General features: G+C 49.9%; 57 protein-coding genes and 2 tRNA genes. 8 read left to right on the forward strand and 51 right to left on the reverse strand.

What is annotated here, in order from left to right:
* The 14 genes from ACFVSO_RS28300 to ACFVSO_RS28365 all read right to left on the reverse strand — a co-directional run.
* Positions 1–2,723 (reverse strand): phage tail tape measure protein (locus ACFVSO_RS28300; protein WP_387480058.1); only part of this gene is annotated, 2,723 nt, incomplete at its 3' end.
* A 20-nt stretch (positions 2,724–2,743) separates the two neighbouring features.
* Positions 2,744–3,034: a hypothetical protein gene (locus ACFVSO_RS28305; RefSeq protein ID WP_387471697.1), complete on the reverse strand. Its 291-nt coding sequence runs from the start codon at positions 3,032–3,034 to the stop codon at positions 2,744–2,746.
* 14 nt (positions 3,035–3,048) lie between these two features.
* Positions 3,049–3,459, reverse strand: coding sequence for a hypothetical protein (locus tag ACFVSO_RS28310; protein WP_387480059.1), 411 nt, complete (start codon positions 3,457–3,459; stop codon positions 3,049–3,051).
* Positions 3,460–3,532: 73 nt separating this feature from the next.
* A complete protein-coding gene (locus tag ACFVSO_RS28315) occupies positions 3,533–4,069 on the reverse strand; it encodes a hypothetical protein (RefSeq protein ID WP_387471702.1) in 537 nt (178 codons plus the stop codon).
* Positions 4,070–4,141: 72 nt separating this feature from the next.
* Entirely contained in the window at positions 4,142–4,516 is a 375-nt protein-coding gene (locus ACFVSO_RS28320) for a minor capsid protein (protein ID WP_387480060.1), read from the reverse strand.
* A 3-nt stretch (positions 4,517–4,519) separates the two neighbouring features.
* Entirely contained in the window at positions 4,520–4,933 is a 414-nt protein-coding gene (locus ACFVSO_RS28325) for an HK97 gp10 family phage protein (protein ID WP_387480061.1), read from the reverse strand.
* Entirely contained in the window at positions 4,930–5,250 is a 321-nt protein-coding gene (locus ACFVSO_RS28330) for a hypothetical protein (RefSeq protein WP_387480062.1), read from the reverse strand. Before ACFVSO_RS28330 ends, ACFVSO_RS28325 begins: the two co-directional genes overlap by 4 nt.
* Before the next feature lie 27 nt (positions 5,251–5,277).
* Positions 5,278–5,667, reverse strand: a complete 390-nt coding sequence (locus ACFVSO_RS28335) for a hypothetical protein (protein WP_387480063.1) — start codon at positions 5,665–5,667, stop codon at positions 5,278–5,280.
* A 12-nt stretch (positions 5,668–5,679) separates the two neighbouring features.
* Positions 5,680–5,943 (reverse strand): hypothetical protein, encoded by a 264-nt coding sequence (locus ACFVSO_RS28340; RefSeq protein ID WP_387471714.1) that lies wholly within the window; start codon positions 5,941–5,943, stop codon positions 5,680–5,682.
* A gap of 2 nt (positions 5,944–5,945) precedes the next feature.
* A complete protein-coding gene (locus ACFVSO_RS28345; protein WP_483875075.1) occupies positions 5,946–7,034 on the reverse strand; it encodes an SU10 major capsid protein in 1,089 nt (362 codons plus the stop codon).
* A gap of 68 nt (positions 7,035–7,102) precedes the next feature.
* Positions 7,103–7,810 (reverse strand): phage scaffolding protein, encoded by a 708-nt coding sequence (locus ACFVSO_RS28350; protein WP_387480065.1) that lies wholly within the window; start codon positions 7,808–7,810, stop codon positions 7,103–7,105.
* Between the two features lie 80 nt (positions 7,811–7,890).
* Positions 7,891–8,706, reverse strand: coding sequence for a phage minor capsid protein (locus ACFVSO_RS28355; RefSeq protein WP_387480066.1), 816 nt, complete (start codon positions 8,704–8,706; stop codon positions 7,891–7,893).
* Positions 8,706–10,289, reverse strand: coding sequence for a phage portal protein (locus ACFVSO_RS28360; RefSeq protein WP_387480067.1), 1,584 nt, complete (start codon positions 10,287–10,289; stop codon positions 8,706–8,708). The genes ACFVSO_RS28355 and ACFVSO_RS28360 overlap by 1 nt, the downstream gene beginning before the upstream one ends.
* Positions 10,286–10,594 (reverse strand): hypothetical protein, encoded by a 309-nt coding sequence (locus ACFVSO_RS28365; protein WP_387480068.1) that lies wholly within the window; start codon positions 10,592–10,594, stop codon positions 10,286–10,288. Before ACFVSO_RS28365 ends, ACFVSO_RS28360 begins: the two co-directional genes overlap by 4 nt.
* A gap of 98 nt (positions 10,595–10,692) precedes the next feature.
* Here ACFVSO_RS28365 and ACFVSO_RS28370 point away from each other — a divergent pair, with 98 nt between their 5' ends.
* Entirely contained in the window at positions 10,693–10,977 is a 285-nt protein-coding gene (locus tag ACFVSO_RS28370; RefSeq protein ID WP_387480069.1) for a DUF7736 domain-containing protein, read from the forward strand.
* Here the strand turns inward: ACFVSO_RS28370 and terL are convergent.
* From terL to ACFVSO_RS28465, 19 genes are all read right to left on the reverse strand, one after another.
* Positions 10,974–12,683, reverse strand: coding sequence for a phage terminase large subunit (terL, locus tag ACFVSO_RS28375; protein ID WP_387480070.1), 1,710 nt, complete (start codon positions 12,681–12,683; stop codon positions 10,974–10,976). The genes ACFVSO_RS28370 and terL overlap by 4 nt on opposite strands.
* 650 nt (positions 12,684–13,333) lie before the next feature.
* Positions 13,334–13,735 (reverse strand): phBC6A51 family helix-turn-helix protein, encoded by a 402-nt coding sequence (locus ACFVSO_RS28380; protein ID WP_387480071.1) that lies wholly within the window; start codon positions 13,733–13,735, stop codon positions 13,334–13,336.
* A 588-nt stretch (positions 13,736–14,323) separates the two neighbouring features.
* The gene (locus ACFVSO_RS28385) at positions 14,324–14,815 is read right to left on the reverse strand and encodes a hypothetical protein (protein WP_387480072.1); all 492 of its coding nucleotides are present in this window, start codon (positions 14,813–14,815) and stop codon (positions 14,324–14,326) included.
* A 170-nt stretch (positions 14,816–14,985) separates the two neighbouring features.
* The gene (locus ACFVSO_RS28390) at positions 14,986–15,483 is read right to left on the reverse strand and encodes a hypothetical protein (RefSeq protein WP_387480073.1); all 498 of its coding nucleotides are present in this window, start codon (positions 15,481–15,483) and stop codon (positions 14,986–14,988) included.
* A 334-nt stretch (positions 15,484–15,817) separates the two neighbouring features.
* On the reverse strand, positions 15,818–18,355 hold the full coding sequence (locus tag ACFVSO_RS28395; RefSeq protein ID WP_387480074.1) for a hypothetical protein: 2,538 nt from the start codon (positions 18,353–18,355) through the stop codon (positions 15,818–15,820).
* Between the two features lie 17 nt (positions 18,356–18,372).
* Positions 18,373–18,705 (reverse strand): hypothetical protein, encoded by a 333-nt coding sequence (locus ACFVSO_RS28400; protein WP_387480075.1) that lies wholly within the window; start codon positions 18,703–18,705, stop codon positions 18,373–18,375.
* 71 nt (positions 18,706–18,776) lie between these two features.
* Entirely contained in the window at positions 18,777–19,625 is an 849-nt protein-coding gene (locus tag ACFVSO_RS28405; RefSeq protein ID WP_387480076.1) for a phage antirepressor, read from the reverse strand.
* 2 nt (positions 19,626–19,627) lie between these two features.
* Positions 19,628–19,978: a BRO-N domain-containing protein gene (locus ACFVSO_RS28410; RefSeq protein WP_387480077.1), complete on the reverse strand. Its 351-nt coding sequence runs from the start codon at positions 19,976–19,978 to the stop codon at positions 19,628–19,630.
* A 197-nt stretch (positions 19,979–20,175) separates the two neighbouring features.
* Positions 20,176–20,838 (reverse strand): ParB/RepB/Spo0J family partition protein, encoded by a 663-nt coding sequence (locus ACFVSO_RS28415; RefSeq protein ID WP_387480078.1) that lies wholly within the window; start codon positions 20,836–20,838, stop codon positions 20,176–20,178.
* On the reverse strand, positions 20,835–21,257 hold the full coding sequence (locus ACFVSO_RS28420) for a helix-turn-helix domain-containing protein (RefSeq protein ID WP_387480079.1): 423 nt from the start codon (positions 21,255–21,257) through the stop codon (positions 20,835–20,837). The genes ACFVSO_RS28415 and ACFVSO_RS28420 overlap by 4 nt, the downstream gene beginning before the upstream one ends.
* A 1,358-nt stretch (positions 21,258–22,615) precedes the next feature.
* Positions 22,616–22,855, reverse strand: coding sequence for a cold-shock protein (locus tag ACFVSO_RS28425; protein ID WP_387480080.1), 240 nt, complete (start codon positions 22,853–22,855; stop codon positions 22,616–22,618).
* 13 nt (positions 22,856–22,868) lie between these two features.
* Positions 22,869–23,408, reverse strand: a complete 540-nt coding sequence (locus tag ACFVSO_RS28430) for a DUF4241 domain-containing protein (protein WP_387480081.1) — start codon at positions 23,406–23,408, stop codon at positions 22,869–22,871.
* 309 nt (positions 23,409–23,717) lie between these two features.
* Positions 23,718–24,044: a hypothetical protein gene (locus ACFVSO_RS28435; RefSeq protein WP_387480082.1), complete on the reverse strand. Its 327-nt coding sequence runs from the start codon at positions 24,042–24,044 to the stop codon at positions 23,718–23,720.
* Positions 24,045–24,066: 22 nt separating this feature from the next.
* Positions 24,067–24,369, reverse strand: a complete 303-nt coding sequence (locus ACFVSO_RS28440) for a hypothetical protein (protein ID WP_387480083.1) — start codon at positions 24,367–24,369, stop codon at positions 24,067–24,069.
* A gap of 27 nt (positions 24,370–24,396) precedes the next feature.
* Positions 24,397–24,705, reverse strand: coding sequence for a hypothetical protein (locus ACFVSO_RS28445; protein WP_387480084.1), 309 nt, complete (start codon positions 24,703–24,705; stop codon positions 24,397–24,399).
* Positions 24,706–24,963: 258 nt separating this feature from the next.
* The gene (locus ACFVSO_RS28450) at positions 24,964–25,314 is read right to left on the reverse strand and encodes a hypothetical protein (protein ID WP_387480085.1); all 351 of its coding nucleotides are present in this window, start codon (positions 25,312–25,314) and stop codon (positions 24,964–24,966) included.
* A 172-nt stretch (positions 25,315–25,486) separates the two neighbouring features.
* Complete coding sequence (locus tag ACFVSO_RS28455; RefSeq protein WP_387480086.1) at positions 25,487–25,615, reverse strand: hypothetical protein; 129 nt, start codon at positions 25,613–25,615, stop codon at positions 25,487–25,489.
* Positions 25,612–25,860, reverse strand: a complete 249-nt coding sequence (locus tag ACFVSO_RS28460; RefSeq protein WP_387480087.1) for a hypothetical protein — start codon at positions 25,858–25,860, stop codon at positions 25,612–25,614. Before ACFVSO_RS28460 ends, ACFVSO_RS28455 begins: the two co-directional genes overlap by 4 nt.
* 115 nt (positions 25,861–25,975) lie before the next feature.
* Positions 25,976–26,182, reverse strand: a complete 207-nt coding sequence (locus ACFVSO_RS28465; RefSeq protein WP_387480088.1) for a hypothetical protein — start codon at positions 26,180–26,182, stop codon at positions 25,976–25,978.
* Positions 26,183–26,352: 170 nt separating this feature from the next.
* Here ACFVSO_RS28465 and ACFVSO_RS28470 point away from each other — a divergent pair, with 170 nt between their 5' ends.
* Positions 26,353–26,676, forward strand: coding sequence for a helix-turn-helix domain-containing protein (locus tag ACFVSO_RS28470; protein WP_387480089.1), 324 nt, complete (start codon positions 26,353–26,355; stop codon positions 26,674–26,676).
* A 669-nt stretch (positions 26,677–27,345) separates the two neighbouring features.
* Here the strand turns inward: ACFVSO_RS28470 and ACFVSO_RS28475 are convergent.
* Positions 27,346–27,453, reverse strand: coding sequence for a putative holin-like toxin (locus ACFVSO_RS28475; RefSeq protein ID WP_387480090.1), 108 nt, complete (start codon positions 27,451–27,453; stop codon positions 27,346–27,348).
* Positions 27,454–27,797: 344 nt separating this feature from the next.
* Here ACFVSO_RS28475 and ACFVSO_RS28480 point away from each other — a divergent pair, with 344 nt between their 5' ends.
* The 3 genes from ACFVSO_RS28480 (at position 27,798) to ACFVSO_RS28490 (ending at position 29,245) form a co-directional block, all read left to right on the forward strand.
* Positions 27,798–28,454 (forward strand): sigma-70 RNA polymerase sigma factor region 4 domain-containing protein, encoded by a 657-nt coding sequence (locus tag ACFVSO_RS28480; RefSeq protein WP_387480091.1) that lies wholly within the window; start codon positions 27,798–27,800, stop codon positions 28,452–28,454.
* Positions 28,455–28,548: 94 nt separating this feature from the next.
* Complete coding sequence (locus ACFVSO_RS28485) at positions 28,549–28,743, forward strand: type II toxin-antitoxin system HicA family toxin (protein WP_387480092.1); 195 nt, start codon at positions 28,549–28,551, stop codon at positions 28,741–28,743.
* A 67-nt stretch (positions 28,744–28,810) separates the two neighbouring features.
* A complete protein-coding gene (locus ACFVSO_RS28490; RefSeq protein ID WP_387480093.1) occupies positions 28,811–29,245 on the forward strand; it encodes a type II toxin-antitoxin system HicB family antitoxin in 435 nt (144 codons plus the stop codon).
* A 60-nt stretch (positions 29,246–29,305) separates the two neighbouring features.
* Here ACFVSO_RS28490 and ACFVSO_RS28495 read toward each other — a convergent pair whose 3' ends face one another.
* Together ACFVSO_RS28495 and ACFVSO_RS28500 are read right to left on the reverse strand one after the other, a co-directional pair.
* Positions 29,306–30,361, reverse strand: a complete 1,056-nt coding sequence (locus tag ACFVSO_RS28495) for a tyrosine-type recombinase/integrase (RefSeq protein ID WP_387480094.1) — start codon at positions 30,359–30,361, stop codon at positions 29,306–29,308.
* A 155-nt stretch (positions 30,362–30,516) separates the two neighbouring features.
* Positions 30,517–30,592, reverse strand: a tRNA-Arg gene (locus tag ACFVSO_RS28500).
* Positions 30,593–30,784: 192 nt separating this feature from the next.
* On the opposite strand from ACFVSO_RS28500, the gene ACFVSO_RS28505 reads away from it, so the two are divergent.
* Complete coding sequence (locus tag ACFVSO_RS28505; protein ID WP_387480095.1) at positions 30,785–31,675, forward strand: alpha/beta fold hydrolase; 891 nt, start codon at positions 30,785–30,787, stop codon at positions 31,673–31,675.
* Positions 31,676–31,800: 125 nt separating this feature from the next.
* Here the strand turns inward: ACFVSO_RS28505 and ACFVSO_RS28510 are convergent, their stop codons facing one another.
* From ACFVSO_RS28510 to ACFVSO_RS28520, 3 genes are all read right to left on the reverse strand, one after another.
* Positions 31,801–32,130 carry an HIT family protein gene (locus ACFVSO_RS28510; protein ID WP_387480096.1) on the reverse strand — a complete coding sequence of 110 codons (330 nt, stop codon included), beginning with the start codon at positions 32,128–32,130 and terminating at the stop codon, positions 31,801–31,803.
* Between the two features lie 114 nt (positions 32,131–32,244).
* Complete coding sequence (locus tag ACFVSO_RS28515) at positions 32,245–33,543, reverse strand: polysaccharide deacetylase family protein (protein ID WP_387480097.1); 1,299 nt, start codon at positions 33,541–33,543, stop codon at positions 32,245–32,247.
* Positions 33,543–34,229, reverse strand: a complete 687-nt coding sequence (locus ACFVSO_RS28520; protein WP_387480098.1) for a hypothetical protein — start codon at positions 34,227–34,229, stop codon at positions 33,543–33,545. Before ACFVSO_RS28520 ends, ACFVSO_RS28515 begins: the two co-directional genes overlap by 1 nt.
* A gap of 224 nt (positions 34,230–34,453) precedes the next feature.
* Between ACFVSO_RS28520 and ACFVSO_RS28525 the strand changes: the two genes are divergently transcribed.
* Positions 34,454–34,810, forward strand: a complete 357-nt coding sequence (locus tag ACFVSO_RS28525; protein WP_387480099.1) for a DUF4870 domain-containing protein — start codon at positions 34,454–34,456, stop codon at positions 34,808–34,810.
* A gap of 60 nt (positions 34,811–34,870) precedes the next feature.
* Here the strand turns inward: ACFVSO_RS28525 and ACFVSO_RS28530 are convergent, their stop codons facing one another.
* The 12 genes from ACFVSO_RS28530 to ACFVSO_RS28585 form a co-directional block, all read right to left on the reverse strand.
* Complete coding sequence (locus ACFVSO_RS28530; RefSeq protein WP_387480100.1) at positions 34,871–35,935, reverse strand: hypothetical protein; 1,065 nt, start codon at positions 35,933–35,935, stop codon at positions 34,871–34,873.
* A gap of 114 nt (positions 35,936–36,049) precedes the next feature.
* Positions 36,050–36,202, reverse strand: a complete 153-nt coding sequence (locus ACFVSO_RS28535) for a small acid-soluble spore protein P (protein WP_387480101.1) — start codon at positions 36,200–36,202, stop codon at positions 36,050–36,052.
* A 49-nt stretch (positions 36,203–36,251) separates the two neighbouring features.
* Positions 36,252–36,425 (reverse strand): hypothetical protein, encoded by a 174-nt coding sequence (locus ACFVSO_RS28540; RefSeq protein WP_387480102.1) that lies wholly within the window; start codon positions 36,423–36,425, stop codon positions 36,252–36,254.
* Positions 36,426–36,437: 12 nt separating this feature from the next.
* Positions 36,438–36,785: a hypothetical protein gene (locus ACFVSO_RS28545; protein WP_387480103.1), complete on the reverse strand. Its 348-nt coding sequence runs from the start codon at positions 36,783–36,785 to the stop codon at positions 36,438–36,440.
* 73 nt (positions 36,786–36,858) lie between these two features.
* Positions 36,859–38,676 carry a glycoside hydrolase family 30 beta sandwich domain-containing protein gene (locus ACFVSO_RS28550; RefSeq protein ID WP_387480104.1) on the reverse strand — a complete coding sequence of 606 codons (1,818 nt, stop codon included), beginning with the start codon at positions 38,674–38,676 and terminating at the stop codon, positions 36,859–36,861.
* 191 nt (positions 38,677–38,867) lie between these two features.
* Positions 38,868–38,956 (reverse strand) — tRNA-Ser (locus ACFVSO_RS28555).
* A 126-nt stretch (positions 38,957–39,082) separates the two neighbouring features.
* The gene (gene serS, locus ACFVSO_RS28560; RefSeq protein WP_387480105.1) at positions 39,083–40,363 is read right to left on the reverse strand and encodes a serine--tRNA ligase; all 1,281 of its coding nucleotides are present in this window, start codon (positions 40,361–40,363) and stop codon (positions 39,083–39,085) included.
* Between the two features lie 66 nt (positions 40,364–40,429).
* Positions 40,430–41,014, reverse strand: a complete 585-nt coding sequence (gene pdxT / locus ACFVSO_RS28565; RefSeq protein WP_387480106.1) for a pyridoxal 5'-phosphate synthase glutaminase subunit PdxT — start codon at positions 41,012–41,014, stop codon at positions 40,430–40,432.
* A 66-nt stretch (positions 41,015–41,080) separates the two neighbouring features.
* A complete protein-coding gene (pdxS, locus tag ACFVSO_RS28570) occupies positions 41,081–41,962 on the reverse strand; it encodes a pyridoxal 5'-phosphate synthase lyase subunit PdxS (RefSeq protein ID WP_387480107.1) in 882 nt (293 codons plus the stop codon).
* Between the two features lie 121 nt (positions 41,963–42,083).
* On the reverse strand, positions 42,084–43,373 hold the full coding sequence (locus ACFVSO_RS28575) for a D-alanyl-D-alanine carboxypeptidase family protein (protein WP_387480111.1): 1,290 nt from the start codon (positions 43,371–43,373) through the stop codon (positions 42,084–42,086).
* 427 nt (positions 43,374–43,800) lie between these two features.
* Positions 43,801–45,258 carry an IMP dehydrogenase gene (gene guaB / locus ACFVSO_RS28580; protein WP_387480108.1) on the reverse strand — a complete coding sequence of 486 codons (1,458 nt, stop codon included), beginning with the start codon at positions 45,256–45,258 and terminating at the stop codon, positions 43,801–43,803.
* Between the two features lie 143 nt (positions 45,259–45,401).
* On the reverse strand, positions 45,402–46,589 hold the full coding sequence (locus ACFVSO_RS28585) for a GNAT family N-acetyltransferase (RefSeq protein ID WP_387480109.1): 1,188 nt from the start codon (positions 46,587–46,589) through the stop codon (positions 45,402–45,404).
* A gap of 368 nt (positions 46,590–46,957) precedes the next feature.
* Between ACFVSO_RS28585 and ACFVSO_RS28590 the strand changes: the two genes are divergently transcribed.
* A complete protein-coding gene (locus tag ACFVSO_RS28590; RefSeq protein ID WP_387480110.1) occupies positions 46,958–47,113 on the forward strand; it encodes a hypothetical protein in 156 nt (51 codons plus the stop codon).
* The last annotated feature ends 83 nt before the right edge of the window (positions 47,114–47,196 follow it).

A 47,196-nucleotide genomic window follows, 5' to 3' on the forward strand; every position in this document is an offset into this window, starting at 1 on the left:
AGCTGTTCGGCGGTTTTCTCCGCTTTCTTCTTTTTATCCTTATCGGTATCAATCGTACCGGTACCGGATTTCGGGCTACTTTCGCCTGTGCCGAGTAAGCCGCGCCAAGTGCCGTTTCCAATGGCGTTAATCTCGGTATCTATATCGTTTAGAATCTGATTCAACGAGCCTTCCGTATCTTCCCAATGCTTCAGCGCTTTCTTGGCGGCGTCTTCAGAAACCTTTCCGAGTATATCGGCAGAATCTCCGGAAAACCAACTCGGAGTTTTCTTTTCAGCAGATATAACGGATTGGATAGCTTTAACTTGTTTTTTCGCAGCATCTAGCGCCTCTGCTGTCTCTCTACGTTTCGATTCCGTCTTATCGCGTTCCGCCTGTAGTTGCACCGCGACTGACTCTTTCTCGGCGTCGATAAGTTTGCGTACCAAATCTTCGTTCGTGATCAAAAGTCCGCCTTGCGCGTCAAGTTCCGTAGCCAAGTCCGGGTACTTTTCGGACAACTGACGTACGGTACGAGTCAGTTCTTCGTTTTCGTCTGCTGTACGTTTGGTTTGCGCCTTAAGCTCGCGGTAACGTTCGAGTAACCGGTCAGATTCCGCAATTTGATCTTGCTTAGCTGCGATATTACGAAGCTCTTCCATGCGTAGTTCGCGGAGCGCTGGCACTGACTTATTGATCTCCTCATTAAGATTCGCTATAACTCGCCACGCTTCGTCTGGCGTGTTAATTCCGAAAGTCTGTAGGCTCTCTTTGACTTCTTTTAACTGCCGGTTCATTCCGGCCAACTCTTCCGTAAGCGCATGCGCCTCGACCGAGTATTCCGGAAGCCCTTCTTTGAGTCCGTTTACGCGGTCGATTTCGGCGTTAATGTCGCGGTATTGCTCCATAAGCCCGTTAATTTCCGCCAGCTTCTCCGAAAGGCTTTTAACGTCCTCAGCCGTCCGTTCCATCGGATTCTTCGAAAGTTCTTCGTTAAAAGCTCGCTGCGCTTCCGCTGCCGCCTCCGCTTCAACTTTGTACGAAACGAACGCACCCGCTACAAGTCCGACTACGGCCGCAATAGCTCCGACCCAACCGAGTGCTGCGTATGAAGCTATGCCAGCAGCCGTTAGCGCTTTTAAGGCTACGATTACCCCGTAAATGCCTAACGCTAGTCCGAATGCACCACCCGTAGCCAACGTCGTTGTAACGACAAATGCACGCGCGCTATCGTCCGCCTCGTTAAACCCAAGCAGCATTTTCGTTACTTCCTCGACAACCGCCCGCATAGCTGGTTTAAAATCGTTACCTACCGTAATCCCTACGGCTTCCAGCGCTGACTTCATCTCTTCCAGCGCGCCGTTGTACGTGTTCATCTGCGTTTCGGCGACTTGTTGCGCTGTTCCGCCCGAATCACGTAACTCGTTCGCGAATGCATCGAGATCGTCCGCTCCCGTAGATACCAGCGTCAGAAATCCGGCAGCCGCTTCTGTCCCTGCGATCATAGCCGCCGCTTCAGTCTGCGCCGATTGCGTAAGCCCGCCGAATGCTGCTTCAACTTGGCGTAGGATATTCGTAAACGGAAGAATATTGCCTACCGCGTCCTGCGTCTTAATATTGAGCTGTTCCATAACGTCTTTCGCTTCGCCAACCGGCTTAACCAAACGTAGTAACATCGCCCGGAGCTGCGTACCGGCCATCTCGCCCTGAATACCGGCGTCCGATAGCTTACCGATGGCTGCCGCCGTATCCTCGATACTGATCCCGGTTGCCGCTGCAATTGGTGCCGCGTACTTCATCGCATAGCCAAGTTGCTCCATCGACGTGTTCGATGACGTAAATGCTTTCGCCAATACGTCCGACACGCGGCTTGTCTCCGATGCTTCGAGACGGAATCCCGTTAGAATATTCGATGTAATGTCCGCCGCTTTGCCGAGATCCATTTGCGCAGCCGCCGCGAGGTCGAGTAGTCCGGGCATTGCCGCGATAATCTCGTTGGCGTCGAAACCGGCAATCGCGAGGTACGATTGTCCGTCAGCAACTTGCGCCGTAGTAAATACCGTTGTCGCACCGAGACTTAGCGCTTGATCCTCCAACGCTTTAAACTCCGCAGCCGTCGCGCCAGATACCGCCTGCACGCGAGCCATGGACGATTCGAACGTTGCTGCCGCGTTAACGGATTTCGCGATAATGGCCGTAGTTGCTGCCGTAAGTGCCGCGAATGCTATGCTCAGTTTACCGACGGCCGACTTCGTTTGATCGCCGAATAAGCCGACTTTACCGCTGGCCGCGTCCGCTTCCGATGCAAATTCGGCCATTTGCTTTTTGGCGTCCTTCAAACTATCTTCGAGTTCCCATATCTTCGCCGACGTATCGTCCGATGTTTTCGTAAGCCGCAGAAGTGTCGCTTCCGTGTTAACGATTTGCTCTTGCAATTTTGACTTTTTGCTATCGTTGAACGTCGTATCGTACGACTGCTTCAGCTCGGACAGCTTCTTGCGCTGAATGTCGATCCGAGCGTTAACGTTATCGAGGACTCCCGTCAGCCGTCCGATTTGCTCCTGCGTTTCGCCGACCTTTTTTACGGTTGCCGCAAGCTCCGTCATATTACCGGATGCTTTCTTGGCGTTATCCGCCATCGCGGTCATATCGCGTTTTGACTGGTCTATTTGCGTCTTAAATCCGGCAGTATCCAGCTCTAAACGTGCCTTTATCGCGCCAATTTCCGTTGCTCCCGTTGTCATTCGTTACCTCCTTCCCACGTTCATTTCCGGCCGACTCGACCCCGCAGCCGTTCGAAAGCTGTTCGGTCAAATTCGTCATCATTCGTTTGTTTTTCGTTGGAATCCGCAAAGTCAGACCGTAGCCCGGCCGCGAATCGTTCGTACGTCTCTTTGTCCGTCGTCTGACTCACCGTCGCGATACTAAGCGCCATCAATCGGTCTTCCGCGATGGACTGCGATTTATAGCGCAGAATGAGCGGTAAGTCGACGAGATAATATTCCGTTTCCAGCACGCGTTGACTTACGCCGAGCTTTACGGCTGCTTGCGCCATAAACTCGTCAAACGTTAAGCTTCGGTCTTGCCGTCGCCCGGACTCGCCGGCTTCGTTACGAATTGACCGAGGACGGCCCGGAAGTTTTTTAACGCACGTTGTAGGTCGTTCTTTTCGAGCGTCAGCCGGATGAACTCGGATATCTCGGCCAAGTCGGCGTTTTTCGCAATGTAGTCCGCGTCAATATCCGCCAGTACGGCGACAATACCGACCGCTTCGTCCAGCGCCAGGTTAGCGCCCACTAGCAACGTCGCAACGAAATCGCCGGAATGACGTGCCGCGAGGACGTTTACGATAATGGCCGGTAGCGTCTCGATACGTTCAAATAGCAGTTTGTATTTTTCCGGCGTGAGCTTCGGAACCTTGACGGATTTATCGCCGAGCGTTACCGAGTCAGCCGATTTATTAAAAAACCGTGAAATCACGTTTATATTCGCCTCCAATTCGTTGTAAAAACGAAGACGGCCCCGTTAGGAGCCGCCGTTGAGTCTGCCGTTATTAAGCTTCTGCGTCCGGATCGCCGATGCCGATAAGTAGACCGTTAGCGTCCGGATAACCTTTAAATGTCACGTTAGTAATGAGTTCGTTATCGTACGAGTACGTGTAATTGAGGTTCGTTGTCGGTGCGGCTTTATACAGCGTAACTGTATCGTTTGCCGTAGCCGCCGAGGATAGCGGTTCGATGCGGACTTCTTTCGCAAAATCGATTAGGTCGATGATTTGCGATGCGTCAACGTCTACGCGCTGTTTGGTCGGATCGGTCGCGTCAGTTACGAGCGTAGAGCCCGGAATAACCTTCGCAATTTTGGCGACGTCATACTCGGCGAATGGAACGGCCAGCGTTGCGGATCGACCTGTGATAATTTCGCGGATTGGCGTGGTACCAAATTGGTCAACGACTACCTCTCGCGTAGTCATTTCGTAAGTCAGTACGACTCCGCCTTGCGTTGTTTCAAAGACAATCGGACTTGTACCGCCGACGTCAAACGTCACCTTGCACGGGCCGAGTTTAACTTTAGATGTATCGGATGCCATTACGTGATTTCCCCCTTGTATTTGCACGTCAAAAACGCCGGACCCGAAGGCCCGACGTATTGGTGCGTTTATCTATTTCGCTAGCAATGTAGCCGTAAAATTAACGGAGTACATCGGTCTATTATTTGCGTCCATGCCGAGATAAAGCGGTGCGGACTGGTCGGCAAACGTTGCGACGATACGCTGCGAGCCTATTACGAAATCCTGACGCCGATGAAACTCGTCATAGATCGTATTTGCCAATGCCTCCGTTGCTATACCGTTCTTTCCGCGCACTACGATCTGAATCGATGGCCGCCGTTTATTCGTCCATTGATCGGGCCGAAAGCCGCCGTGAATCCGTACATACCCCGAATTGTCAACGGATGAGGCCGGGAACTCGTTGTGATAGTACGTGTACGGTACGACGGACTCTACGTATGATTTTAATTCCGCGATAGTAAACACGCGTTATCCCAACTCCTTCCGGATTTCTTCCGCAATCCAATTCCGGTATTCTTCGACGTTTTCTTTATACGGTCGTTCGAGGTACTTCGGCTGCGTACCGGGCGTCGTCGGATTCTTAAAAGGCGCGTCCAACTCATGCGTAATAAGCGCGTAATTGATTCGGCCAGACTTACCGTCTTCTACCGCGCTATAGTAAACTTCGCCGATAACGCTTGACCCTTCCGTCTCCACCTCGGTCCAGGCCGTAATCCGGAGCGTGCCTTTATCGAGTGGAGCCAATTCGCGGGATCGACGTAATAAATCGTCCATAGCGTCGTGCATTCCGCGTTTGCCGCCTTCCAGCGCCTTACCGCCCAACGAATCGAGTCCGGACGTAATCGCCGAGGTATCGAATGTTAATCCGCTCTTATCCGTCATCGTACATACACCACCGTTAATACCGCCTTGCCGTTAAGCCACCGCTTCCGACCCGTGTTAACCGTCCGATACCGCACCGTCTCGCCGGATTCGTCGGTATATTCGTACTCATAATCGGACTTAACGGGCGCGTAACGGTCGAAGTAGATTTGCGCGGACGATACGACGTCCCGGCCGTGTTGGTCCGTTACGACTTCGGTGCCTTCCTGAAATCGGCAGCGGAGTGTAAACGGATCGGCGGGCGGCTTCGGATTCCACGGGTCGTTATCGCCGGGCGGATATACGGTGACCGTCTGCTTCAGTGGGATTAACGCCATATCACATCGTGCCTCCTCTTCGATCCGTCATAATACCGTCCATTTCACGGTACGACGCGAGAGCGAAACACCGCCGTTTGCGTCCGAAATCAAATCGAGGACGGTATCGGAAATCCACGCGTCCAGACCGGACTTGGCCCAATCCTTAAACGTAAAGTTGGCAACGCCGGTCAATCCGAAACTGGCGACACCTTGCTGCTGAAGCCTGTTCGTATCGTTGTACGCGATGGACAATTCGTTAGAGTATTCGTAAACGGCCGCGTCAGGTATCGTGTATCGAGCGTATTTGGTCGTTAGCTTCCGGCTGGCGACGTTCAGTATCCGTTGTTTTTTCGCCTCGTCAGCTTCCGTCCAATCGTCCGAGTCGATACAGTTGAGCGTTATATACTCGTCCGCGTCCAGGTTATTTACCGCCATGGTTTCGCCTCCTTATTTACCGGAGGGCTTACGTCCCTTGGCGGGCTGTTTCGGCTTATCCTCCGGCTCTGCCGTCTCTACTTCGATAATATCCGGTTCGGGTACCGGATCAAGAACCGTGTCCTCGACGTCAACTCTTCGCGCGTCAGATATTCCGCTCAATACCGCTATAACACCCAGATCATCCGTAACGTAGAGGCCACCGCTAAATTTGCGGAAGCCTCCGTTTACGTAAAATCCGAGTTCCGGATATCGCGGCGATTCGAATTTCGCCATTATTACGACAGTCCTTTCAGACGGCCGTGCGCTTTCTCCTGACGGAACTCTAGCGTATACTCACCGACGATCATGCCAGTTGTGTAATCGCCTTTTACGCCCAAGTACGTGTGGCCGAACTCACGCGTATTCAATGGTTTAATTGCCATACGGTTAGCGTCCGTTAGAATCAGCTCGTCGGATGCGAGGTTTTGGTTCAGCACAATGTCGAACGCGCCGAAGTCTGTAACGATGCGCTCTACGACTTGACCACGCGCATTCTCAGCACGTTCAATTACGATCTTATTTGCGTCAAGACCCGACAGCGCAACTTTTTGTTTAGCACCGACCATGATCTTATAATCGCCACCAGTAGCGAAACCGCCAGCATTATAGACAGCCTGCGCCAACGTATTAATTGCACCAAGTGTCAGTGCACCGCCAACGTTTGTAACGTTTGTCGTAATCCATTGGCGAATGCCCTTCATTTGGCGAACCTCGCCGGACTCGTACTGCACACCGTTGATTAGTGCTTTTTCGAGTTGCAGCGCCAGTTCGAGTTGTTTCTTTTGCTTCTCGTACTCGTAGAGGTCGTTGATACCGTATTGCGTTACTGCCTGCGCTGTACCGGAAATCTCGATCGAGTCGTCGAAGATTTGCGTCAGATTAGACTTGCGTACACGCGGCTTGTAACGTGCGGCGCGGGCGTCTGCACCCTCCGTACCTTCCACGAACATGAACTCTACTTTCGCAGCATTAGCGATAGCAGCAGCCGTAGTCGATGCGTAACCGCGCGTTACTGTCAACGTTTTTGTACCGACATTAACGGCGGAAACGTACAGCAGTTCTTCACCGATCTTAATAACGGCACCTACACGGAAAGGTTCAACGTTAGCAACCACAACGGACGTTGCGTCGATTAGCGCCGAAGCAGTAGTTACCGATTCGGTAGCGAACGTTTCATCTTCATACCAAACGTGTTCAACTTGCGATACGGGTGCCGCGAAACCTAGTGCATTTAGTAGCGGAGTCTGCATTGGGTTGAGAAGCAGAATCTCATCAACCACCGACTCTCGTTTACCAATAAGAGATGAGTCATAAACTTTTGGCATAGTAAGTAATTCCCCCTGTAAGGTTGTTTTTGGGTATAACAAAAAGGCCCAATTGCTCGGCCTTTGGCTTATTTATTCAATTCTGCTTTGAGAGTGGCATAAGCGACTTTATCCTCGATCTTCCCGGATTTGCGCGCCTTATCCGCTGCTTCAGCGAGTCTTTGTTCTTTCGTCTTATCCGGTTTAGGGTCGCCACCAGTGGGTCCACCAATTTGACGCGGTGTTGGTTTCGATGACTCCGCGAGGTACGGCTTCGATTCGATCAGCGCTTTAATTACGCCAGTTACGCCCTCAACATCGCCCTCTTCGGTTACCTTAACCGTAGACAAATCCGCTAGTTTAAATGCATCATCGAGTGCCTCGGTTCTTACGCCTGACTCTTTCGCTAATGCACGGAACTCGGCCTTAATCAATCGTTTATTTGCGGATGTGATTGCGGCGGCCGTTTTCCCTTCGGCTTCTTCCGCTTTTGTGCGGGCTGCGTCAAGCTCCGCTTGTAGTCGTTCCTGTTCCGTCATTGCCGCTCTTTGACGTTCCGCCTCGGCCGTCTCGTAATCGGATAGCTTCGTTTTCAGTTCGTCATAGTCGGCGTACGGTTTTTTTGCTTTCGCTTTCTCGCGCCCTATTAACGCATCGAGTTCGTCCTGCGTCATTGTTACCGTCTTCGGTTCCGGCGTTGGTTCCGGTTCCGAATCGCCCTCCGCAAACGTCTGAAGATTAAGTGTTAATCTATACTTGCGGATTGTTTCGGCCTTCGTATTAAACTCGTTTCTCATTCGTCATACCTCCGTATAATGGTCGTCACCAATATCCGTAGCAGTTTAATGTCATGTACGTTCGGACAAAGCGTTGAATATTATTTTTCAAGTCTGGCCGGTTCACGTAGCGGCGTCACCGAATGGCGGCAGTTTGGGTGGAATATCTCCCGACGCGGTAGTTCGCCAATGTATCGGTAATCACCTGGCGCGTCCGGCGTTAGCTTTACGATCATACCTTCGTACTTGCTACAAGCGTCCGTAGCGCCGTGCGTTGATATGACGCCGTAGTAAGCGCCCCGTCCGATCGCTTCGTTTACCGCAGCTTCTCGGCTGGCTTCGGCCGTCTTCGTCCGTGTAACCATATCAACGTATACTTCCGGTTTCCACCGACGTCCGTCCGCGTCAACGATTCCGGTATCGATGGCTGATTCAAGTTCGCGCCGCATCCCGGTTAAAATGTCGCGGCTTATCGTTCGGCGTCCGTTAATGCCTGCGGTCAAATTGGCGCGTATGGATTCCGCCGTGACTCTCCGCACAACTGCTTTCGTCCGCCGGTCGATATTCTGCGTCACAGCGAGTAAGTCCGCCTGCGTATCAGCGACAGCGGCCGCAACCATGTTCGAATTGATCCGGTTAAACTTCGCTATTTTCTCGGCGTCTTTAACCGTTTCCGCGACGCCAAGGCCGACTATCGCCTGGGCAACGCCAGCTTTAGCGGATTCCGGCACGTATTGCGTTACCCAGGCGGCAGACTCTTCGTTTAGCGACGTAAGGATTCGTGCGACTTCGCGGAGCGCTGACTCCGTGTTGGCCCGCGACATATCCGTCAGGTCGAGCGACAGCAACTCCGCCCGAATACGTTTGACTGCGTCCTTATAGGCAGCGACGAGTTCCGCGATATCACGTTCGGTCATTATACGACTACCTCGTTAAATACCGTTCCGTCTACGGTTCCATTGATGCGAGTCTCATCGTCAGAAATCCGATTAACGATTTGGTCGGCTTGCGTGTCATCAAGTCCGTCCATACGTTTGATGGCGGTTTTAACGTCAACCGTAGGTTTGGCCCCGGTACGTATTGCGTAAACCTCCGCTTCTGCTTTCTCGTCGCGCGGAATACCGTCATGCCACGTAATCTTCGGATAAACGGCGTTGTATGGACGGTAACCCGCTACGCCTTCATTCGCGGCGTTTTCGAGCTGCATCGCCGTCCACAGCGCGTCCCGGATCGCTCTATCTACGTGGTTACGGATGCGTTTGACTTTCGTCAGAATCGGCATAAAACGAGCCTTAATAGCACCGCCGTCCGTGTGTGACGTACCTGTTCCGCCTTTGTCGGAGGATAACGTTGTTCCGAATAACCACTGAGGCGTCTCAGACATCTGAAACACTAGTCCGAGCAGAACATCGAGTTCTCGGAAAGCTGCATCAAGCTGCCCATTCCAGACCATATAGCCCGGCGTCGTATCTTCTTTTCCGACGGGAATATACTTGCCGCCCCACCGAACCGCGCCGTTCCCGTCATCGTCGTCCCCTATGTCTTCTGGCCCGTAGGCAATCGGGTCTGAGTGTTTCCATAGGATATAGTCAATTTGAACAAGCCGGTCATTGATCGCAGCCAGCGTGGATTCGAGTTTTTCGACTCCGCTAATACCACGCCAATCATCGTCAGTCGTCTTATAAGGAATGTGGTGGACAAGTAGCTGCGGAATCCCTGTCGCATCAATATCGGATTCACGACCGGTCGATACTCGATCGCCGATTAGATACGTTGACACTGGATACCCGTACTCGGTCACAACGCCGGACTCCGATAGTTCATACCGTTCATGTACGATGTAACCTGGAACATGTCTCTCAACGTTTAAGTACGGAACTTCCTTCATCTTCGTACGCGCCAATACCGACTCGACGATGCCCGTCCGTTCCTCTACCCATTCGATCCACGCAATGTTAACGGCTTTGAATCGTTTTCGACTGCCGCGCGACAACTCCGGGAATACAATCGCCGCGTCAACGGTTTCGATAATCGGTTCGGCCGATCTTTCTGGCAGCGTAATCCCTTCGTACTCGCCCGCCAACTCTTCCGTCATCGTTACGTCGACACGCGGCGCATAATACGTTTTGACGAACGAGTCGCCCCGGTAACCAGCTCCGATTACGGTTTCGTGTATCATCTGCGTTAGGTCGTTCTCTTCGACAATAGCGTTTAGACGCTCTTGTTCCGCGCTATCGCCGGACTTACCGGATTCGAACGTCGGCGGGTCCGCCACCATCAAATCGGCCGGTTTCGTAAGCAATACGTCCATTATGTTAACTGCAATATATAACGATTTGAGCTGCGATTCATGCGGTGTACCTTTAAGTAATTCCGCAGCACGTTCGTAAATCTCCGCCTGTTTACCGGCAAATATCGCTTTTCCGCGATAGTATTTAGAGATACGCTCAATGTCCGCTTGTGGTGGATATTGCGCTCCCGTTACGAATAATTTCGTCACTCTTCAGCCTCCCTTCGTAGGTATTCGTCAACCGTAATAATTCCGTCTAATAGTTCCTTGCGTCGCTCAGTACGTTTATACCAACCGGAGTCTTTCCGCTTAGTTCGTAAGTGTTCGTTATAGTCGGACCACAACGAAAAGGCGGCGAACGTCTTAACGAACACGTCCGTACCGCTCTGAATCGTCGATAGATACTGTCGCAATGCCCGGTTAGCGTGCGCGGAATATACCGCCCACGTATCGTAGTCGTCGATTAAAACGGATTTGTCGTACTCCTCCGTGATCGACCGGTAATAGTTCGTCAATTAATCGTCCCTTTTCGTTAGTTTATCGTAAAAATACATTGCTTAACTAACCTGTTTTTGCTATATTCTAGTAAAGACTAACGAAAGAGGTGGAGCAATTGGCTAAGACGTTCCCTATTAGTGATGTCCTTAGTGTAGTAACTGAAACACTAGTTTCTAGTATGGAAGGTGTGCGAAACATATTGAATTACATGACTGGTATTGATTTAAGTACGAGCCAGATACCGTCTGCAATGAAAGAATGTAAGCAACATATTCTCCTCCAAAACCCGCAGCTAAGTAACGTACCTAATGTAAATGTATCTGATATTCCGGGCTGGCTTGATTCGCAAAAATACGTTTACGGAGATCGGCTAGCAATCACTCCAATTAATGTATCTTAACGGTAAAATACCGCTGGTTTATTCCGGACCTTCTTACGTCCTGTTTTCGAGATACTCACCGCCATTTCGAGCGCATCGATAACGTCGTCATGCGAGCCTGTCCCGTACATTTCGAATTGCTCGAGTAAAAGCGCATGCCTCTTCGTAAATTGAATAGCCCCGGACTCAATGTCGGGAGCCATCGCTTCAATCCGCAGTTCCTTACGGCTACGTTGATATATCTCTTTTACGCGGGTCCGGGCCGGATATCCAGCGGCCGCCAACGCTTGCTTCAGTTTGTGTACGAAGAACTCCTGCGCTGCCTGCGACTCAGCCGCGATATAGTTCGGTTGATACCGTGTTACCTTTTCGACGATAGTCCGGAGGAACACGTCCGGATGTACCCGTTCGCCCCACGCATCGACTACGTAAATTGTTCCGGACTTTTTATGTCGGGCAATCGTAACAATGGCGGAATAGTCGCCCCGCGTCTTACCCATCGCGAAGTCAACGCCCATGAATACGTCAAATTCGGCGGCCGGGCGTGGATATTGCGTTAGAAGCTGCGCGATGTCCTTTCCGTCCCAATACGAAAAAGAATCCGGCCGGAAAACGGCGGACTCTTCATCGATCGGGTTATTCATATACTCCGTATTGAACGCTTTTGAGCTGTTGTCCCATTTCCATACCAGTAGATCCCATAACGGCTTAACTTCAGGCCACAGCACCCGCGATCCTCGGTCCATCTCGTTTTTATTTGCGAGATATAAAGCGTACGCTTCCGCCTTGCGCTCGTCTTTCGACTTATCCGGATTCTGATAGACGAGACGGCATGCTTCCCACAGATCCATCCGCTCCGGCCATTCGATAATCGCCCTGTATACTCGCGTTTTAAAGTCGGTACGGTCCCGGAGGATACGGATAAGTAACGCGTCGTGGTGTACGGTTGTGCCCATGTATACGATGGCTGTCCGTTTGCCTTTCGGGTCACCGAGCGGCATTACAACTTGCGAAAACCAGTCGCGCATCTCCTGGCGTAATAACTCCGTGTTCGTGTTGCGCTTGTCTTCGAGGTCATCGCATACGATATAATCCGGTCGCACACCGTTCCAATTTCGGCCCCGGAGCGCTTGTCCGGTCGATGCCGCTTCGACACGAGCTAGTGGCCGCTTAGTTCCGTCTGACTGCGGTTCGGATGCGATAAACTCCGCTGAGTTATCCTTAGCGTTTTCCTGCTGCTTAATAGATAGTAGCGGTCCGAAATCGGCCCGAAGCTTGGCGTTGTGTTTAAGCTGCGTTGCGATCCAATCAAGGTTTCCGGACGCTACCGTCGGTGTTTCCGATATGAGAATGCAGTATTTCCGTTTCCGGTATATAACTTCCCGAAGCGGCGATGCTTTCGATAAGTACGTCGATTTACCGTGCGAGCGCGGCGCTGCAACGGCAATCTTCGCATTGACTTCGTTATTAGACACATCGTCCATGATGTCGGCGATTTCGCGGTGAAATTCTGGCATGTCCGCCACATCTTCGATATCGAATCCGTCCCAATTGCCGATATTGCCCGGATTGCGAGATTCCGAAAAGTATTCGAGTGCAAATTCGAGCAGATCGTCTTCGGCGCGGTTAATCCGGTCAAGCCGTTCATATTCCGCCGTTGCTACGTCAATTTCACGTAAAACCTCGTCAGGAAGCGAAGCAATATCGACATTGGCCAACGATTCCATTAACGCAGCGTACCCGGCTAGCGTTTGTTCGCGCTCAGACCGGTTAATCCAACGGCTTTCTTCGCTAATCCATGCGATATTGCTTCGCCCCCTTTCGTTACCGTGATTTTTACGACAAATAACCGCCTCACTACGTAAGTGGACGGAATATACCTCCGAAACGCTAGAACGGCTTACAACGGATTTTAGACGGGTTATTTCAAGGACTATTGCGTTGAACGTTCGTAAGTCCAAACGTTATTTTTGATATGTCGGTGTCTCTGTCGCCTGGAACGGCGTTTTCGAGGGTACGCCATGGGGGTATACGCTTTATCACGTCACAGCGCCAACATGTTCACAAAACATGAATTTGACGCACAAGTACCACGCCGTCCCAATCGCCCGGAACCCGCATAGCTACGCCATTCTTCCATAACGCACCGCCAGACCTGCCGCTAACAACTCGTCATACTATCGTATATTTGCACTATTTTACGTATTTGAACGGGTAAATTCCGGGGATATGACCGCGTTTCAAAATTTCCGGAGGGTACGCCCAAAAAGGACGCGTTGCAGATAATCAGTGTAAATCCACACGTACCCACAACGCTTATACACAATACCCTTGCGTATCCCTACATCTAATAGCGCGTTAATATACGTCGACTTCGTTATTGTGAATCGGAATCTTCCGCAGCCTGTTTCGTCTTCAACGCCTCTATACGTAGACGTAGCGCCCCTATGTCCGTACCTTCCGTGCTATGCGTTTCGACCTCGACCTTATCCGTCAACATGCCGCTGACTTGTAACGCCAGCTTCGCCATGGCCGCGTTACGATCCGCAATAGCGATATCAACCAACGACTCAACAAGCACTGGTAGTCGTTCCGTATTCCTCCGTGCCATCTCACGCCTTAGTTCGCGTTGGAACGGTTCTTTCCTACGCCAATTAGCGAGCGTGTTCGGATGTACTCCGCATATATCTGCGATCTCCTCATACGTCTTACCACCGCGTCTCGGCTGCGCTAACCACTCGATAGCCACGAGCTGATCCGCGCTCAGTTGTTCCGCCATATTAACGTCCACCTCCGTTTCTCTTCCGTCATAATATTCCGCCTGGATTGCGTTTAAAGACTACGTATAGAACGAGGATATACGCTGGAACCGTAAATAAAACGCCTATACCTCGTATCCTATCGGACCATGACGCATCTACTAACGCTTCCCTAACGAGTATAGTAACGGTAATAAATAACGTAAGATGTACGCTAATAAAGATATAGAATAACGTCATCAATCGTACCAACTCCGTTCTATTACGTTGGTTCTCGAACAATGCCTAGCATTGAACGTGAACATAAGGAAGGCTCATCGTTAATTCATGATGAATTGTCGTTGAGCCAAAAGAAACTAACGCGGCCTACGGCCTTGTTCGTCTACGCATAATTCATTGCGTATCCGAGTCTATTTTAAAAATACCCAGTTGCCTCGTTCAGTTTGGAAAAACTGGACGATAATCTTTGCTCTCGATTTCGGCAGCGGAAGTGTTTTGTTTCTCTTTTATACGTTTCTCTTTTACGTATTTCTATCTTTACAGTGCGGTTAGACCGTACTAACCGTAGTGTGGTCAGACCGCATCACCGGTAGTACGGTCTGACCGTACTAAGCGCTACGACGCGGTTTGTAGACGCTAAGGTCCGGCATAATCCGTTCCCCTTCTTCGTCTACGATATATCCATCATCCGTTATTCGCGGACAGTAAGACGGAAAGTACCACTTGAATCGGCGCGTTCCCTCGTATCTCGACGTAGTACGGATAATGCCATTCGTTTCGAGTATGTCCGATAGGAGCTTTATACGTGGCCGATCGATACGTAACGTCGACATCAGCATTTCATACGATATAAAGCACGCCCCGAATCGATCGTTAACCGAACCGTCGGCGCGATGTGGATTCCCATCAATGTACGACTGAAGTGTAAAGTAGAACGCTATGATATCGCGAATTTCCGGTTTCCGTTTCTGACCGGCATATACGACGTCACATGTCTCGTTAATAATTCGCGGGAACACCCTGCGGACGAGTTCGCGATTGTATATATCGTAGTTCTCAACGGCAAGGAGCGCCTGCTTATCGTTTGGAAGCTGCGACATCTCGCTCAGACCTCCCCGCGCTATATTCGTCCAGCGCTCGCCTAACTGCGTCGCATTTTTCGAATAGCCAGAATCGGCCGCCTGTTCTCTCGTTTACTCCTACGCAAACATACCTAATGCCTTTAGCGCGCAAAAACTGAAACATTGCGGGTACGTAACAAAACAAGTACTTATCGTTCATTGACCGTCCCTCCCACTCCATATAAGTTAATCGTATGTTCCCACGGTTTCCATGGACGTTTATCGCCAGACTCCGTTACGTGACACGTATGTCCGATCGATACGACCCGTTGCAGCGAACCCAACCGGCCTATAGCACTAGTGCTTATCGGCAGCTTGCTGGTAATCTCGCGGGCTTCTTTCTTCGTTCGCGCGAATACAACTCGGTATTCTCGAAACGGCGTGGCGTAGCTATACGCCTTGTTATCGTCCAGGCAGATACGTTTAGGCTGAGTTATATCGAACAGAACGTCCGTAAAAATGCGGCGCACTCCGTCTTTGCTGAAGCCGTAAACCTGTTTCGGGTGTGTATCGCGGCTCAACTCGATTACCATTTTTTCGATGAATCGGCCGAACGCTTCCTCGGACAAGGATCGCATCAGCGGGATATCTACCGTTCGTTTAATAAACTCTTCCGTTCGCAAATAGAACTCGTACATTCTGTCCACTCCAATACCGCCTCCATATCGATGCTTTCATCGGGAATAACCGTGACAATTCCGTGCCGATCTACCGTGTATTTCATTACGTGGCCTCCGTGCTGGAAATGACCGCTTGACGCGGTTTTATTTTGATGATAGTATATATTAGGGGTAATATTGGTGTTTTTAATAAAAAAAGAAGAGACCGCCTCTTTCGTTTGGTTATCTAGGCATGTTTCTCTCCCTTCAATACGGATAACTCAAAAACCCGGAAACCCGCGCCACGTACGGATTCCCGGCGTTTTTGCGTTTGATTTATCGCGCTTTTACCCGAAACTACTTGTCCAGCGCGGATTAGTTGTTAACTCGCGGCGACTACCGCTGCCCGCTCTCGTCGTTTTTGAATCCTCTTCCGCTCTCTCGTCCTCGCTTCATGACACGGTTGACAACGAATTTGCCGCTGCCTAACGAGTTCTGCTCGCTCTCCGCAATCAGCGCATAGAATGAATCCGTCATCAAGCCGCTCGTCGATATTCCTCCGTAGATTCGATACGATTACGTCACCAAAACTAGACCATAGCGTCGTTTTGTAGCTGCTCGCCTTCTCTACGTAAAGGTATTTGACGAGAACATCCACGACGTAATTCAAGTTAGCGTTTACTTCGAGGATTTGTTGACGAATGCTCGTGTATACGTATGGGATAGCCGTCTCTTCGTATTTTCTGAACGACTTCATATATTTTCCCGTGTCCAATTCCGTATACTTCGCGATGATCGCCTGCGCCTCGTCCGACTTCAGCGTTACTCGCTTATTCCGCATTAACGTCTGATAGTTGAAGTGTCCGAGATTGGCCGCGCTAAAGTTAATTCGGCGGTTAGGGACGATCGTACTCAGCCGATTCACGACCGACTGGTTTGTCGGAGCAACCTCTTTGACATCCTTATCTTTCGCGTAACGGAAGAAATGCGGAAGCTTGGTACGCTTAAACTCCCGAATCCTTTCGCTCACAGTGTCCGGAAACTCAGGCTTGTACAACGTCTTGGCGTAGTCGATGACGAAGTTGTTTAAGCAACACATAATCTTAATGGCGTCGAGATCGATGTTCTCGCTATTCCACACTTTTGATATGATATTGCTTACCTCTCCGATATTTCCGCCCGTGTAAGCCGCCCGAAGTCCGTTAAAGATGCTCTCACCGTTAACAAGTTCGGTTGTGGCCGACTTCATCTCGTAGTGGAGCGGTACGATTCCCTTCATATTACGCTCTGCGGCGGCAACTAGCGTTTGATCCCGAACGACGAGTGCCTTATCTCCGTCACAATCGAACATTAGGAGTTTACTAATGGCGTCGTGGCAGCTCGTGTATATTCCGCGTGACTTGAACCATCGCCGCGTTTCGTCTGTAACCACGTTGGCCCGGACGGCGTGTTCCCTGTATAAGTGCGGACTCCGGAGGCAATCCAGTTTGGTATTGGCTGCGTACACATTGCAAGATACTTGCCCGTCTGCGAGCAGTCCTTTTGGCCGTTTATCACCTAAGAAAAGCCACTCGCTGAACGCATACATGTCCGGCACGATGTAAGTAAATATGCCATCGATTTTGAATTTACCGGATCGCGCCTTCTTCACGATACTTCGCTTGACGTCCATTAACCTCTGCCGACTGAACTCATCCGCCAGCAACTCAGGATAAATTTCAAGCGCTTGTTGGAAGTAGTCTTTACATTGGTTCGTCACGGTTACGCCCATCACGTCGAGCATCGTGTTGCGGTCGCTGCCGATATTCACGATATCCCGCGTTGTTTCCGCAGTCAGCTCCCGCAGCTCATCGTTGGACAGGTCAGGTAACGTCTGCAACATTTGATAATTCATCTCTGCCTTAGCGAAGTTATCGGGTTCTTCGTCGCGTTTAGCAGCATGGCAGCCGTGTTCCTTGAAGCATCCGACGTAATGCTGCCAGCTATCATAAAACTTCCACATCTTGAATTGACTACGCGTAAAGATGACCTCGATTTCGTCGCGTACAATGTCCCATTCTTTGCCGTAGATATCCGTAACGACCTGTTGGCCGCGCTCTTTCGCGAATTTATCGAACGGAAACGGTACGAGTAGGCCCTTAATCCAAGGCATCCGGACCATAAAACTCTTCCGACTCTTACGTGGCAGAATCATCCCACAGCCGTCCGTATGGTTTATCGTTACCGGCATGACCTTCCGCGTGATCTCGAACGTCTCACCGTCGATATGCTCAACGAGCGTTTCGACCGGGAATTCCATGTCGTCGACAACGATCGCCCGATCGATCCGGAAGTTCCGCCAGACCTCCGTAGCCGAATTTGCCAGCGCCAGATATGCGAGGAACTTATTCGTATTCGTACCTCCTCGCGCGTTAATGGCGTCGATACTCAAACCGGCCGTAAGTGTACCTTCATGCTTGATCCACGCTTCCTCTCGGATAAATACAGTCTTCTTCTCGCGGATTTGTCCAGAACCAGCGGTGAAGCAAACGTATTTAACACCCCCGTACGTAAATCCGTCGATAATCAGCGAACGGAGAACGTTATGGAAGTACGTTTTGACTATAATTATGTCGTTAGTAACCGTACCAGGCGTTACGCCTAGCGTCCGGGTCAAAGTCGACTCGAATAACGATATGATAGCTTTATCGCTCATCCGGTCATCGCGGAGAGTCCGGACGCCGCCGAATGTATCGATACTCGCGCGCAAGGCTGTTTCTGCCTCCTTGATTCGCTCGCGTAAAGCCCTCGCTTCCTCCGCAGCCGACGTGGCAAGTCCGTCCTTCTCACGTTCTAGCCTCCGAATTTCCGCCTCTAGCGCTGTTTCTTTATCCGTATAGAACGCGGATGTGTCGACGTAATACACGTGTAGTTGCTTCATACGTTGCCGAGCGCTCCTCATTCGCACGCCTCCCCTTTCGTTGCCATTTCGGTAAACTCCGATACAAGCCGCTCGAAAATCTGCTCGGCGGCCGTTTGCGAAGACTCCTCGTAATAGCTAATCGGGGCGTCAACATCGGGCCCGGTTGCCCACGTCTCGACCCGGAATAACTTCGTGCGCTCGCGGTACTTGTTCGTCTGAAGCAGGATAATACGGTAGTCGCCGACCGTTTCCTCGCGGCGCAGGAACGTCTCGTCATCCCGGTCAAATTGCGCACGCGGCGCACGGTAGTATCGCGGAGCTGCGTCAAATCGGCGTTTCCATTCGAGCTGCTTCCACCTCATGCCCATTCGTATAATCCTCTCCTATTCGTAAGTGGTAAGAAGGACGGCCGTTTGCCTATGACCGCCGTCCGTTTCCTTTAGCCTAGTTTCCGACCAATCAACCTTACGTTGATGTCAATAACTGCGGGTTGTGGATTCCGTCTCTTTTTACGGTCCGCCTCCGCTTTACGTATCTTTGCGATATACGCCGCCCCCTCCTCGTCTGGTCCATATTCCGGCCGGATACCCTTGCCCATTAGCAAGTGATGAATATATGAGCGCCCGGCCTGCGTCCACCTCGTTCTTACGCGGGGATATCCGAAATCGCCGAGTTCGGTCGTTGATTTCACGTACCCGAGACCGTGGTACTTTGCGCTCAATAGCCACTGTTTACCACTCTTATACTGAATACCCTCGTGTTTCAGAATAAGGTTTAGGTCCTGCGCGATGATGGCGTAATCCTTCGCAATCTGCGAGACGTTGACTGTACCCTCCGACGCTAGAATCTGATCGTGGTATTCGACTTTAGGTGCTTGTTCGACGATGATTGCTTCCGCAGCTAGTCTAGCAGCACGTTCGTCGCGCAGCCGTACTATCGTTTTGAGCAACAAGTCCGGATCGTCAAGTAGCGAATCGGTTGCGTACATTTCATGTTTACGGATCGTCGGAAGAACGTCGGACGTCACCCAGCGTTTAAAGGCACGAGCTTCCGGTTTGCGGCTGCCGAGAATTAACGAGTATAGGCCGGATTCATTAATTACGGTAGTCTGCTGATTGCCTCCAAGGGTCTGCGTTGAATGCAGTGCCTTGTCTTCGTCGTCAAGTCTCCTCGTTGCTGTTACATCTATTCCTAAAACAACACAAACATCCTTTGCAACAAACCACGGATCACCATCGACCGTAACCGTTCTTACTTCGTAACCTTCGTAATTAAAAAGTTGGTTCATTTCTAATCTCCTTTCGGGTCGTCGTGCTTACGAATGGCCGGTAAGATTTCGTCAGCTACTTTCGATTGGAACGTTTCGGCTACGGCGTTTTTAGCTTTCATTGCGAGACGATAGAAGATGTTTTCGGGGATAAACTCCGGGCACTTGTCGCGGTAATTTGAATCGTTGCAGGAAGTTGCAACGCCCAAATCACATAGATATCTGTGCGCTGTATTCCATCTGACTACTTCGTTGCCACTAGCTGCAACGGTAATAAACCCAAGCCCACGCGAAACGTCTTCGAGATTTAAGTGCGCCGTCCCGGCTTCGTCAACATACCCGCGTACTCCGCTAATCGTCAGCAAATTATCCAATCGTCATTCCCCCCGTATTATTTGATATCTATATAAAGCAGCACGCGGCCACGAATATTATCGGGCTTACCGTTCTTACTTCGCGAGGTGCATATCCCGCATCCGCATCGCCATTTCGATAATCTTATCGGGGTTGTCCAGCAACTCGTCCACTACGTACCCACCGTGTTTACGGATCGATGGCAGCACCTCGGACGTTACCCATCGCCGGAACTTCGCCAACCGTTCGATACGTTGGTTAATTCGTCCCTCGCTGATTCCGCGTGCCATCGTCGGTTGCATCGCAAATAGCAACGAGTACAGTCCGGATTCACTAACGATAGCGAGACACTGCCTTCCGCCAGCGGACCAAGTTCACCGGACGATACAAGCGCTTGGAGCGGAGGTATAAGGTCGTTCAACTTTAGTATCCGCTTAGTTGCACGACCACTCTCCCCAATCTCTCCCGCTATGTCGTCAATTGTTTTCAAAGGGACATTTTGTCCCTTTGCTCGGTCACCACCGCGCTTAATCCCCCAATAGTCGCGCAGAAATGCCGCTATCCGCGCTTTTCGAATCGGGTCCGTCTCCGCCTCGCCGCGTCGCTCTGTGTTATCCGCGATTAGCTGATATTCCGCGTCGTCCCCAGTCACGTCGACCATAACGACCGGCACATTCGCTAGACCGAGGTCTTGGGCGATGTGATAGCGCTGATGACCGGCGAGGATCATTAGGTCGAGCGTTACCTTAAGCGGGTCTCGGATACCGTCTGTTTCGATGCTGCGCTTAATATCGGCATAACGCTCTGGTGGCAACTCCGAGAAATAGAAGTCATTCCGGGGATGTGGACATAGTCTTTCGGTAGGTACGAGATTATTCACGCAACCACCGTCCCAGAACCGCCCTCCACAACGCCGGATACTTCGTCCTTCCAAAACTGCTCGGCTGCCCTCGGACCCATTACGTCGCACAACTTTTCAAAAACCTGCTGACATACGTCTTTCAGGTCACTATTTTCGAGAATGAGATTATAACTGCTTGCAATTACATTCGCGCGCATAACTGGTTGACCTACTTCGAATCTGCGCAACGTACTAGCAGAGAACCCCGTTTCGCGTGCCATTTTTGCCAGTGTTATTCCTGCCTTTAAACGGCCTTCGCGGAACTCTGCGCCAATCTCGACCCAGTCTACCTCGTTCGCCTCAACCCACTCCTCACGCGTCAGCGTCTCATCCTGGGCCAAACGTACCCGAAGCGAAACGACTCTAGTAATCTCTTTAACCGACATTTGATTATTCATATTCAAAAGTCTCCTTTTCAGCCCTTCCGGCCATGGTTGATTTATCTATATGAAGCACCGCAAACGGCGCGGTTATTTACCTGACATGCACGAAACGTTGTTTAAAGTGAAGACCCTGCACTCTGAACAACGTCTAATGTTGAAATCGCCTCGTCGAACGCTCTAAGTTGCGCTGCCGTTTTCCATCCAGCACGTACTTCTATTTCGATTATTGGGCGGTGACTCCGCAGACTTTCCGCAAAAGCGTCGCGCAAGTCATCGTCACGCATCGGTACTCGACGAACGATGTCCGTCAGCCGTTTCGCCCAGCGGATCGGATTCGCGCTCTCTATCTCTGGGCGGTATGTATCACGAACGATTCGGCCGAGCCAACTTATACAGACTTCGGTCTTGTACACATAGTGGTAGCCTGACCAAAGGGATGCGTCAACCGCTTTGTGTCGACTCTTTTGCGAAACAATCAATCCGGCGGCCGTTAGTTTCCGGATCGCTCGCCGATGCGCTTCAATGGACGCTCGCGTGCGGTCTTCGGCTTCCAGCAAAGCGAACCAATACCCCACCGCCAAAAGTATTCGCCGCTCGTGACAACCTAACCGCAGACCTGGTAACTTTTCGGCATTGGACGATGCTACTCGGCAACCCCCGCACGGTAACCACTGCTTAAGATAGTCGTCGAATCCTGTCATTAAAGGACAATCTTCACCGTCTACAGAACATTTCACGGAATCACCTCCTATAGATTAAACCACCGCTAATCAGCGTCTGACACACATCACGCGAAAATACCCCTCATATAACTATCCGCCACTAAACGGCATCTCGCACACTATAACGGGAAATTTTGCGCCTACTATATTAACGAGACAATTTCCGATTCCGCACACCTACCGCGAAATTATCCCCACTTAATAAACCACCGCTGTTCACCGTTTCGCACATCCTACTGTATTATTCGGAGCAACTTTAGCTTTCGCACATTTTCCGATAAAGTACCTCTTATAAAATTAGACACCGCCGTCTTCCGTCTCGCACAATTGCGGCTCATATTACCGTAAAATTTCCGTCTATAATGCCCGTAGAGCCGTCAGAATCGTCCGGTAGAGTATTCGTAGCTGACGGCGATAGAGGCGGAAATAGACGGGAAATCTACGGGTTAAAACGGCCTATACTTATATAGTCACCGCACCGTCGCTTTTCGTACATATCATCGCGGTAAAGACGGAAATCATCGGGTATAATCGTCCTCTATATTATTATCTGACGCATGAGTCCCATTTCGCACACTTTAGCGAGAAGAAAATTACCGCCTCACTTATATAGTCGTAAAAGTATCGAATTTCGTACGCTCTTCCGTAAAATCACGGCCCATCAAGCGCAAACACTTCCCGCGCATGACGGTAACGGCGACGTCGGCTGCCTTTATGCCTCTCTTTGCTTACGAAGAAGCTGACGTCGCCGGGTGTGAGACACCGTACGCCGGTCATCAAAATTGACGACGCATGGAAATATACGTGTTCCCCACCGCGATCCGTTCGAATCACGCCGAATCCTTGTTTCAAATCGAAACTCTTTACGGTTCCGAATAGTTTTTCCTTCATGCGTCATCCCCTCCTATTCGCCGCTCATGTCGATTTCAACTCGCACGATCCGGCCGTCTCGGTCGAACACGGCCCGCACCGGATACACGCCGTCACCCTGTCCGGAGTTGAAGGCGATGCCGAGCCCGTCCTTAATTTCGCCGAAGCCACGGCGGGACATAGACGCCTTACATGCCGCATCGTAGTCGTTGGTCGGCTCCGCAGTTTCCGGCTCATAATCACCGTGCTGCCAACGGTTGAGGTAACACGGATCGATAATCGCTAACTGCCCGCTGTCGACCATTACTTCCCCGATTGGCCGCGATACATAGCCGCGTTCATGAATAATGCGGAAGTATAGCCGCGCTGCCTTCTCGATCGTTTTCGATGCGGGAACGTCCTCGCCGCGCTCATACCGACGAAGTGTATCCGTGGTCGTACCGATCTCCTTCGCGAGAGCGCACGTTGTCAGCCCATAGCCCTTGCGCATCGCAGCGATGTAAACCCGCATCTCCTGCGTACTAGCCTCTACCGAGTGTTCACGTTGTTGGATTACTGTTTGAATAGCGTTCATTGATCATCGTCTCCTCTTCGATTTAAATTTTCGCCTATATATTACATAGTCGAGAAAATAGTCCGTCTCGCACACTTGCCGCAGCTTTTATTCGGGCGACGTGCCCTCATATTAGTAGTCACACTAGACGGCGTAGTTGGGACACGCGGTCCTAATATAATAGTCACTCGCAAATTTAATAGTGGGACATGCTTGTTGAGAATTTCTTATTTTTAGATAAAATTATGAAACCATACGCACAAGCGTTCGTATTAATAGGTATAAAACAAGGAAGAGACGCTACCAACGCCCCTTCCGCAGCATCAACCGTTACCCAACGGCAAGTAGTTCCGCCTGGCCGAGCGTATTAAGATCGATCCCCGCGACCCACATCGCGAAGGTAAGTGTTTCGGCTGGCGGCAGACTCGCAATCCTTTCCGGAACATCGTTCGGCACATCAATTTCAGTAATATCACCGGTATTAGCGTAGAATCCAGGATCGGACAGCGAGGGCGCGACGTTCAGAAAGAGCAGTTTTCCGGTCCAAGGCGTGACAGCTATTTCAGGCGTCAACAAGTAGCCGCTTTCGACAGTGCGGTAAATTCCGCCTTCGACCATGTCGTCTTCGAGGTAATAAACAACTTGAATTTGTTTCATTTCGGATACCTCCGTTTCTGATTTAAACTGCAGTAGTCAGCGGTTGCGCACCCGAAGCCCAGATAGCCATCGCCAATGCAGCGGCAGGCGGAATCGATGTAACGTCTACTTTAGCGCTAAGAAAACTGATATCGGCGATCGTACCGCACTCTACGTAAGTTCCCGGCTCCTCTACCGATGGCTCAACACGCAAAAAGTAGAGCGTGCTATCTTGGCAGGACGTTACGGCAACGTCTGGCGCAATCAAATACCCCGTTTCGACGGTCCGTTCCTGGTCACCTGTCGTAGGTTCCTCGTAATAATCGACAATTTGAACACGTTTCATCTCCGTAATACCTCCTCGTTAGTTGGTTTAAACGGCCGCGGCTAGAAGTACCGTCTGTCTGGAATCGATCCAGTTCAACACCCCTACTAGTCCGGCCGGTAAATCGGTAAGCTCGTCGAGCGACCCATACATAGAGTCAAGCACCGTTATCATGCCGCAATCATCGAAACAATTAACGCCGGTCGCCGACGGTTTGACGCGAAAAAAGCACGTTCCGGTAATATCGACCATCGCGGCGATGTCCGGCGCAATCAATAGTGCGTCCTCCTCGCAGCGGTCAGTACGGCCGGGAACTCGTACGCATTCGAAATAAGTTACAATTCGGATTTTCTTCACAACATCTTCTCCTTTCGCTAGATAGTAAAACGCCCGGACAATAGTTGCCGCTACTGCCGGACGTCAATTCAACCGCGATTCACACGTGCCAAATCCGGCGCGCCAACGCCACCGTATGAATCGAAAAACTAGAATAGTTAGCGCTACTCCATAAACTGTTGCACCATCTTGCCAAAACTGACAAATCAAAATTGGAAAACTAACGCACACCGGGCCCTTGGCGTACACGGCTTTCCGCGACCATCGAGGCCGTAGCCCCTAGGTTTCGCCCTTAATGGGCTCGTCAGGCGGAAGTTTTGGCGGGCCGTCCGGAAATATCTCCAAGTCCGGGCAGTGCATGAGGTGCTTCAGCACGAAGTCGAACGCATTCATACCCGTAAGCAAGCGGTATACGCCTGCGATATCGTCCGTTTGCTCCGTCAATACAATGCCGATATCGCTCAGGTACGTACCCGGCCGGTCAGATACCGGAGTCACAACGTCAAGCCACATTTGGCCGTAGTGGGCGTTATAGTACATAGCATAGCCGTCAGCTACGAGAAAGCCGGGCTCATAATCGTACCCGTCATCGTCTTCGTACGGACCATGCTTGATGGTAATCGGCTTCATACGGCTTGTCCCCTTTCGATAAATCCGCGTCTTTCTTCGTTAATTCTTCGTCAAAATCTCCGGTAGCAAAATTAAAAATAACGATGTTATAAGTCACCGACAAGGATTATCGCCCCTTATGTTCGATATAGTATTCAAGTCCAAAACGAATTTAAACAATTTCGAAAAATAATTATCGACCGAACGCTCCACGAATGAATTCCGCAAACAACGCGCCTAACGCGTAAGCCACAAAGCGGCCCCAGCTTTTGCGCGAACGGCTAGTACGTTGATTATGCGAGCTGGCGAGTACGAGTATCATATGGCAACGACCTCCTTCCGATTTAAGTCTACGGGAATTCCCGTCAAAACAAGGAGATGGTCGGCAGTTACACGGACGGTGCCGAGTACTTTGTTTCTCGGTACTCCGGTTACAGCGCAGAAGAATGGCGGCTGCTCGATGAAACACGTCCAATTAGCGGAATCGAGAATTGTTACACGGTAAAGCCCGTTAATAAGGACGAAGCGAAGGCGAATATTGCTGGTGGAGCTGTTTGAACGTTTCATATAGGGATACCTCCTCGTAATGGTTAGCGATGTGTATAGGCGGATTTCCGCGACCAAACCGAAATATAACGGTGTGGTTTCGGCCCACTCCGCGACGGGCCATCATCAGGCGGACTCAGTATTCGTAAATGATAAAACCGTCGATCGTCGCGTCGGCGAAAACACTATCGCCTACATAATTGCACGTACACTCGGAAAGGAAGTCCGAAACGAATTCCGATAGTTCCTGCCGCGTCATGCCGGTTTCCTTCATCGTGACTTTGATTTGTTGATCTGCTACCAAACCCTCGGTGATCATCGTAGAAATTTCTGTGTTATTCATTTTTGAAACCTCCCAAGATTCTTATCGTATACCAATATATCGCTATATCGTTATTCAGTATCTGTCCTTAACTATATATCGCTATATCGATATTGTCAATAATAATTTTGCTTATATTCCAATTTGCCTTTAAAATAGATACAAGAATGATTCACAGGACGGTGAATACTGTGGCTAAAAAGGCCGTAATAATAACGAACATTGATAAAATCTTGTTTGAGAAAGAGATGTCTCAAGGAAAGCTGGCTGAGCTGACTGGACTTAGGCCAAATACGATTAGCGAAATCGTCAGGGATTCCCGAACGGTAATAAACAAAGTACACCTTGCACGTATAGCTGATGCTCTCGATGTGGACAATATTGGGCAACTTTTGGAGATAGCTTACGTTGAAGAGGAAGGTGGATTAGTTCATAATCGCGAGGGTTACATAGTATTAAAACCCAATGCGGGGACTATCGAGAGAAGAGCAAAGCGTAGGGAGGATCAACAGTAAAACCGCCAGCCCGCCGAGGTTGCGCGGTTTTCTTTTTCGGCGCTGTCTTCAAACTGCCGAAACGATACGACATCGTATCAAATTGTAATGATGGGCATTGTGATTTGATCTTTGTAAACGTCTAGACGTCTGGACGTCGCGAAGACTTATCGATCGGTACAAGTTGATTCGGACAATTTGTCCGCAACAAGAATTACTCGAAGACTTACCCGTATCCCTCTCGTACACTATCGCTGCACCGTCCGCTGACAAAACGGAGCCACGACGACAAGCGAAGGCGGCTCGAAAATCACCGTTAAATAACGCGCTCTACCGTATGCCCTTCCGATTCTACTCCGGACAGGTTAGGACGGCTTACACGGGAAATCTGACGGCTTATATAACGAAATAAAGGACCGATCGTTTACGGAATTGCTCCGCAGACAATCGGTCCTTTTCGTGACAGTAATATCATTTAGAATCGCTCGTATCGCTTTACCTGTCTCAATCCATTCGTTTTGCTTTCGTTAATTTGCTTTAATTGTTTTGCTTTTTACGCCCCAATTGTATATAATATTGACAACAGGTGTTTACCATATCAACACTTAAGAAACCGAAGCACAGGAGCTTTTATTTTTTACTAATTGCACGAAGGTAGCCCGTCATCCGCCAAGATACTCGGGCTATTTTCTATTTCAGAGCAATAACAAGAGCGACAATAGCGACGAAGAGAGTTATTAATGCTACGACAAACATTGCGAAATTAAGCATTAACCCGATCACGTCTTTTGTTTCCACGACACGTCCTTTCTCTCCCGCGCTTCGGTTATTGATATTATATCATTCATTCCAGGGTATGTCATTTTATTGTAATTACCCATTTAAGGCGATTACGGATAGTATATTAATCAAATAAAACGTTAATAAGCCCGTCAATGATTGCGGAACGACTCCGTTACTGACGGGCTTATTAACGTTTATACATCGTATGTAGACAGTATTACATTATTATATACGTTAAGGGTTGACGGACCCGGCGCGTATACATAGTATATAATTCGAGAGCTGCGACGTTTTTGACACACTATTTCGCAACTTTTTCGAATTTTTTTTATTTTATTTTCTCGGAGGAGCTGCCGGTTATGAAACTTGAACGCGTCTACATACGAAATAGCCGGTCTAAAGCGGATTTCATCATGCGCGTTGAGGAGGTCGCCGACGCCTGCTATGGTACCGATGAACTCCGCCCCCTCTTCGATATTCTGACGGTCACGATCGAAGGCAAGGCGGCTAAATACGCGCGGCGCTGGAAACGTTATCGACTTGAACCGGAGGACTTCGAGTCTATTTTCTATGAATCCGTATGGACGGTCGCGTTCCAATACTTTGATATGCGCGGCTGGGATACGGACTTTTACTATTACGAGACGTTACTGCTCGTACTCGACCGCCGGGCGGTCGACTATATCCGTAAAATGACCGGCCCGGCCGAAGCTTTATCGAGGCTTGCCGTACTCGTGGCGGATATGTCGGAGCCGAAATCCGATCCCAAACGACCAGTCACAAAAACGGACGTTCAGCGGCTAGAAAACGAAGTTATTGACCGTGTTACGTTAGCTGACGCGTTACGCCGGGCTGATCTGACGGAGACCGAACGAGCGGTTATCGTATATATGTATACGGAGCCTGATGTATCTTATCGCGAGATCGCAGCGGCGATTGGACTAGGACACGGCGAGACCGTACGGCGGGCTTTCGGGAAGGCAGCGGGAAAACTGCGGACGATTATCAGCGAATGACGAAAACGCACGTATTTATATACGTATATTCGTTATTGACACGTGTGATAATACGTAGTATAATGAGAGTATAAAGAGAGGGAGGAGCGGTGCCATGCACCTACGAGGCCAGTCGTCCACAGCGTTGATTAAACGGCTTAAGCAAGACGGATGGTATCATGTACATACGGCAGGCGATCACTGGCAATTCAAACACCCAACGAAGCCCGGTAAAGTAACGATACCGCACCCAAACAAGGACCTACCCATTAAAACCGTAAAAAGCATCCTGAAGCAAGCGGGGCTATAAAAGCCCCCTTGTGAAAGGGCTTCAAATAAAGATGAAAAATTTAAAATGTTACGAGAGGTGACGATACGTGACCAACACTAAAAAAGATCGGTATATCTTCCCTGCATTACTCGACTACGCAGAGGATGGAATTAGCGTATCTTTCCCGGACTTGCCTGGAGCGTTTACGTGCGGAGATAACGACGAAGAGGCTTTTAGAATGGCAAAAGAATGTTTAGCGCTGCACATTTACGGCATGGAGCAGGATAGCGAAGATATCCCAACGCCAAAGAAAGTACAGGACATTTCAGTATTAGAGAATCAAGTTATTGCGGCCATTGAGGTATGGATGCCGCCGTTCCGCCACGAGATGGAACAAAAGGCCGTAAAGAAAACGTTAACGATTCCGAAATGGCTAGACGAATTGGCCGTAGAGAATAACGTTAATTTTTCGCGTATTTTGCAGGACGGATTAAAAGCGCACCTTGGCGTTGACCAGTCGGAAGGAAGCAAGAAAACGTAAACAATAAAAGAAGCCCCGTTATAGGCCAGCGGTTATGCCGGTTCTATAACGGGGCTTCTTTTATTGTTTTGTCTTACTGATCCGACGTAACCCAAGCCGCGCCAACGGTGAGTATTGCGCGTGCTGACTTCGGATATTATCTTCGCTCAACTTCGCATAACCGCGCGTTGTCTCGATATTGGCGTGGGCCACGATACGCTGACATGAAAATATATCTCCGCCGGACAACAGGTACGTTGTTATAAAGTAGCTCCGGAATTGGTGCGGGTGAGCAAGACTCAGGTCCACACCGCCAGCCTTCGCATGAGCTTTAAGCCGTTTACGGAAGTGGGCGGCCTTCAGCGGCTCCCCGTAATTTGTAACGAAGATATGGTCGGTATCGAAATATTGCCGCGTCTCGTTCACGAGCCGTAATAGCTCGCGGACAGTTTCCGGCGATAACGGTACTATGCGCGGCTTTCGGTTCTTATTCATCCAGCCGGGAAGGTTGAAGCAGCGGGCCTTAATATCGAGATGCTCTGTAGTCAGCCGCAATGCTTCGTTGACGCGGAAACCACCGTCTGCGAGCGTCATCATTAGGCATCGATCCCGCAGGCCCGCGTAAGTCTCCGTATCCGGCGCGTCGAGTAACCTTCGGATATCATCATCCGTGAACGTCGGCTTATCCTCGCGGTCCTTCCGTGGCATTTTCACTTTTGCGAGCGGACTGGTCTGTATGTATCCCTCTTCAGCCAGGAAGGTAAATACCGTCCTCAACGTTCTAATGCGCGTGATTACGGTTTGCGTCTTCAGCTTTTTGTCCGTCTGCGGCCGGTTAGGTACGCCGCTAAACAACGTCTTATTCGACATATAGTTGATGTAATCGCGGATCGTCTCCGCTGTAATCTCGATGGCCGGGACGTCCTCTTCAAGCCAATCCGTGAAATACTTCCAATTGGTCTCGTAGTCCTCTACCGTCCGATCTCGTATCCCTTCCGCCTTCTTAGCGCTGAAGAAAATTGAAAATGCTTCGGATATCGTGTAAGTTACACTGGCAGGCGCTTGGGCAGCCGTATCCGCCGGTCGCATCTTTCCGCGCACGATGCTCCGCCCTTTACGCGGATCAACTTCGCTCAATATAAAAACCCCCTACGATAGATTCGTGGAGGTTATCGCTAATTTGAACGCCTACGGTTCCGGTTTGCGCCCGTCTGAAACGTAGTGCCTATCCGTTACACTCAACGAGGGCAGAACGCCCGTAAACCGTTGATATAACGGGGTTTTTCCAACACTGGCGGCCCCGAGATGAATCGAACATCCGACACCACGTTTAGGAAACGTGTGCTCTATCCGCTGAGCTACGGGGCCACAGCAATTTTTATTATAACATAAGTATCGGCTACAGCAAAAAGGGATTTATGCGATTGTTAAGCCAGCAGCATCGGTAATCTTTTTTTAAAGAGAAGAAGATCGTATCGCCGACTAGGAAATTATGGTATTATTTATAGCAAATACATAGTACTGCGCTATCCCTCATAACGAAGCCACGAGGTGTACAAGATGAGAGACGAGTCCATGCATGTAACGCCCCAACCTTCTTTGCATTTCGGAACAGTACAACGGCAATCCAACTATGATCGGAAGTATCAGGAGAGCTTATTGAACTGGCCCATTCCTTATACCTCCTCTTTTGTGGCTACCCGCTTCGGGTCAACCCATGTTATTTCATGTGGTCCGAAGGATGGGGAACCTCTTATCCTGTTGCACGCGATGGGATTCAGCTCTACGGTCTGGTTCCCGAACATTGAAGTGCTGGCAAAAAAACACCGCGTCTATGCGATTGATTATATTGGCGACTTGAACAAAAGTGCCCCAACCTCAATACCTTCCAACCTGGAAGAGTGTGGGGAGTGGCTGGATGATGTTCTTCGTGAGCTGCGGCTGGAAACCTTCTTGCTAGGCGGTATTTCGTATGGCGGTTTTCTAGCCTTGAATTATACAATATATGCCCCGAATCGAGTCCGAAAGCTGTTTTTGCTCAGCCCCGCCGCCACTTTCGTACCGCTTCATCAAACATTTATTAACCGAATCATAGCTATGGCTGCCATTCCAATGAAGTGGAATGTGCGAAGATTCATGAATTGGCTTTCCAAGCATAAGCTGGACGAAGCACTGGTCAATCAGTTTCATGCTGCTTTCCGTTATGGCTCGCTCTCGCTGAAAGTACCGCCGGGTGTATATAGCGACGATGACCTGCGCAATCTGCAGCTTCCGATTCTGCTGCTTCTTGGCGACCAAGAAGTGATCAGCGACGCCGGCCAAGCCTATGTGCGAGCAACGCAGCTTTGCGAGAATATTCATGCCGAAATGCTGCCGGGTGTAGGGCATATGATGAACTTGGAGAATCCGGCGGAGGTAAATAAGCGGCTGGAACGGTTTTTATATAAGTAACAAAGCTTCCTTTCTCAATCGTATACCTAACAGCTATATTTAATTCTCAATTCCTTTTTTGAGAAAACAGCACATTTCCATCCCTATCCAAAAGAAAAAAAGGACCTCGCGGTCCTTCTATTCGCCTAGCGCAACGGATCGCCATAAGCTACATGCCAATGAAGATGCTTGGAGTCCTGATAGTGTCCCAGGTTGGTCAATACTCTGCACGCCCCATGCTCTTCCGTCACCTGGGCAGCCACTTGCTGAATGACACGGATCAGTTCAAGCAGCAGATCATCATCATTCTTCTCCAAGGTAAGCAGAGATGGAATATGCCGCTTCGGAATGACGACAATGTGGACCGGATAAAAGGGCCTCGTATGATGATAAGCCAGCACGCGATCCGTCTCCATCACTCTGCGCACCTCAGTTCGACCGCTCAATACCTCTTCGCAATAAAAGTCTTCAGACATAGCATCCTCCAAATGATGGAATATTTTCCGATTAGAAAAGATTCGACATTTCCTCCCTGTTCCCTGCAAAAAAAAAGCAGCCCCCTGCGACAAATGTCGCATTCGGACTGCCGATTATTGAAAGATGGCGAATTTTAAGTCTTGTTTCTTCAAATATTCGATAATGTCAGGCAATGCCTCAAGCGTTGCTTTCTTCTCATGCAGGACATATATGCCGCCCGACGGATCGGTTTGCTCAAAATACTGCATAATATCTTGCGCGGCATTCGTGCGCCAATCTTCAGGATCACGATTCCACATCAACATCTTCATTCCCATATCCTCGACGGTATCGGATAAGCGGTCATTCAATGACCCGTACGGCGGGCGGAACAGGGTGACGGGTTGTTCGATGAATGGCTCCAGCTTCTCATTGGCACCTGTAATATTATCCGCCATTTTATCCTTCTTCAGTGTAGCCAGATTGCTATGATCCCAGGAGTGATTGCCTACAGCCATACCTTGTTCAGCTGCATAAGCAACGGATTCCGCTTCTTTGCTTACATTTCTACCGACAAACAGAAACGTCGCCGCCACCTCATGCTTGATCAATTGCTCCACGATATCCTTCGTATAAATAGAAGGGCCATCGTCAAAGGTCAAAGCGACGTATCCCTTTGGCAGGCTGTAATAGGGCTTACCGACAGTAAGCTCTATGACTTCAGCAATGGCGGGATTTTCTGCATCTTCTTCCGATTGCTCTGGCTCTACAGAGAGGTTAGCCGCAATGACGGTTCCGCTTCCTTCTTCGCCTTGTGCCTGTACGAAATGATCATTCAGTCGCGAGACCAACTGTTCCTGAGCCGTCTCCATGGTTGCCGCAACTGGAACCTGAAACTCCCTTAGCGCATCCCCTTGATTCGCCAAAAAACTGCCCTCCAGCTCGAACCAGGCTATATATAGCACGAAGGTCAATACAACCAGACGCAGGGAGGCCGTCATCAATCGTGTGATTTTCGTTATGTATGTATTAGGGCTTGCAACAGAAGTCTTCTGCTCTATCGGCCATGCATGCAGTGCGGGATCACCCTCCGCCACTTCAGGGCATTCACCTAACCGAAGCTGCTCGATAAGATCCGCATACAGCTTGGAGCATATGAAATAATGCGTCTCGCTCCGCTCACGGTTCGACTTGATGATAGAGCTGTATTGTACTTGCCGATAAGGGTCCCAGCTGGTGTACAGCGATAATCTGGCCCGCTCCCCCTCGCTCGGTCCCAGTGGAAGCAACTGCTGACCGGTGCTCTCATCGACTTCCAGTGTGGTTACACTACGCTGGCCATCCCGTTCAATCGCTAGCTGCAGCTCATGACGGCCATGCTTAACTTCCAGCGACAACAGCTCGATCGTCTGCAAGGCTTCCGTTTTCATCATTAGTTATCTCTTCCTAAAGGTGCAGACATACGATTGGTGAAGTCACTGATCATATTGGCCAGATAAACCTTCTCCTGATGCGTCGCCTCATACTTCTGCTTTAGATGCTGATTCTCAACTTCTTGTCTGCCAATCTTCTCTTCAAGCTCATGAATGCGCTTATTTTTCTCCCCAAGCGTATCATTGTGCTTCTGAAGCAAGCTGTTGTATTTTTGTTGCTCTAACTCGATGACACTTTTGAGTTCTTCAATTTCTGCTGACATCTTCCGTTGCAGCTCGCGGTAATCCTCTACAACTTGATCAACCTTCATGTTTTTGTCCACGATCTTCTGTTCCAGCTCAAGAATGCTCTTCTCGCGCTCTTCAATCACTTTGTTCAAGTGGCGCGCATCGCGATTCAGCCGCTCGATATTGCCGCTTGCATGAGTCAGACGATCCTGAAGCTCATTCACTTGAAGCTCCGTATGCTGCTTGGCCTGAATCATTTGTTCTACTGCAAAGATCAGATCCAGCGACTTTTTATCCATTTTTGACTTGTCTGGAACATTAGCCCCATACGCCTTATTCTCATCTCCCGCTTCTGCAGCAGGATCTGCTTGATCAGGCGCGGGTCCCGGAGCTAGGTCCTGCGGCTGGTCGCTCGGCTTCTCCGATGTTTCTTTTTTCTTGAAAAAGGGAGAAATCATTTTTTTTGCCACCTCTTATCGGTTCATGTAAAATTTTGTCGAAGTTAATTAGTTCTATTATAAATAAAATTTCTACAATTTAAGTGGGACTTTATGTCTATCAAATAAAAACGATTCTTTTGCACTAGATTTGAGCAGATAGGACTATAGATGGCAAAATGGAGCATATATTGCAAGTGGAGTGCTTCCATTAAGATAAATGATTTTATGAGGAGGAATATGGGTTGTACGATTCCAATCCAGTCTCAAAGGATGATCAAACCTTCGGTATGTTATGCCATCTGCTGGCCTTCAGCACCTTTATCATTCCGTTTGGTTCCATAATCGGCCCGCTAGTTGTTTGGCTAATTAAGAAAGACCAGTCCCCTTATGTAAACGAACAAGGCAAAGAATCGCTAAACTTTCAAATCAGCATCATGATCTATTGCATCGTCTCCTCTATTCTCATTATTATATTTATCGGCATACTACTCCTAATTGCAATAGGCATCGCTTGGTTCATCCTGGTCATTATCGCTTCGATTAAAGCCAATGAAGGCAGCATCTACCGTTATCCGCTGACGATTCACTTCATAAAGTAAAAAAATCCCCTCCTGGCGGCATTTAAGCCACTAGGAGGGGATTTCATTATGTGTGAGGTATTACAGCCCAGCCATACCGCCGAATTGTTCAGCCAGCTGATCAGGTGTCAGCGCATCTGTTGGAAGTGCAGGGAACTCGATTTTCTTATTCAACTCCGAATACTGAGCTGTGAAGCTGCCGCCGAGCTTCCCGTCTAGACCGCTCTCAGAATCCTTCATTTGAACAGAAATTTTGCCGCCTTGGTATACCAGGTATTTGTCTTTGATACCGCCTGTAATTTCCAGAACATTAAACTTCAAGTCATTTTGCAAGAAGTTCAGCAGTTCGGTCTTGTTGGTATCCAGATTCGTTTTCACTTCTTCCAGGTCTGCCTTCTCGATGCCGGCTGTCTCCAGATAAGCTTCATTGTTCATCAGGATATCCAAAATTTCCGGAAGCGCCTTGTTCACGATTGTCTCTACCGTCTGAGGATAGTTTTCTCCGTCAATCGCGAATTTCACCACTTGATCGACTTTCAGACCTTCAGGCAGTCCCGCTTCCTCTGCCTTCACATTGCTGAAATACGTCTTCTCGTCAAAGTGCTTCAGCAGCGCCGCAGACAGATCCTGCGCCATCTTCTGCTGCTCGGCAACATTCAGGTTCAGGCTATCTACGCCTTCCTGCTTCGCCAGCTCTTCCAGGTCAAATTGAATGTACTTGCCTACGATGGACTCCGGAATTCCGAACATCGGGAGCGAAGGCACTTGAATGTACATGACTTTCTCCGTCAAAATCATCGGTACCGCCAGCTTCATATCCATCATACCTGGCAAAATTACTTCAAGGTTAACGTCTGCCCGCATAGGTTCCGACGAATAAGATACGTCTGCTTTAATGGTTGCGTCCTTCACGATGCCTGCGACTTGAGCCGGTGAGAAGAGCGATGCATCAACGCCGCCTGCTTCAGGCAATTCCAGCTCGTCGAGCTGCATGGTCATGGACACTTTGTAGGATTCGGCCGCCACAGTCTTGGCCGTAGCCGCTTCAAGCGCCGCCTTCGGCGGTGTAGAACTGCTGCATCCTGCGATAATCATCGTCAGAATAATCATGGTGATAAGTGCTGCTTGCTTTACTTGCTTCATCAATTGGTTTTCCTCCACTTTCTGTTTTGTAAGCAACTCCATTCTATACTATATTTAGGTGGTTGGATAGACGATGGTCAAAAAATACTCCCCGTGTCATGGGACACGGGGAGCATCTTAACCTTCTGGATTGTTATGGGACACATGGTTCTGCTTCTTCGTCTTCTTGGAGCCGGATAGCGGCTCCTGCAGGCCGTTGTCGTGATCCTGCCGCTTCCTCTCGTTATGCGGCACGCTCTCGGGAACGGGTACGCTCTTCGGCTTACTCATGACGTATTCCTCCTGTCTATGCTGATTCACCGTTATTGAGCCTAATAGCCTAACGCTGATTCTTCATATCCACAGGCTGGTCGAAGTTCAGCGAGTCCTGATGACGACGGTCGTTCTTGTCTTGCTGAAGCTGCTGGGCATGATGGCTGTTGACCGGCTCATTCTCCAGCGCTTCTACGACATTAGACAAGTTCTTATCCGCTGTTCCTTTGGCTTTCGACATGCTCGTCACCCCTTACGCATGAGTCAGCTGCTGCAGCGCTTGGGCGCATTCATGCAGATGCCTCTTATAATCTTGGATCAATTGTTGAATAATATCCGTACGCTCGTCCACGGCAATGTTGTCCTTCTCCACATCGACCAGTTCCACAGCCACTTCACGGCTGCCGGTATAGGTAACCTTAAAATCAAATTCATACATTTGATGCCCTGCTGAATGTATCGTGACACGCAGTGCCTTGTCATCCGCCTCATCCTGCTGCACCACGCATCGATCGGAGCTGTTGATGGTCTCCGGCAGCGTACGCTGCCATGCGTCTGCAAGCTGCTGCGGATCAATTCGAAGCTCATCAGATTTCGCCATAAGTAGTAGCACCTCCACAACGTTAAGATGCGATGTGGAGGTGCTTTTTATACGAATATCATTCCGCTTGCGTCTACTGTGTTTCCAGGATGAACGTCTCCCAGCCCGACGCGGTTGCCCGGTTCGCTATTAATGGACTTGCACCCGCATCCTCCGCCGAGACAAACAGATTGTTTGCCCCTGAGCGTAGCGTAACACCACCGCTTACGTTCGACAGCTGGAAGGTCTCCCAGGTGCCAATTGTATCGCTTCTGGCAATTAACGGACTGCTGCCAGCGTTCTCCGCGGTGACATACTTGCCGTTCGCCAGGGAGCGAAACGCTACATTGTTGTTGCCGAGATTAATTCTTTCGAATTTCTCCCACGCGCCTACAGCAGTACGATTGGCTATCAGGGACGCGCTGCCGCCGTTCTCAGCCGCTACATAGCGCTGATTGATTTGTGCTTTGATTGCGATTACCGGATTGGCGCCAGCCACTGTGCCGTGCCATTTGAACGTAACAGCTGTTTTGGCCGGGACATGATAAGTGAAGCTCTGGTTGCCCCATTTCACCTTAACGGTCTGCGAATAGGTCTGATTGTTGTAAGCGACAACGACCTTGGAACCATCCGGGTTTTTGAACGCGACATTCTGCATATTATTATAGGTTGGGGAAGCTATTCTGAATGCGCCCGGTACGACAAACTTGCTGAATTGTCCGATGGCATAATATTGGTTGCGATACGTCACTTGATCGGTTCCATCGCTGCGAATAAGCAGCATGCCATGATTAATGCTGTTCGTGAGCACGGTCGGACCATTGTTCTGATCAAGTGCCAGATTCCAGGCGATGAACGACTTGGACCAATTTCTTGGGATGGTGATGAGCTCCCACATCATGTTGTCAAAGGATGGATTCCAAGTGCCGAAGCCGCCCTCCGTGAACCATATATCCTTTGTGGGATATTTATCACGAATCGTAGACATCGCGGACGGATTCCCGCCATAATGATGGTAGGCTGTTCCAGCAATATAGCTATTGGCTGCAGGATCGGCAAGCAACTGATCCGGGAAGGAAGTATTGTCCCAGTTAAAGTCGTAGCCCATTATTTTCGTATTAAGCCCCGCCTGCTGAATGGATGGGCCCAGGTTATTTTTAATAAAATTGATTTGGTCGGTAACAGACATATAAGTGGTAGGGTAATGATTGAGTTGCAGGCCAGGTTCATTAAGCGGGCTTATCGCATAGATCGGAATGCCTTGCGCCTGATAAGCCTGGATAAACTTCACCAGATAGTTAGCGTAGCTTCCATAGTATTGGGGTTGCAAATATCCGGTATTCATCGGATGCGTGGCACTTGGGTTTTGGCCGGCTTTCATCCATCCCGGCGGGCTCCATGCGGCAGCCATGACCTTTAATTGCGGATTAACGGATAGCGCTTGCTGCACCCTTGGAACGATATAGGGCATATCCCGGGCGATGGAGAAGCTATTGAGGTTAGGGTCGTTCGCGGTATCATTATAGCTGTAGATTTCCCAGTTGAAGTCGGAGGCTCCGATAGTCTGGCGCAGGAGACTGAGACCTATGCCCGCGCTGCCGAATAACCGTTCATACACTTCTGCTCGCTTGGCATTGCTTAGCTGGTACGTCAGCAGCCACGCCGAAGCATCTGTGATAGACACGCCGAACCCGTCCATCTGCTGATAAGCAATATTCTCGCTCACGTCAATTGTAAGCGGCACGGAGCCGCTGTCTGAACCAAAACTCACATTCGCCTCTCTTGTCAAAGCTTTGCTAAGTGATTCGTTTGTTGTCCATACCTCGACCGACTCTCCGGCTGCGGATACCGAAGGCATTAATAAAAGCATAATAAGTGAAAAACTTAAGCCTAATTTGATGAATCTAAGCATGACACCACTCCTCTTCATAAGAATGATCATGACTTTCCCATCAAGCCTAATTAGCATATCACCGCTATATTTAGGAAAGTAGGTATCATTCTTTAGATGGAGTGTTCATTTTTGAGAATATAATTCTCGCGACAAACCAAAAACGCCCGAGCGCAGCAGCGCTCGGGCGTTGAATTGATCTATAGTTAAACTGGCGGAGAGGATGGGATTCGAACCCATGTGGGCTTGCACCCTAACGGTTTTCAAGACCGCCCCGTTATGACCGCTTCGGTACCTCTCCACATATCAATGCGTCACAGAGTCGTGACAAAGCTCATTGTACCACAGGTCGAAAACGATTATCAAGCTATTTTCGACCTGTGGCATATACTTGCATGGGAAGCGAAGGATTGCTGCCAGTTACGAATTACCGTACTGCAATCTTCTCAACGCCGCCCATGTATGGACGCAGAACCTCTGGAATGACAACCGATCCGTCCTCTTGCTGGAAGTTCTCCAGAATAGCGGCTACTGTACGGCCTACTGCAAGCCCTGAGCCGTTCAGCGTATGCACGAATTCCGGCTTGCTCTTCGGCTCTCTGCGGAAGCGGATGCCTGCACGGCGTGCCTGGAAGTCCTCGAAGTTGGAGCATGAGGAGATCTCGCGGTACGTATTAGCGCTTGGGATCCATACTTCCAGATCGTAGGTCTTCGCCGATGTGAAGCCCATGTCGCCTGTGCAAAGCGTCAGGACACGGTACGGCAGCCCCAGCAATTGAAGCACCTTCTCGGCATCAGCCGTCAGCTTCTCCAGCTCATCGTAAGAGTCTTCCGGCTTTACAACCTTGACTAATTCAACCTTGTTGAATTGATGCTGGCGAATAAGACCGCGTGTGTCACGGCCAGCCGAACCCGCCTCGGAGCGGAAGCAAGCGCTGTAGGCTACGAAGTTAACCGGCAGCTGCTCATGATCCAGAATCTCATCGCGATGAATGTTCGTCACCGGTACTTCTGCTGTCGGGATCAGATAATAATCGGTATCTTTGATCTTGAACAGATCTTCTTCGAACTTCGGAAGCTGCCCTGTGCCGATCAGACTATCACGATTGACGATATATGGCGGCAGAACCTCTTCATAGCCATGCTGGTCGCTATGCAAGTCCATCATGAAGCTAATCAGTGCGCGCTCGAGTCTTGCACCCAAGCCGCGGTAGAAGGTAAAGCGAGAACCCGTTACCTTCGCCGCGCGTTCAAAGTCCAGAATGCCAAGCTCATGGGCGACATCATAATGCGCCTTTGGCTCGAAATCGAATGTCGGCACTTCGCCAATTCGGCGAATCTCGACGTTCTCTTCCTCCGAAGCGCCTACAGGTACGCTTTCGCTCGGAATGTTAGGAATATTGAGCGTTAGCTCTTCAACTTGAACGTCCATCTCGCGCAATTGGTCGTCCAATTCTTTGATCCGGTCGCCTACCTCACGCATCTCCACAATAAGGCTCTCTGCGTCGCCGCCAGATCTCTTCAGCTTCGCTACCTCTTGGGATACCGTATTGCGGCGGTTTTTCAATGTTTCGGTTTCTTGAATGAGCTCACGGCGCTTTTGATCAAGCTCCGGGAAGCCGGCAATGAGGTCCAGCGATGCGCCGCGATTGCGCAGCGCCTGCTCCACCTTTTCAAATTCGGTACGCAGCAATTTTACGTCTAACACGTTTCTATGGGCCCCTCTCTCGTGAGAGTATTAGTTGATTTTTTGTTCAAGTGCGCTGTGCTATGCTTATGCTTTCGCAGCAGCGGCTTCTTTCACCATCTCCAGGAAATAAGCATGCAGTCGGAAGTCATCTGTCAGCTCCGGATGGTAGGATGCTGCAAGCAGCGTTCCCTGTCTAGCGGTAACGATCTCATCGTTGTACGTCGACAATACCTCTACACCAGCGCCAACTTCCTTGATAAGCGGCGCACGGATAAATACCGCGCGGATTGGCTCGTTAATTCCTTTTACGTCCAAATCCGTCTCAAAGCTCTCGCGCTGACGTCCGAAGGCATTGCGCGCTACGGTCATGTCCATCAGCTTCAGATGAGCTTCCTCATCTCCTTCAATACGTTCAGCCAAGACGATTAGACCGGCGCAGGTACCGAATAAAGGCTTGCCTTGAGCCGAAAATTGACGAATCGCATCCAAAAATCCGTACTTCCGCATCAGCTTGCCAATCGTCGTACTCTCGCCGCCTGGGATGACCAGGCCGTGCAGCTCATCCAGCTGCTCTACACGCTTAATAGCGACCGCTTCCGCGCCCGCCGCTTCCAAGCTTCGAATATGCTCTGCTACCGCGCCTTGTAGCGCAAGTACGCCTATCTTCATCGTTATATTCGCCATCCTTTTAAAAGACCGGCCTCCCCCGAAGGCTTGGCCGGCTCATCTGATCTCTTAAATTCCGCGATCTTGCATACGCTCTGATGCGTTCAGCTTCGAAATTTCGATGCCTTTCATCGGCGTGCCCAGGTTTTTGGACACTTCAGCAATCAGCTTGTAATCTTGGTAATGAGTGGTCGCTTCCACGATCGCACGAGCGAACTTCTCAGGGCTGTCGGACTTGAAAATACCGGAGCCTACGAATACGCCGTCAGCGCCAAGATGCATCATCAGAGCTGCGTCGGAAGGTGTCGCTACGCCGCCTGCCGCGAAGTTAACGACTGGCAGTTTGCCTGTTTGGTGTACATCAAGCAGCAGATCGTAAGGAACGCCTAGCAGCTTCGCTTCATTATACAGCTCGTCTTTCGACAAGCCTTGGATTTTACGAATTTGGCCGTTGATCAGACGAAGGTGGCGTACCGCTTCCACGATGTTGCCTGTGCCTGGCTCGCCTTTCGTACGCAGCATCGCTGCGCCTTCTTGGATACGACGAAGCGCTTCGCCCAGATCCTTCGCGCCGCATACGAATGGGATCGTAAATTCGTTTTTGCTAATATGGAAAATTTCATCCGCTGGCGTCAATACTTCGCTCTCATCGATGTAGTCTACGCCCATGGACTCCAATACTTTAGCTTCTACATAGTGGCCGATACGTGCTTTCGCCATTACCGGAATGGAAACGACTTTCATAACTTCCTCTACGATTGTCGGGTCAGCCATACGGGCTACGCCGCCTGCCGCGCGAATATCCGAAGGAACGCGCTCAAGGGCCATAACTGCTGTAGCGCCTGCCGCTTCTGCTACTTTTGCTTGCTCGGCGTTCATAACGTCCATGATAACGCCGCCTTTTTGCATCTCTGCCATACCGCGTTTTACGCGCGATGTACCTGTTTCCATCGTTTAGTTCCTCCTATTATTCATCCCTTGGAATGTTGATCCTACCGTAGTGTTCTAACCATTGATTTTACAGGAACGGCGTGTAATCGACAAGCCTAGAATCCCTGTAAATTGCTCGGAATTAGAATAAATCGAGAATGCTATTAAATAAGTTCGAGAAGAAGTCCCCAATGGCACGGAAGAACAAGCGGAACCAGCCCGCTTTCTCCGCTTCTTCAGTCGTTACAAGATTAACGGTATAGTCCAGATCCTTACCCGTAGCTTCGTCCGCATACGTATACGTCACGGTTCCGACCTTCGTACCGGCTTCGATCGGCGCTACGAGCTCGGTCTCAGGTACAAGCTCGAAGCCTTTCATTTCGATTTTAGGCTCTGCGCCCTTCATCACCATGAACGTGATATCCTTGTCTGTCACGACAGGAACGCTCTTCTGCTTGCTCTTCTTAATCTTCACCGTTTTCACGGTTTCTACCACGGATTTTGGCGGCAATACGGTCTTTTTCTCAAATGTGGCATATGCATAGTTGTACATCTTCGCCGTTTCATAGAAGCGCTGAACCGTTGAGGACGTATCCATAACAACGCTTATGAAGCGCAAATCGCCTCTCTTGACCGTGCCCGTGAAGTTATAACCGGCCGCATTGATAAACCCGGTTTTCATGCCGTCTACACCTTCATATGCCAGATGCTTAAGCGAAATCTTGTTCACGTTCGAGCCAAGCATATAGTTGAAGTTAATCATCGGAGCAGTGTCACGCTCACGGAACTTATAATCCTGAATGCTGGAGAACTCCAGGAATTCGGGGTGCTCAAGCAAGATATGACGGGATAGCCTTACCACATCTCCTGCCGACATCACGGTCGTATCCTCAAATCCGGTTACACTTGTGAATACAGCTGTTTTCAAACCCAGTTCATCAGCCGTAGCGTTCATTTTGTCGATAAAAGCTTCCAAACTGCCGGATACTTCAATTGCCAATGCCTTTGTTGCATCGTTGGCTGAACCAACTGCCATTGCTATATATAAGTCACGGACAGTATGCTGATCGCCAGCTGCGAGAAAAATTTGCGATTCCGAACGATCGGTATCGGCCGCCACAGGATGTACCGTTACGACATCTTCCCATTTCATCCGTCCATTTTTGATTTCCTTAAGTACGATATACTCTGTCATCAACTTGGTCATGCTTGCAATCGGCAGCGGCTGATCCGGATTAACCTCGAATAGCACCTGTCCCGATTCTGCTTCGATGAGGATGGCAGATTTCACTTCCAAGCCTAGCGAATTTGTTGTACTAGGCCGATTATCGAAACCGACTGCCAGAGCGCCCGTAGCGCCAAACGACAACACAGCCAACCACAATGCCATACTAGCGGCTATGACCGACAACAACCGAACCGGTCTTCCCATTACCTTCAATGTCGTTTCCCCTTTTCCGAGTGATTTGTCCAAGCCTAATTGTAACATAGGAGAACACTACAATTAAACCTCTTTCAAGCTGCCGGGAAATGAGAGATCCTTCATAGAAATAATCGTATTTGAACCTTGTTGGAGATCGTATCGACAAGCTTAAAAAGTCAGTGTGTACCTGCACCAGAATCAACTGTAACAGCTGATTTATCACGGATCATTTTAGCGAATCTATCCTCTACTTGACTCGAACACTGCTGATCTGAAAATATTACCATACCTACTTTAAACCAGAATAAGCATGAAGGCAGCTTGTATGGATATTCGATCATGGTCACTGCATAAAACATCAAAAAACCAGACAGTCACGGCCACTGTCGGCCGATCACTGTCTGGCATATATCCCGTTGTCGGGTCTACATCTATATTATAGAGAGTAGTTTGGAGCTTCTTTCGTAATTTGAACGTCATGCGGGTGGCTCTCACGAAGACCGGAGCCTGTGATGCGAACAAATTGTGTGTCGTTCTTCAGTTCTTCAAGCGAGGAAGTACCGCAATAGCCCATGCCGGCACGCAAGCCGCCAAGCAACTGGTGAACTGTGTCAGCCAGCGGGCCTTTGTAAGGAACGCGGCCTTCGATACCTTCTGGAACAAGCTTGTTCTCGTTCTCTTGGAAGTAACGGTCCTTACTGCCTTCCTTCATTGCGCCAAGGGAACCCATACCGCGATATACCTTAAAGCTGCGGCCTTGGAAAATTTCCGTCTCGCCTGGGCTCTCCGCTGTACCAGCGAACAAGCTGCCGATCATAATCGCGCTTGCGCCGGAAGCGATAGCTTTCGTAATATCACCGGAGTATTTGATGCCGCCATCTGCAATAATAGGCACATTGTATTCTCTAGCAACCGATGCACAGTCGTAGATCGCTGTAATTTGCGGTACGCCGATACCGGCGATGACGCGAGTCGTACAGATCGAGCCTGGTCCGATACCCACTTTGATAACGGATGCTCCAGCTTCGATCAGATCACGAGCGGCTTCCCCTGTCGCTACGTTGCCAGCGATAATCGTCAGCTCAGGATAAGAGTTCCGCAGCTTGCGAACCGCCTCAAGAATATTGATATGATGGCCATGCGCGGAATCCACGACAAGCACGTCGATGCCTGCGTTCACGAGCGCTTCGGCGCGGTCCATCGTATCCTTCGAGATGCCTACCGCAGCACCGCAAAGCAGTCTGCCTTGCGTATCCTTTGCTGCATTCGGGAATTGGATAGCTTTCTCGATATCCTTAATAGTAATAAGGCCCTTCAACGTGTTCTCTTCGTCCACGAGAGGGAGCTTCTCGATCTTATGCTGTTGGAGCAACCCTTCCGCTTCCTGCAGCGTCGTACCGACCGGAGCCGTTACAAGGTTATCACGTGTCATGACTTCATGGATCTTAATGGAGAAATCGTGGACAAAACGAAGGTCGCGGTTCGTCAGAATGCCTACCAGCTTCTTGTTCTCATCTACAATAGGCACACCGGAGATGCGGTATTTGCCCATAAGCTCTTCCGCGTCGTACACATGATGAGACGGCGTAAGGGAGAACGGATTTGTAATAACGCCGCTTTCCGAACGCTTCACGCGGTCTACTTCTTCAGCTTGCTGTGCGATGGACATGTTCTTATGGATAATGCCGATACCGCCTTCACGAGCAATTGCGATCGCCAAAGCAGCTTCCGTAACGGTGTCCATGCCTGCGCTAATTAACGGAATGTTGAGCTTGATGCTGTCGCTTAACCGAGTAGAGATATTGACCTCTCTTGGAAGCACTTCTGATTTGCGCGGAACAAGCAGTACGTCGTCGAACGTAAGCCCTTCTTTTGCGAATTTCGTTTCCCACACGAGTATGTTCCTCCCTTATTTTCATGGCCTCAGTCGTATATTATTAGCAATATTAGCAGAGGGGGTAGGGGCTGTCAAGGCTAGTCCCATGCCTATAAATACCGTGTTTTCCTGCATTTAAGCTGCCTGAAATTTGCCAATCTTCAGAAAAAATCAGGAAGGTACGTCGTTCGTTCGGGAATACGGAGATGTAAGCGATTCATATTGTCAAGCGGACCATGAATGCGATCCAAAGACGATAATTGAACTGCCGACCGATATCCCAGCATAAGGGTGGTTAAATCACCAATCTCGATGTGAAGCGCGTGCTCCTGTTTAAATATTTGCGGATCACGGCTTATGCTTGCCTCGCCGTTCTCTTCAATGCGGAGTGTAAAGCCATCCTGATTCCATGGTGCATGTGCATCTGTTACTTGAAGATACAACGTATCTGCACCGCCTGCGGCAAATGGATACAGCTTCAAAAACGCTTCCACATCTACGATCCGCCCCATAAAATAGGGTTCAATCTCTTGCTTGATTCTGGGATTTGGCAGCAAGTCAGGCAAAATATCGTCAGCAGGCACATTCACGATTACACGCTCAATCATGGAGTCATGCTGGCCGATGAAGCTCCATAGTGCAGACCGGGCTTCCTCGTTCAGGAATACAAACTCATGGATGTTAAGCTCTTTTTTCGCCACCTCATAAATGATATAGCCCTGCCCATTGCCTGCTGCATCGGTATATAAAGCGATCTGCCCGGACTTGCGCTTCGCTACTCTTCGCTCCCACCAACTCGGCGTACGCTGGAGCGATCCGTTAAATTGACTGGCATAAGCTTCATATATATTCTGTACATGGTCGTAACCTGATACTCGTCTTATTTTGCCTGGATAGCTCGATCTCGGAGGCAGCTGATTGGCTTGTAAGGTATAGGTTTTGATATCCGTATAAGTTCCCCAGCCGAACTTGCGGTAGAACCCGAAGGCAAACGGGGCCAGGAACGATAAGGTTTGCCCCTTGGCTCTCATTTCCTGCAAGGAATGAACGAGCAGCTTCCCGACCAGACCTTGCCGACGGTACTCCGGCCAAGTCGCTACTCCGGCAACTCCGCCCATGCGAAATGGACGTCCCGCGATATACGTCTGCAAATCAAGCACTACGGCCTGTGCCGCGAATTGACCATCTATAAGTACGGCCCAGCGATCGCCCGGCTCATGAATGAAGTTATCTTTAATGTCTTCTAATTCCGCTGGTGTCCGTTTATATTGAAACGCGAATTGAGACAATTCCATGCTTTCATTGAACCTGTCCAGAGTTAAGCTTACGATCTGTTCATCTGCCGCCATTACTTATCGCCTCCACAGTCGAAATTTCATATCTATGGCAACCATAACACGATCAAAGTACTGGTGCAAATCGCTACAGCTTGAGTCTACTTTAAGAAGATTTACCACACTCTCCTGTGGAGAGTGATCTTTTGACTTTAGTTTTTTATATTTGATCTTTATCTATTGCCCTTTAAAAGTAATAAGCCTACCGTATCCTATGGTAGGCTCCTGTGCTTGGCGATGTCCATTCCGCACCGGACGAATCAGCTACGAAGCTCTACTTCACGGTCGGCGTCTGAACCTACCTCTAAGGCCGGGCCCACATCTCCGAGTTGCTTCGATGAAGAGGTTCGGACACTCTCCCAGACAGGGAGAGGAACGTCGCCGTGGACTTTGGGATCAAGGGCTTCGCCGATCCCAAAGTCCCCGAACGCACAAAAAAACTGCCGCAGTCATCTGCGACAGGCCATTTTGTGCTTGACGATGTCCATTCCGCACCGGATGAATCAGCTACGAAGCTCTACATCACGGTCGGCGTCTGAACCTACCTCTAAGGCCGGGCCCACATCTCCGAGTTGCTTCGATGAAGAGGTTCGGACACTCTCCCAGACAGGGAGAGGAACGT

Source organism: Paenibacillus sp. NPDC057967, from assembly GCF_042887015.1.
Taxonomy (GTDB): Bacteria; Bacillota; Bacilli; order Paenibacillales; family Paenibacillaceae; genus Pristimantibacillus.

Bases quoted from the DNA above. Each gene is read 5' to 3' on its own strand.
- ACFVSO_RS28455 (WP_387480086.1), bottom strand. From the start codon at position 25,615: ATGATACTCGTACTCGCCAGCTCGCATAATCAACGTACTAGCCGTTCG.
- pdxS (WP_387480107.1), bottom strand. From the start codon at position 41,962: ATGGAAACAGGTACATCGCGCGTAAAACGCGGTATGGCAGAGATGCAA.
- ACFVSO_RS28540 (WP_387480102.1), bottom strand. From the start codon at position 36,425: ATGTCGAAAGCCAAAGGAACAGCGGATAAGAACTTGTCTAATGTCGTA.
- ACFVSO_RS28510 (WP_387480096.1), bottom strand. From the start codon at position 32,130: ATGTCTGAAGACTTTTATTGCGAAGAGGTATTGAGCGGTCGAACTGAG.
- ACFVSO_RS28315 (WP_387471702.1), bottom strand. From the start codon at position 4,069: ATGGCATCCGATACATCTAAAGTTAAACTCGGCCCGTGCAAGGTGACG.
- ACFVSO_RS28480 (WP_387480091.1), top strand. From the start codon at position 27,798: ATGAAACTTGAACGCGTCTACATACGAAATAGCCGGTCTAAAGCGGAT.
- ACFVSO_RS28395 (WP_387480074.1), bottom strand. From the start codon at position 18,355: ATGAAGCAACTACACGTGTATTACGTCGACACATCCGCGTTCTATACG.
- ACFVSO_RS28450 (WP_387480085.1), bottom strand. From the start codon at position 25,314: ATGAAGCCGATTACCATCAAGCATGGTCCGTACGAAGACGATGACGGG.
- terL (WP_387480070.1), bottom strand. From the start codon at position 12,683: ATGGAATCGTTGGCCAATGTCGATATTGCTTCGCTTCCTGACGAGGTT.
- ACFVSO_RS28505 (WP_387480095.1), top strand. From the start codon at position 30,785: ATGAGAGACGAGTCCATGCATGTAACGCCCCAACCTTCTTTGCATTTC.
- ACFVSO_RS28485 (WP_387480092.1), top strand. From the start codon at position 28,549: ATGCACCTACGAGGCCAGTCGTCCACAGCGTTGATTAAACGGCTTAAG.
- pdxT (WP_387480106.1), bottom strand. From the start codon at position 41,014: ATGAAGATAGGCGTACTTGCGCTACAAGGCGCGGTAGCAGAGCATATT.
- ACFVSO_RS28355 (WP_387480066.1), bottom strand. From the start codon at position 8,706: ATGACCGAACGTGATATCGCGGAACTCGTCGCTGCCTATAAGGACGCA.
- ACFVSO_RS28425 (WP_387480080.1), bottom strand. From the start codon at position 22,855: ATGAAGGAAAAACTATTCGGAACCGTAAAGAGTTTCGATTTGAAACAA.
- ACFVSO_RS28545 (WP_387480103.1), bottom strand. From the start codon at position 36,785: ATGGCGAAATCTGATGAGCTTCGAATTGATCCGCAGCAGCTTGCAGAC.
- ACFVSO_RS28345 (WP_483875075.1), bottom strand. From the start codon at position 7,034: ATGCCAAAAGTTTATGACTCATCTCTTATTGGTAAACGAGAGTCGGTG.
- ACFVSO_RS28400 (WP_387480075.1), bottom strand. From the start codon at position 18,705: ATGGGCATGAGGTGGAAGCAGCTCGAATGGAAACGCCGATTTGACGCA.
- ACFVSO_RS28340 (WP_387471714.1), bottom strand. From the start codon at position 5,943: ATGGCGAAATTCGAATCGCCGCGATATCCGGAACTCGGATTTTACGTA.
- ACFVSO_RS28515 (WP_387480097.1), bottom strand. From the start codon at position 33,543: ATGATGAAAACGGAAGCCTTGCAGACGATCGAGCTGTTGTCGCTGGAA.
- ACFVSO_RS28520 (WP_387480098.1), bottom strand. From the start codon at position 34,229: ATGATTTCTCCCTTTTTCAAGAAAAAAGAAACATCGGAGAAGCCGAGC.
- ACFVSO_RS28380 (WP_387480071.1), bottom strand. From the start codon at position 13,735: ATGGCGGAACAACTGAGCGCGGATCAGCTCGTGGCTATCGAGTGGTTA.
- ACFVSO_RS28420 (WP_387480079.1), bottom strand. From the start codon at position 21,257: ATGAATAATCAAATGTCGGTTAAAGAGATTACTAGAGTCGTTTCGCTT.
- ACFVSO_RS28465 (WP_387480088.1), bottom strand. From the start codon at position 26,182: ATGAATAACACAGAAATTTCTACGATGATCACCGAGGGTTTGGTAGCA.
- ACFVSO_RS28430 (WP_387480081.1), bottom strand. From the start codon at position 23,408: ATGAACGCTATTCAAACAGTAATCCAACAACGTGAACACTCGGTAGAG.
- ACFVSO_RS28405 (WP_387480076.1), bottom strand. From the start codon at position 19,625: ATGAACCAACTTTTTAATTACGAAGGTTACGAAGTAAGAACGGTTACG.
- ACFVSO_RS28535 (WP_387480101.1), bottom strand. From the start codon at position 36,202: ATGAGTAAGCCGAAGAGCGTACCCGTTCCCGAGAGCGTGCCGCATAAC.
- ACFVSO_RS28575 (WP_387480111.1), bottom strand. From the start codon at position 43,373: ATGGGAAGACCGGTTCGGTTGTTGTCGGTCATAGCCGCTAGTATGGCA.
- ACFVSO_RS28550 (WP_387480104.1), bottom strand. From the start codon at position 38,676: ATGCTTAGATTCATCAAATTAGGCTTAAGTTTTTCACTTATTATGCTT.
- ACFVSO_RS28335 (WP_387480063.1), bottom strand. From the start codon at position 5,667: ATGGCGGTAAATAACCTGGACGCGGACGAGTATATAACGCTCAACTGT.
- ACFVSO_RS28435 (WP_387480082.1), bottom strand. From the start codon at position 24,044: ATGAAACAAATTCAAGTTGTTTATTACCTCGAAGACGACATGGTCGAA.
- ACFVSO_RS28385 (WP_387480072.1), bottom strand. From the start codon at position 14,815: ATGTCGCAGCTTCCAAACGATAAGCAGGCGCTCCTTGCCGTTGAGAAC.
- ACFVSO_RS28440 (WP_387480083.1), bottom strand. From the start codon at position 24,369: ATGAAACGTGTTCAAATTGTCGATTATTACGAGGAACCTACGACAGGT.
- ACFVSO_RS28325 (WP_387480061.1), bottom strand. From the start codon at position 4,933: ATGACGGATAAGAGCGGATTAACATTCGATACCTCGGCGATTACGTCC.
- ACFVSO_RS28350 (WP_387480065.1), bottom strand. From the start codon at position 7,810: ATGAGAAACGAGTTTAATACGAAGGCCGAAACAATCCGCAAGTATAGA.
- ACFVSO_RS28585 (WP_387480109.1), bottom strand. From the start codon at position 46,589: ATGGCGGCAGATGAACAGATCGTAAGCTTAACTCTGGACAGGTTCAAT.
- ACFVSO_RS28305 (WP_387471697.1), bottom strand. From the start codon at position 3,034: ATGGCGCAAGCAGCCGTAAAGCTCGGCGTAAGTCAACGCGTGCTGGAA.
- ACFVSO_RS28330 (WP_387480062.1), bottom strand. From the start codon at position 5,250: ATGGCGTTAATCCCACTGAAGCAGACGGTCACCGTATATCCGCCCGGC.
- ACFVSO_RS28460 (WP_387480087.1), bottom strand. From the start codon at position 25,860: ATGAAACGTTCAAACAGCTCCACCAGCAATATTCGCCTTCGCTTCGTC.